Source organism: Pseudomonas sp. S3E12 (assembly GCF_001702295.1).
In the GTDB taxonomy this organism is placed as follows: domain Bacteria; phylum Pseudomonadota; class Gammaproteobacteria; order Pseudomonadales; family Pseudomonadaceae; genus Aquipseudomonas; species Aquipseudomonas marginalis.
In genome coordinates this window covers 171,444-229,114 of the sequence record NZ_MBDT01000016.1, presented here as the reverse complement: position 1 = coordinate 229,114, position 57,671 = coordinate 171,444, and the positions used below count along the sequence as shown (strand labels likewise).

The 57,671-nt window shown below is 62.1% G+C and carries 46 protein-coding genes and 1 pseudogene (1 of these 47 only partly in view); 35 read left to right on the top strand and 12 right to left on the bottom strand.

What is annotated here, in order from left to right:
- Nucleotides 1-2: 2 nt before the first annotated feature.
- The 7 genes from BB029_RS14600 to BB029_RS14570 all read left to right on the top strand — a co-directional run bounded on the left by BB029_RS14600 (nucleotide 3) and on the right by BB029_RS14570 (nucleotide 7,715).
- A complete protein-coding gene (locus tag BB029_RS14600; protein ID WP_053139883.1) occupies nucleotides 3-602 on the top strand; it encodes a helix-turn-helix domain-containing protein in 600 nt (199 codons plus the stop codon).
- A 344-nt stretch (nucleotides 603-946) separates the two neighbouring features.
- The gene (purU, locus tag BB029_RS14595; protein ID WP_027603576.1) at nucleotides 947-1,813 is read left to right on the top strand and encodes a formyltetrahydrofolate deformylase; all 867 of its coding nucleotides are present in this window, start codon (nucleotides 947-949) and stop codon (nucleotides 1,811-1,813) included.
- On the top strand, nucleotides 1,810-2,715 hold the full coding sequence (folD, locus tag BB029_RS14590; RefSeq protein ID WP_065939717.1) for a bifunctional methylenetetrahydrofolate dehydrogenase/methenyltetrahydrofolate cyclohydrolase FolD: 906 nt from the start codon (nucleotides 1,810-1,812) through the stop codon (nucleotides 2,713-2,715). The genes purU and folD overlap by 4 nt, the downstream gene beginning before the upstream one ends.
- Nucleotides 2,697-3,938: an FAD-dependent oxidoreductase gene (locus tag BB029_RS14585; RefSeq protein ID WP_065939716.1), complete on the top strand. Its 1,242-nt coding sequence runs from the start codon at nucleotides 2,697-2,699 to the stop codon at nucleotides 3,936-3,938. The genes folD and BB029_RS14585 overlap by 19 nt, the downstream gene beginning before the upstream one ends.
- Before the next feature lie 13 nt (nucleotides 3,939-3,951).
- Nucleotides 3,952-4,251 carry a sarcosine oxidase subunit delta gene (locus BB029_RS14580; RefSeq protein ID WP_065939715.1) on the top strand — a complete coding sequence of 100 codons (300 nt, stop codon included), beginning with the start codon at nucleotides 3,952-3,954 and terminating at the stop codon, nucleotides 4,249-4,251.
- Nucleotides 4,248-7,145, top strand: coding sequence for a 2Fe-2S iron-sulfur cluster-binding protein (locus tag BB029_RS14575; RefSeq protein WP_065939714.1), 2,898 nt, complete (start codon nucleotides 4,248-4,250; stop codon nucleotides 7,143-7,145). The genes BB029_RS14580 and BB029_RS14575 overlap by 4 nt, the downstream gene beginning before the upstream one ends.
- Nucleotides 7,146-7,148: 3 nt before the next feature.
- Nucleotides 7,149-7,715 carry a sarcosine oxidase subunit gamma gene (locus BB029_RS14570; RefSeq protein ID WP_065939713.1) on the top strand — a complete coding sequence of 189 codons (567 nt, stop codon included), beginning with the start codon at nucleotides 7,149-7,151 and terminating at the stop codon, nucleotides 7,713-7,715.
- On the opposite strand, the gene BB029_RS14565 is transcribed toward BB029_RS14570, so the two are convergent.
- Nucleotides 7,703-9,109, bottom strand: coding sequence for a cytosine permease (locus BB029_RS14565; RefSeq protein WP_065939712.1), 1,407 nt, complete (start codon nucleotides 9,107-9,109; stop codon nucleotides 7,703-7,705). The two genes, BB029_RS14570 and BB029_RS14565, sit on opposite strands and share 13 nt — an antisense overlap.
- Nucleotides 9,110-9,431: 322 nt before the next feature.
- Between BB029_RS14565 and BB029_RS14560 the strand changes: the two genes are divergently transcribed.
- Together BB029_RS14560 and BB029_RS14555 are read left to right on the top strand one after the other, a co-directional pair.
- On the top strand, nucleotides 9,432-9,917 hold the full coding sequence (locus BB029_RS14560) for a flavin reductase family protein (protein ID WP_065939711.1): 486 nt from the start codon (nucleotides 9,432-9,434) through the stop codon (nucleotides 9,915-9,917).
- Between the two features lie 194 nt (nucleotides 9,918-10,111).
- The gene (locus BB029_RS14555) at nucleotides 10,112-11,155 is read left to right on the top strand and encodes an LLM class flavin-dependent oxidoreductase (protein WP_064052580.1); all 1,044 of its coding nucleotides are present in this window, start codon (nucleotides 10,112-10,114) and stop codon (nucleotides 11,153-11,155) included.
- Nucleotides 11,156-11,183: 28 nt separating this feature from the next.
- On the opposite strand, the gene BB029_RS14550 is transcribed toward BB029_RS14555, so the two are convergent.
- Complete coding sequence (locus BB029_RS14550) at nucleotides 11,184-12,404, bottom strand: MFS transporter (RefSeq protein ID WP_083236416.1); 1,221 nt, start codon at nucleotides 12,402-12,404, stop codon at nucleotides 11,184-11,186.
- A complete protein-coding gene (locus BB029_RS14545) occupies nucleotides 12,401-13,075 on the bottom strand; it encodes an RraA family protein (protein ID WP_065939709.1) in 675 nt (224 codons plus the stop codon). The genes BB029_RS14550 and BB029_RS14545 overlap by 4 nt, the downstream gene beginning before the upstream one ends.
- 313 nt (nucleotides 13,076-13,388) lie before the next feature.
- Between BB029_RS14545 and BB029_RS14540 the strand changes: the two genes are divergently transcribed.
- The 5 genes from BB029_RS14540 to BB029_RS14520 all read left to right on the top strand — a co-directional run bounded on the left by BB029_RS14540 (nucleotide 13,389) and on the right by BB029_RS14520 (nucleotide 20,560).
- Nucleotides 13,389-14,366 (top strand): hydroxyacid dehydrogenase, encoded by a 978-nt coding sequence (locus BB029_RS14540; protein ID WP_065939760.1) that lies wholly within the window; start codon nucleotides 13,389-13,391, stop codon nucleotides 14,364-14,366.
- 82 nt (nucleotides 14,367-14,448) lie between these two features.
- Nucleotides 14,449-15,774 carry an MFS transporter gene (locus tag BB029_RS14535; protein ID WP_027603564.1) on the top strand — a complete coding sequence of 442 codons (1,326 nt, stop codon included), beginning with the start codon at nucleotides 14,449-14,451 and terminating at the stop codon, nucleotides 15,772-15,774.
- 101 nt (nucleotides 15,775-15,875) lie between these two features.
- Nucleotides 15,876-16,622, top strand: coding sequence for an IclR family transcriptional regulator (locus tag BB029_RS14530; protein WP_027603563.1), 747 nt, complete (start codon nucleotides 15,876-15,878; stop codon nucleotides 16,620-16,622).
- Between the two features lie 209 nt (nucleotides 16,623-16,831).
- On the top strand, nucleotides 16,832-19,240 hold the full coding sequence (locus tag BB029_RS14525) for a glucose/quinate/shikimate family membrane-bound PQQ-dependent dehydrogenase (protein WP_065939708.1): 2,409 nt from the start codon (nucleotides 16,832-16,834) through the stop codon (nucleotides 19,238-19,240).
- A 54-nt stretch (nucleotides 19,241-19,294) separates the two neighbouring features.
- Nucleotides 19,295-20,560, top strand: a complete 1,266-nt coding sequence (locus BB029_RS14520; protein ID WP_065939707.1) for a carbohydrate porin — start codon at nucleotides 19,295-19,297, stop codon at nucleotides 20,558-20,560.
- A gap of 75 nt (nucleotides 20,561-20,635) precedes the next feature.
- Here the strand turns inward: BB029_RS14520 and BB029_RS14515 are convergent, their stop codons facing one another.
- The gene (locus BB029_RS14515; protein WP_065939706.1) at nucleotides 20,636-21,805 is read right to left on the bottom strand and encodes a XylR family transcriptional regulator; all 1,170 of its coding nucleotides are present in this window, start codon (nucleotides 21,803-21,805) and stop codon (nucleotides 20,636-20,638) included.
- A gap of 139 nt (nucleotides 21,806-21,944) precedes the next feature.
- On the opposite strand from BB029_RS14515, the gene xylA reads away from it, so the two are divergent.
- From xylA to BB029_RS14495, 4 genes are all read left to right on the top strand, one after another.
- On the top strand, nucleotides 21,945-23,261 hold the full coding sequence (gene xylA / locus BB029_RS14510; protein ID WP_065939705.1) for a xylose isomerase: 1,317 nt from the start codon (nucleotides 21,945-21,947) through the stop codon (nucleotides 23,259-23,261).
- A 311-nt stretch (nucleotides 23,262-23,572) separates the two neighbouring features.
- Nucleotides 23,573-24,571, top strand: a complete 999-nt coding sequence (gene xylF, locus BB029_RS14505; RefSeq protein WP_065939704.1) for a D-xylose ABC transporter substrate-binding protein — start codon at nucleotides 23,573-23,575, stop codon at nucleotides 24,569-24,571.
- 128 nt (nucleotides 24,572-24,699) lie between these two features.
- Nucleotides 24,700-26,244: a D-xylose ABC transporter ATP-binding protein gene (gene xylG, locus BB029_RS14500; protein ID WP_065939759.1), complete on the top strand. Its 1,545-nt coding sequence runs from the start codon at nucleotides 24,700-24,702 to the stop codon at nucleotides 26,242-26,244.
- Nucleotides 26,245-27,381, top strand: a complete 1,137-nt coding sequence (locus BB029_RS14495) for a sugar ABC transporter permease (RefSeq protein WP_065939703.1) — start codon at nucleotides 26,245-26,247, stop codon at nucleotides 27,379-27,381.
- A 5-nt stretch (nucleotides 27,382-27,386) separates the two neighbouring features.
- Here the strand turns inward: BB029_RS14495 and soxR are convergent, their stop codons facing one another.
- Nucleotides 27,387-27,839, bottom strand: coding sequence for a redox-sensitive transcriptional activator SoxR (soxR, locus tag BB029_RS14490; protein WP_065939702.1), 453 nt, complete (start codon nucleotides 27,837-27,839; stop codon nucleotides 27,387-27,389).
- 88 nt (nucleotides 27,840-27,927) lie between these two features.
- Between soxR and BB029_RS14485 the strand changes: the two genes are divergently transcribed.
- Nucleotides 27,928-29,346: an MFS transporter gene (locus tag BB029_RS14485; protein ID WP_065939701.1), complete on the top strand. Its 1,419-nt coding sequence runs from the start codon at nucleotides 27,928-27,930 to the stop codon at nucleotides 29,344-29,346.
- Between the two features lie 73 nt (nucleotides 29,347-29,419).
- Here the strand turns inward: BB029_RS14485 and BB029_RS14480 are convergent, their stop codons facing one another.
- The 6 genes and pseudogenes from BB029_RS14480 to BB029_RS14460 form a co-directional block, all read right to left on the bottom strand.
- Nucleotides 29,420-30,340: a substrate-binding domain-containing protein gene (locus tag BB029_RS14480; protein ID WP_065939700.1), complete on the bottom strand. Its 921-nt coding sequence runs from the start codon at nucleotides 30,338-30,340 to the stop codon at nucleotides 29,420-29,422.
- 17 nt (nucleotides 30,341-30,357) lie between these two features.
- Nucleotides 30,358-31,113: a methyl-accepting chemotaxis protein gene (locus BB029_RS34265; protein ID WP_371263347.1), complete on the bottom strand. Its 756-nt coding sequence runs from the start codon at nucleotides 31,111-31,113 to the stop codon at nucleotides 30,358-30,360.
- Between the two features lie 102 nt (nucleotides 31,114-31,215).
- Nucleotides 31,216-31,635: pseudogene (locus tag BB029_RS34260) on the bottom strand (HAMP domain-containing protein); the annotation flags it as partial.
- A 990-nt stretch (nucleotides 31,636-32,625) separates the two neighbouring features.
- Nucleotides 32,626-33,876, bottom strand: a complete 1,251-nt coding sequence (locus BB029_RS14470; protein ID WP_065939698.1) for a glycoside hydrolase family 68 protein — start codon at nucleotides 33,874-33,876, stop codon at nucleotides 32,626-32,628.
- Nucleotides 33,877-34,127: 251 nt separating this feature from the next.
- The gene (locus BB029_RS14465) at nucleotides 34,128-35,066 is read right to left on the bottom strand and encodes a pectate lyase (protein ID WP_065939697.1); all 939 of its coding nucleotides are present in this window, start codon (nucleotides 35,064-35,066) and stop codon (nucleotides 34,128-34,130) included.
- A gap of 241 nt (nucleotides 35,067-35,307) precedes the next feature.
- Nucleotides 35,308-36,807 carry a CoA-acylating methylmalonate-semialdehyde dehydrogenase gene (locus BB029_RS14460; protein WP_065939696.1) on the bottom strand — a complete coding sequence of 500 codons (1,500 nt, stop codon included), beginning with the start codon at nucleotides 36,805-36,807 and terminating at the stop codon, nucleotides 35,308-35,310.
- A gap of 109 nt (nucleotides 36,808-36,916) precedes the next feature.
- Between BB029_RS14460 and BB029_RS14455 the strand changes: the two genes are divergently transcribed.
- The 10 genes from BB029_RS14455 to BB029_RS14410 all read left to right on the top strand — a co-directional run bounded on the left by BB029_RS14455 (nucleotide 36,917) and on the right by BB029_RS14410 (nucleotide 48,665).
- Nucleotides 36,917-37,855: a LysR family transcriptional regulator gene (locus tag BB029_RS14455; RefSeq protein ID WP_065939695.1), complete on the top strand. Its 939-nt coding sequence runs from the start codon at nucleotides 36,917-36,919 to the stop codon at nucleotides 37,853-37,855.
- Nucleotides 37,856-37,996: 141 nt separating this feature from the next.
- On the top strand, nucleotides 37,997-38,989 hold the full coding sequence (locus BB029_RS14450) for a transporter (protein ID WP_065939694.1): 993 nt from the start codon (nucleotides 37,997-37,999) through the stop codon (nucleotides 38,987-38,989).
- Between the two features lie 39 nt (nucleotides 38,990-39,028).
- Nucleotides 39,029-40,225, top strand: coding sequence for an MFS transporter (locus BB029_RS14445; RefSeq protein WP_065939693.1), 1,197 nt, complete (start codon nucleotides 39,029-39,031; stop codon nucleotides 40,223-40,225).
- A 25-nt stretch (nucleotides 40,226-40,250) separates the two neighbouring features.
- Nucleotides 40,251-41,696, top strand: coding sequence for a carotenoid oxygenase family protein (locus tag BB029_RS14440; RefSeq protein WP_065939692.1), 1,446 nt, complete (start codon nucleotides 40,251-40,253; stop codon nucleotides 41,694-41,696).
- A gap of 191 nt (nucleotides 41,697-41,887) precedes the next feature.
- Entirely contained in the window at nucleotides 41,888-42,739 is an 852-nt protein-coding gene (locus BB029_RS14435) for a fumarylacetoacetate hydrolase family protein (protein ID WP_027603546.1), read from the top strand.
- Nucleotides 42,740-42,742: 3 nt separating this feature from the next.
- Nucleotides 42,743-43,570: an IclR family transcriptional regulator gene (locus BB029_RS14430; protein WP_027603545.1), complete on the top strand. Its 828-nt coding sequence runs from the start codon at nucleotides 42,743-42,745 to the stop codon at nucleotides 43,568-43,570.
- A gap of 21 nt (nucleotides 43,571-43,591) precedes the next feature.
- Nucleotides 43,592-45,253, top strand: a complete 1,662-nt coding sequence (locus BB029_RS14425) for a bifunctional 3-(3-hydroxy-phenyl)propionate/3-hydroxycinnamic acid hydroxylase (RefSeq protein ID WP_065939691.1) — start codon at nucleotides 43,592-43,594, stop codon at nucleotides 45,251-45,253.
- A complete protein-coding gene (locus BB029_RS14420) occupies nucleotides 45,250-46,098 on the top strand; it encodes a VOC family protein (protein ID WP_027603543.1) in 849 nt (282 codons plus the stop codon). Before BB029_RS14425 ends, BB029_RS14420 begins: the two co-directional genes overlap by 4 nt.
- A 49-nt stretch (nucleotides 46,099-46,147) precedes the next feature.
- The gene (locus BB029_RS14415; protein WP_065939690.1) at nucleotides 46,148-47,626 is read left to right on the top strand and encodes an aldehyde dehydrogenase family protein; all 1,479 of its coding nucleotides are present in this window, start codon (nucleotides 46,148-46,150) and stop codon (nucleotides 47,624-47,626) included.
- 58 nt (nucleotides 47,627-47,684) lie between these two features.
- On the top strand, nucleotides 47,685-48,665 hold the full coding sequence (locus BB029_RS14410) for a helix-turn-helix domain-containing protein (protein ID WP_027603541.1): 981 nt from the start codon (nucleotides 47,685-47,687) through the stop codon (nucleotides 48,663-48,665).
- Between the two features lie 16 nt (nucleotides 48,666-48,681).
- Here the strand turns inward: BB029_RS14410 and BB029_RS14405 are convergent, their stop codons facing one another.
- A complete protein-coding gene (locus tag BB029_RS14405) occupies nucleotides 48,682-49,305 on the bottom strand; it encodes a TetR/AcrR family transcriptional regulator (RefSeq protein ID WP_027603540.1) in 624 nt (207 codons plus the stop codon).
- Nucleotides 49,306-49,455: 150 nt separating this feature from the next.
- On the opposite strand from BB029_RS14405, the gene BB029_RS14400 reads away from it, so the two are divergent.
- The 6 genes from BB029_RS14400 to BB029_RS14375 all read left to right on the top strand — a co-directional run.
- A complete protein-coding gene (locus tag BB029_RS14400; protein ID WP_065939689.1) occupies nucleotides 49,456-50,667 on the top strand; it encodes an efflux RND transporter periplasmic adaptor subunit in 1,212 nt (403 codons plus the stop codon).
- 18 nt (nucleotides 50,668-50,685) lie between these two features.
- Nucleotides 50,686-53,847: an efflux RND transporter permease subunit gene (locus tag BB029_RS14395; protein WP_065939688.1), complete on the top strand. Its 3,162-nt coding sequence runs from the start codon at nucleotides 50,686-50,688 to the stop codon at nucleotides 53,845-53,847.
- Nucleotide 53,848: 1 nt separating this feature from the next.
- Complete coding sequence (adeC, locus tag BB029_RS14390; RefSeq protein ID WP_065939687.1) at nucleotides 53,849-55,300, top strand: AdeC/AdeK/OprM family multidrug efflux complex outer membrane factor; 1,452 nt, start codon at nucleotides 53,849-53,851, stop codon at nucleotides 55,298-55,300.
- Nucleotides 55,301-55,413: 113 nt separating this feature from the next.
- Entirely contained in the window at nucleotides 55,414-56,349 is a 936-nt protein-coding gene (locus BB029_RS14385; RefSeq protein WP_065939686.1) for an ornithine cyclodeaminase family protein, read from the top strand.
- Nucleotides 56,346-57,479, top strand: a complete 1,134-nt coding sequence (locus BB029_RS14380; RefSeq protein WP_065939685.1) for an FAD-binding oxidoreductase — start codon at nucleotides 56,346-56,348, stop codon at nucleotides 57,477-57,479. Before BB029_RS14385 ends, BB029_RS14380 begins: the two co-directional genes overlap by 4 nt.
- On the top strand, nucleotides 57,479-57,671 hold the start of the coding sequence (locus BB029_RS14375; RefSeq protein WP_027603534.1) for a transcriptional regulator. It continues 434 nt past the right edge of the window; 193 of the gene's 627 nt are visible here — the first part of the coding sequence; the start codon lies at nucleotides 57,479-57,481; its stop codon lies off the right edge, out of view. Before BB029_RS14380 ends, BB029_RS14375 begins: the two co-directional genes overlap by 1 nt.

Below are 57,671 nucleotides of genomic sequence, written 5' to 3'. Positions count from 1 at the left end.
TCATGTCCACCGAAACCGCCCCGCGCCTCAAGCTCGAGCAATACCTGGGGCTGCAGATCAAACGCCAGCGCCAGGCCCAGGACCTGAAGCTGTCCGACGTGGCGAAGATTGCCGATATCAGCCAGGGCATGTTGAGCAAGATCGAGAACGCCCAGGTCTCCACCAGCCTCGATACCTTGAGCCGCCTGTGCGATGTACTCGGGCTGCCGCTGTCGAAATTATTCAGCGAATACGACCAGCAGGATGGCAGCGCCTTGCTGGTCAAGGCCGACCAGGGCATGGAAGTGGTGCGCCGGGGGACGGAGAAGGGGCATACCTATCACCTGCTCAACCATACGCGCGGGCCGAAGAAGAGCTTCGAGGCGTACATGGTCAGCATGGATGACGCCAGCGAGGAGTTCCCGACCTTTGCTCATCCGGGGACGGAGTTTCTGCATTTGCTGGAGGGGGAGTTGATTTATCGGCATGGCAACCAGTTGTATCGGATGGAGGCCGGGGACAGCTTGACGTTTGAAGGCGAGATTCCACACGGGCCGGAGCAGTTGGTGCAGGTGCCGATTCGGTTGTTGTCGATCATGAACTACGGCAACGACAAGGAATAATCCGAACTCGCGATACACCTGAAGCACAGAGATTCAACTGTGGGAGGGGGCTTGCTCCCGATAAGGGAATGTCAGTGAATGCATTTGTCATTGACCCACCCTTATCGGGAGCAAGCCCCCTCCCACATTTTTGACTGCATTCGATGCCGTCCTGCCCGCTAAAAATTTCCCCTCAGTTAAAAAACTTTCCCAAAACCCCTAGACGCCCTGCCCCCATTCCCCTATAAAGCCACCTCAGGAATATTTTATTCCCCACAAGAAAACGCGCTCAAGGAATGAGCCTGCTGTCCTCAGACATTTTTTCGCTATGCGATGAGCTGCCGCCATCATCCCGAGGACGTGTCATGCAACACGAAAAAAACCATTTCATCATCAAGGTGACGTGCCCCGCCGTGTCCGGCATTGTCGCTGCCGTCACCACTTACCTGGCGGACAAGGCGTGCTACATCGGGGAAATGGCGCAGTTCGACGATGACTTCAGCGGCCGCTTCTTCATGCGTGCGGTGTTCCGTTTCAACGATGGCCACACAGGCGACCTGCAAGCGATCAGAGACGGTTTCGCCGATGTCGCCCAGGCCTTCGACATGCAGTGGGAGCTGTACGACACCCGCGAGCCGATGCGCGTGATGCTGATGGTGAGCAAGTTCGACCACTGCCTCACCGACCTGCTCTACCGCTACCACAAGGGCGAGATGGACATGACCATCACCGCCATCGTCTCCAACCACCTCGACCTGCGGCCGATGGCCGAGCGCGAGGGCATTCGCTTTATCTACCTGCCGGTGTCCAGGGACAACAAGGCCGCGCAGGAAGCCGAGTTGATGAAGATCGTCGACGACACCCGCACCGAGCTGGTGGTGTTGGCGCGCTACATGCAGATCCTTTCCGACGACCTGTGCCGGCAACTGTCGGGACGGGCGATCAATATCCACCATTCGTTCCTGCCCGGTTTCAAGGGTGCCAAGCCCTATCACCAGGCGTATCAACGCGGCGTGAAGTTGATCGGTGCCACCGCGCACTATGTGACCAGCGACCTGGATGAGGGCCCGATCATCGAGCAGGAAGTGCAGCGCGTCGACCACGTGTACAAGCCCGACGATCTGGTCGCCATCGGCCGCGACACCGAAACCGTGGCCCTGTCCAAGGCGGTCAAGTACCACCTGGAGCACCGGGTCTTCCTCAATCAGGACAGAACGGTGGTGTTCCGGTGAGCGCGCATAAACTGATCGACGGCAAAGCCGCCGCGGCGCGCGTGCTGCTGCAAGTGCGCGAGGACGTGGCGCGGCTGCATGGGCAGGCTATTCAACCGGCGCTGGCGGTGATCCTGGTGGGCAGCGACCCGGCCAGCCAGGTCTATGTGCGCAACAAGATCCTGCGCGCCGAAGAGGTGGGCATCCGCTCCGTGGAGCATCGCCTGCCCAGCGATACCAGCACCGAACACTTGTTGATCCTGATCGGCCAATTGAATGCCGACCCGGCGATCCACGGCATCCTCCTGCAATTGCCGTTGCCGGCGCAGATGGACGAACTGCGCGCCCTGGAGGCCATCGCGCCAGAGAAAGACGTCGACGGGTTTCACAGCCAGAACGTCGGCGGCCTCAGCCAGGGCCGCGCAGTGCTCACGCCGTGCACCCCGAGCGGTTGCCTGTATCTGTTGGAGCAAACCTGCGGCGACCTGCGTGGCAAACACGCGGTGGTGATCGGCCGTTCGAACATCGTCGGCAAGCCCATGGCCGCACTGCTGCTCAAGGCGGATTGCTCGGTGACCGTGCTGCATTCGCGCAGCCACGACGCCCAGGCCCTGTGTCGCCAGGCCGATATCGTGATCGCCGCCGTGGGCCGCGCCCGCTTGATTGACGCGAGCTGGTTGAAGCCCGGCGCCGTGGTGATCGATGTCGGCATCAACCGCATCGACGACGACGGCCGCAGCCGCCTGGTGGGTGATGTCGACTTCGACAGCGCCCTGCCCCATGTCGCCGCCATCACCCCGGTGCCCGGCGGTGTCGGGCCGATGACCATTGCCTTCCTGATGAAAAACACCGTGGCCGCCGCCCTGGCGCAACACCACGCCCTACGCAGCCAATCGGAGGCCGTATGCCATTCAATCTATTGAAATACGGGCTGAGTTCGGAGTACCCGGTGGAGGTGGACCTGCCACCGCCCAAGGAACTCAAGTCGAGTTACGACGTGGTGATCATCGGCGCCGGTGGCCATGGCCTGGCGACGGCCTACTACCTGGCCAAGTACCACGGCATCACCAATATCGCGGTGCTGGAAAAGGCCTACCTGGGCGGCGGCAATACCGCGCGCAATACGGCGGTGATCCGCTCCAACTACCTCACCAGCGAAGGCGTTCGTTTCTACGCCGAGTCGGTGAAGATGTTCCAGTCGCTGTCCAACGAGTTCGATTTCAACATCATGTACTCCGAGCGCGGCCAACTGACCCTGGCCCATACCGACGCCACCGTGCGTTCGTTCCGCCAGCGCGCCGAGGTCAACAAGCACTTCGGCGGGCGTACCGAGATGATCGACCGCCAGCAGATCCGCGAGCTGGTGCCCAGCCTCAACCTCGACCCCGGCCACTTGCCGGTAATCGCCGGGCTCTGGCATATCGACGGCGCCACCGCGCGTCACGATGCCGTGGCCTGGGGCTACGCCAAGCAGGCGGCCAAGCGCGGCGTGGAAATCCATCAGCTCACCGAAGTGCAGGACCTGGTGATCGAGAACGGCGCCATCACCGCGGTGAAGACCAATCGCGGCACCATCCGGTGCGGCTGCGCGGTGCAGGCGATTGCCGGGCACAGCTCGCTGCTGATGGCCAAGGCCGGTATCCGTTCGCCGATCCAGACCTTCCCGTTGCAGGCCATGGTCACTCAGCCGTTCAAGCCGTTCATCGACCCGTTGGTGAGTTCCTCGGCCCTGCACTGCTACGTGCAGCAAACCAGCCGGGGCGAAGTGGTGTTCGGTGGCGGTTCCGACCCGTACCCGCTGTTCAACACGCGCTCGACCCTGGACCTCAAGGAAAGCCTGTTGGCCCATGCCATCGAGATGTTTCCGTTCCTGGCCAACGCCAAGTTGATGCGCCAGTGGGCCGGGATCACCGACATGACCCCCGACTACAGCCCGATCATGGGCCTGTCGCCGCTGAAGAATTACTACCTCGACGCCGGCTGGGGCACCTGGGGCTTCAAGGCCACGCCGATCTGCGGCAAGACCATGGCCGAGCTGGTCGCCAGCGGCGGCAAGGTGCCGGACTTGATCAAGCCCTTCGGCCTCGAGCGCTTTTCGACCTTCCAGCAAGTCAACGAAATGGGCGCCACAGCGGCCAGCCACTGACGGAGAGCAGACGATGAAAATCATGATTTGCCCGCTCAACGGGCCGCGCAATATCAGCGAGTTCACCTACGGCGGTGAATTCAAACCGATGCCCGATCCGGTGACCTGCAGCGATGCCGAATGGGCCGACTACGTGTTCAACACCGACAACCTCGCCGGTGTTGTGCGCGAATGGTGGATGCACACGCCGTCCAGTTACTGGTTCCTCGCCGAGCGCCACACGGTCACCGACGAGATCGTGCGCACCTTCGATCCGCGCGAAGTGTTCACCACCCGCGTCGACTTCACCACCGCCAAGGAGATCGCCGGATGAACCGCCTCCCCGCCCCCATGGGTTTGCTGATCCAGCGTGACCAGCCACTCGATTTCAGTTTCGACGGCCTGCCCTACCAAGGTTTGCAGGGCGACAGCATCGCCAGCGCGCTGCTCGCCAACGGGCGCTTCCTGATGTCGCGTTCGTTCAAGTACCACCGCCCACGCGGCCCATTGACCATGGCCGGCCATGACGCCAACAGCCTGGTGCAACTGCCCCGCGAACCCAACGTATTGGCCGATGCCCATGCGCTGTCCGCCGGCCTGGCGGTGACGGCGCAGAACGTCAACGGCTCGCTGGATAACGACAAGGACGCCTACCTGGGCAAGTTCTCCAGGTTCATGCCGGTAGGTTTCTACTACCGTTCGTTCTACAAGCCCAAGGGCATGTGGAAAGTCTGGGAACCGATCATCCGCAAAAAAGCCGGCCTGGGCGTGCTCGACCTGACGTTCCAACCCGAGTACTACGACAAGGCCTACCTGTTTACCGACCTCGCGGTGATCGGCGCCGGCCCCGCTGGCTTGCAGGCCGCGCTGACCGCCGCGAATGCCGGCGCCAAGGTGCTGCTGATCGAGCAGCAACCGATCCTCGGCGGGTCGCTGACCTACGCGCGCTTCGATATTGCCGGCACCCGTGCCGACACCTTGCGCCGCGAGTTGCTCGGCGCGGTGCAGCAACACGCGAATATCCAGGTGCTCACCGACGCCACCTGCAATGCCTGGTTCACCGACAACTACCTGCCGGTGATCCAGGGCAAGCGCCTGTACAAAGTGCGCGCGCAGCAGTGCCTGGTGTGCAGCGGTTCGTTCGACCAACCGGTGGTCTTCCGCAACAACGACCTGCCGGGGGTGGTGCTCACCAGCGCCGCGCAACGCCTGATGAAGCTCTATGCGGTCAAGCCCGGCAAGCGCGCGGTAGTGCTCACCGGCAACGATGACGGCTACCTCGCCGCCCTCGACCTGCATGACCAGGGCGTGGAGGTGGCCGCCGTGATCGACCTGCGTCACGCCCCGGCGGACAAAGCCCTGCCGGGCGCGCTGGCCCAGCGCAAGATACCGTGCCTGAGCAACAGCACGGTGTTCGAAGCCCTGCATGAAAAAGGCCTGCGCCATGTGAAAGGCGTCGATGTGCGCCAGATCACCGGCCAGGGCCAGGTCAGCGCCAGCGGGCAAGTGATCGACTGCGACCTGCTGTGCATGTCGGCCGGTTATATGCCGGTCTATCAGCTGCTATGCCAGGCCGGTGGCAAGCTGGCCTATGACGACTCGCGGGCGGAGTTCAGCCTCAGTGGCCTGCCGCGCAACCTGGGCGTGGCCGGTTCCGTACACGGTCGGCATCAACTGGACAATGTGCTGGCGGATGGGACCAACGCCGCCGCCGACAGCCTGTGCGCCCTCGGTTTGAACAGCGCCAGCCCGCCTGCAGCGCTACGCAGCGAAGCCCAGGTCAACTTCCACTGGCCGATCTTCCCGCACCCCAAGGGCAAGGATTTCGTCGACTTCGACGAAGACCTGCAAGTGGCGGACATCGTCAACGCCACCCGCATCGGCTACCGCGATGTGCAGTTGGTCAAGCGTTACTCCACGGTCGGCATGGGTCCGTCCCAGGGACGTCACTCGGCGCTGCCGACCGCACGGCTGGTGGCCTGGGCGACCCAGCGCACGATCAGCGAAACCGGGGTCACCACCGCACGGCCGCCGTTCGTGGCGGAGAAACTTGCGCATGTCGCCGGGCGGGCCTTCGACCCGTACCGGCAAACGCCGATGCACGCGCGCCATGTGCAAGCCGGGGCGAAGATGATGCCCGCCGGTATCTGGCAGCGCCCGGCCTATTACGGCAAGCCCCAGGACCGCGAAGCGTGCATGCAGGCCGAAGCGCTGCACGTGCGTAACAAGGTCGGGCTGATCGATGTGTCCACACTCGGTGGCCTGGACGTGCGCGGCCCGGACGCCGCCGAGTTGCTCAACCGCATGTACACCTTCGCGTTCCTCAAGCAGCCGGTGGGCCGTTCGCGTTATGCGCTGATGACCAACGAACACGGCGTGGTGATCGACGACGGCGTGTGCGCGCGGCTGGCCGACAAGCATTTCTACGTCACCGCCACCACCAGCGGCGTCGACCGCATCTACCAGCAGATGCTCAAGTGGAACGCACAGTGGCGCCTGGACGTGGACGTGACCAACGTCACGGCGGCGATCTGTGCGGTGAACGTGGCCGGGCCGGATTCGCGCAAGGTGCTGGAGCAGGTGTGCAACGACCTCGACCTCAGTGCCGAAGGCTTCCCCTACCTGGGCGTGCGCCAGGGCACGGTGGCCGGGATCAAGGCACGCCTGCTGCGGGTGGGGTTCGTCGGCGAACTGGGCTATGAAATCCACGTACCGGCACGCCACGGCCTGGCGTTGTGGGACGCGTTGATGACGGCCGGCAAGGCCTTTGACATTCGCCCCTTCGGCGTCGAAACCCAACGCCTGCTGCGCCTGGAAAAAGGCCACGTGATCATCAGCCAGGACACCGACGGCATGACTCACCCGGCAGAAATCGACATGGGCTGGGCGGTCAGCCGCAACAAGCCGTTCTTCGTCGGTCGCCGCTCGGTGGACATCCTCGAAGCCCAGCCGCTGAAACGCAAACTGGTGGGCTTCAGCCTGCCCAAGGGCAGCGTGCAACCGCTGGAAGGCCACCTGGTGCTCAACGGCGCGGACATCAGCGGCAACGTCACCTCCTGCGAATACTCCACCAGCCTGGGCCGCATCATCGGCCTGGCCTACGCCGGGATCGACCAGAGCACACCGGGGCAGCGCATTCCGATTCGCGTCGAGGGCGGCATCGTCGTCCAGGCCGAGGTGGTGCAACTGCCGTTCTTCGACCCCACCAACCAACGCCAGGAGGGTTAAGCCATGACCAGTCTGAAAGCCCACGAATTGTTCACGCCGCCCTGCCAACTGCAGGACCAGACCGACCTGCCCCGGGTCGGCTTTCGCGGCGCACAAAGCGCCGAGTACCTCACGGCGCGCGGCTTCACGTTGCCGGGCGCGCCCAACCAAGCCAGCGCACAAGCGGACGGCAGCTGGGTGGCGCGCCTGTCGCAGAACGAATACCTGGTGCTGGGCAGCCCGCAGGATCAGGGGCAGCGCATTGCCGATGAAGAAGCGCGTTGGGAACTGGACCACCGCGCCAATTACCTGCTGCCGCGCCAGGACAGCCATGCCTGTGTGCGACTCAGCGGGGGCGTGATTGCGCAGGTGATGGCCAAGCTGTGCGGGGTTGACTTGAGCGACCCGGCGTTCAAGCCCGGGATGGTGGCGCAGACGTCAGTGGCGCGGGTCAATGCGATTGTCATCCACACAGGGAGCGTGGAGCTGCCGGCGTTTCATATCCTCTGGGATCGCGCCTCGAAGGAATACTTCGAGGGCGCGTTGCGGGATGCGTTGGAGGAGTTCGGCGGAGTGGCTCAGTCGGTGTAGCCCAACCGCGCCGCCCTGATCTTCCGGGTGTGTTGACGTGTCGCCAGGCAGTAATACAACGGGCACGTCACCACCAGTCCCACCAGCCACGACAGGTCCGCGCCTTCCACCAGGTTGGCCCACGGCCCCACATACAGCGACGTATTGGCAAACGGCAGTTGCACGATGATGCCGATGAAGTACGCCACGATCGCATGCAGGTTGAAACGCCCATACACCCCGCCATCGGCCCGGAAGATCGAGGCAATGTCATAGACCCCGCGCTTGATGATGTAGAAGTCGATCAGGTTGATCGACGCCCACGGCACCAGCACCAGCAACAGCGCGAGGATCAGGCCGATGAATTGCGAGATGAAGTCCGCCGACGCGCCCAACGCCACCACGCAGCAACCGGCCAGGACCACGCCCGACAGCAGCACGCGCACCTTGATGCTCGGGGTCCACTGGCTGGCGAAGGTCTGCACCGAGGTGATGATCGACAGCACCGCGCCGTACAGATTCAGGGCGTTGTGGCTGATGATATTGAGCAGGAACAGCACCATCAGGATCGGCCCCAGCCAGCCGGTGGCTTGCTTGACCGCGACCATGGCTTCGGTGCCTTCGGGCGTGGCCAGTGCGGCTACCAGGCCAAAGGCGAAGGACAGGATGGTGCCAAGGGTGGCGCCCAGGTAGGTCGCAATGAACGGCCGGGTGATGCCGATATCCGCCGGCAGGTAGCGCGAGTAGTCGCTGGTGTAGGGCGAAAAGCTGATCTGCCAGATCACCCCCAGCGACACGGTGGCCAACCAGCCAGCGGCGTTGAAACCGCCACGGGTCAGGAAATCTGCCGGCAAGTCATGGGCGAAGATGTAGATAAAACCGGCCAGCAACGCGCTGCCCATCACCCAGGTGCCGATGCGGTTGAGGCTATGGATAAAGCGGTAGCCGATTACGCCGATGGCGGTGGCGCTGAGGGCGCCGATCAGGATGCTCGCCGGCACCGGCACCGACGGCACGATGCCGACGATGGACTTGCCGGCCAGGACGATATTGGAGATGAAAAAGCCGATGTAGATCAGTGCGGCGAAGAACACGATCAGCAGCGCGCCGTAACGGCCGAACTGGCCACGACTCTGCACCATCTGCGGGATGCCCATGCGCGGGCCCTGGGCCGATGCGAGGGCAATCACGATGCCGCCGAGCAGATGCCCGAGGGCAATCGCCAGCAGCCCCCACGCCAGATTGAGATGGAACACCTGGGCCACCATGGCACCGGTGACGATCGGCAGCGGTGCGATGTTGGTGCTGAACCATAAGGTGAACAGGTCGCGGGCCTTTCCATGGCGCTCTGCGAGGGGGACGTAATCGACCGTGTGAAGCTCGATCAGGGGGTCTTGCCGGGACATCTGGGGCATGGAAATGAACTCGCGTTTGTCTGATCTTATAGTTGTTTGACGCCAAACCGGGGGAGCTCTCTGGCCGCCCCTCAGATGAACACCATATTATGGTATTCCAACATTTTCACAAGACTGATCCGTAGTTTCAGCGCCCATCTGATCCGCAAGTGTGCCACAGCGCAATCTGTTGTTTCCTGCCATGGTGCCCGTATTTATTGGCTGTAAGACCCAGCCTTGACGTTCATCGGGCGACTGAAAAAGCGGTTGCATCGATTGTATTACGGTATACCATCAGACCTACAAACCCATAAAAACCGCTTTACCCGCAGAGGACCGCCCCATGATCGATGCCGCTATCTACAAACAAGTGATGGGTTCGTTTCCGTCCGGGGTCACCGTGATCACCACGCTCGATGACGACGGGCAAATCGTCGGGTTGACCGCCAGTGCCTTCAGCTCGTTGTCCATGGACCCGGCGCTGGTGCTGTTCTGCCCCAACTACAGCTCCGACTCGTACCCGGTGTTGATCAAGAACAAACGCTTTGCCATTCATGTGCTTTCCGGTGGGCAGCAAACAGAAGCCTATGCCTTTGCGCGCAAGGGCAAGGACAAAGCCCAGGGCATTGAATGGACCCTCAGTGAGTTGGGCAACCCGATCCTGGCGAATGCCACGGCGGTGATCGAGTGCGAGTTGTGGCGCGAATACGAAGGCGGCGATCACGCGATCATGGTCGGCGCAGTGAAGAACCTGATCGTGCCCCGGCACAACGCCGGGCCACTGGTGTATTGCCACGGCAAGATGGGTGCGTTGCCGATGCCGGCCTGAGCCCCTCCCACAGTTTGATTGCGGGTGTCAGCCCGGTAACCGGTTGAGAGAAAAATTTTGCGGACATTCCGTATTATGGTATACCAACAATCAATCCGCCGAACCGCCGTCATCACTGGCAAGCTTCATCATGGCGAGAGCACTTAAGGGCCCGCAGTCGACAGGCCGATCACAATAGATCCGAGGTAAGCGTCATGAAGTTTTCCCTGTTCGTACACATGGAGCGTTGGGACGAAAGTGTCAGCCACCGCCAATTGTTCGAAGACTTGACCGAACTGACCCTGATGGCCGAGGCCGGCGGTTTCAGCACCGTATGGATTGGCGAACACCACGCCATGGAATACACCATCTCGCCAAGCCCGATGCCGCTGCTGGCTTACCTCGCGGCCAAGACCACCACCATTCACCTGGGCGCCGGTACCATCATCGCGCCGTTCTGGCATCCGTTGCGGGTGGCGGGCGAATGCGCCTTGCTCGACGTGATCAGCAACGGGCGCATGGAAGTCGGCCTGGCCCGTGGCGCTTACCAGGTAGAGTTCGACCGCATGGCCGGCGGCATGCCCGCCTCCAGCGGCGGCCAGGCGCTGCGCGAGATGGTGCCGGTGGTGCGTGCGTTGTGGAAAGGCGACTACGCCCACGACGGCGACATCTGGAAATTCCCCACCTCCACCAGCGTGCCCAAGCCGATCCAGCAGCCTAATCCGCCGATGTGGATTGCCGCCCGCGACCCGGACTCGCACAACTTTGCGGTGGCCAACGGCTGCAACGTGATGGTCACGCCGCTGATGAAGGGCGACGAGGAAGTCCTCGACCTGAAAAACAAATTCCAGGCCGCCCTCGACAACAACCCCGGCGTACCACGCCCGCAACTGATGGTGCTGCGCCACACCCACGTGCATGCCGCCGATGATCCGGACGGCTGGAAAGTCGGGGCCAAGGCGATCTCGAAGTTCTATCGCACCTTCGATGCCTGGTTCGGTAATAAAGAGGTGCCGGTGAATGGCTTCCTGGCACCGAGCCCGGAAGAAAAATTCGCCGCCCGCCCGGAGTTCGAACTGGACAGCCTGCACAAGACCGCGATGATCGGCACCGCCGAAGAAATCATCCCGCGCATCCGCTACTACCAGGAACTGGGGGTGGATGAGTTCAGCTTCTGGTGCGACAACAGCCTGCCCCATGCCGAGAAGAAGAAGTCGTTGGCGCTGTTTATCGAGCAGGTGGTGCCGGCGTTTCGTTGAGAGACACGCGGCGCAGGCGTGGTTGCTGTCAACCACGCCTGCGGCTGATGTACCCACTGACACCCTGATAAACCCCCAGCAACAGCCCCGCCAGCAGCAATGTCCATTGCACGCTCAGCGCCGCCGCCAGCAGGCCGGCCAACAATCCGCCGATGGCTTCAAAGCCGAAACGCATGGCGATATAGAACGCAATCACCCGGCCGCGCAACGCTTCCGGCGCCGCGCTTTGCAGGGTCATATTGCTGCTGACATTGCTCACCGTGATGCCGAAGCCCAGCCCGGCAAGCGCCGCCAGGGTGAACCACAGCGGCGGGTTGGCCGCCACCGCGCACAGCGACACCGCACACACCAGCGTGCCGAGCACGATAATGCGGCCCAGGTTCGAAGCACTGCCGGCAAACGCCAGGAAGATCGTGGCCACAAACGCACCGGCACCGGCTGCGCCCCACAGCCAGCCGAGGGTTTGCGCATCGCCGCTGAACGCATGCTTGGCCAGGATCGGCAGCAGTACGGTGTAGCAGGACGCCAACAGGTTGACCATCACCACGCTGACCAGCAGCCGTCGAATCGCCAGGGTGGTCCACAGGTAGCGCAGACCTTCGCGGAAAATCTCCCCGGTAGACCCTTTGGCCCTGGCCTGCGCTCGGCTTTGCACCCTGCCCAGGCCGATCAGCAACATACCGAACGCGATGGAGGTGAGCACAAAGCAACCGGCCTCGCCGCTCCAGTTGATCAGCAAGCCGGCCAACGGCGGGCCGATAAAGCGTGCGGCATTGATCAGCATCGCGTTGAGCACAAGGGCGTTGGGCAGGTCTTTGGGCTCGTCGACAAAGCTCGCGATCAAGGCTTGGCGCAGCGGCGTTTCCAGGGCGTTGAGCAAACCCAGCAGAAGCGCCATGGCGATGATCACTTCACAGCCCATCCACTGCTGCCAGGTCAGCACGGCCAGGGCCAACGATTGCAGGGCCAGGGCGGCCTGCACCGCCATCAACAGGCGGCGCTTGTCATGGCGGTCGGACCAGGCGCCCGCCAGCGGTCCCACCAGCAGCTGAGGCAACAGCGTCAGAAACGCAATCGCCCCCAGCAACACGGCCGAGCCCGTCAAGTGATAGGCGAGCCAGGACAGCGCGACCTGTTGCACCCACTTGCCCAGGGTGGAAAGGCCCTGGCCGACAAAGTAGATCTGGAAATTTCGATGGCGCAGCGCGCGCACAGGCGCCGGCCAACGGGAGTGGGAAGCAGGATTCAAATAAACTCGCAGCCCTTTTGTGTGAGCGATTTCAGGACCCAGGTGCGGTCGTTCTCGCCCAGCGCGATCTGTTCAAGCTGCTTCTGTTCAGCGGCATGCTTGGCGTAGGCGCGATCATACACCTCGCCGACCTGGTCGAAGGGCACGCAGACCAAGCCATCTTCGTCACCCATCAGCAGATCGCCCGGTTCGATCACCATGCCCGCCAAGGCAATCGGTACGTTCACCTCGCCCGGGCCGTCCTTGTACGGGCCGCGATGGGTGATGCCGGCGGCAAACACCGGGAAGTCACCGGCACCGATACTCGCAGCATCGCGAATGGCGCCATTGATCACAATGCCGGCCACGCCTTTCTTGATCGCGTACGCCACCATCATTTCGCCGATCAGTGCGTTGCTCAGGTCGCCGCCGGCGTCGACCACAATCACGTCGCCAGGCTGGGCGATATCCAGGGCGTAATGCAGCATCAGGTTGTCCCCAGGCCGCGCTTTGACGGTCAGCGCCGGCCCCACCAGCACGCCCTTGTGGTGCATCGGTTGCAGGGCGGCGCCACCGGCGGTCATGCGGTTCATCGAATCGCTGATATTGGCGACGGGCATTGTCCGGTAACGCTCGACCCACTCGGCAGCGACTTTACGTTGCTGCTTGAGCACTCTGAATCCGATGGACATGGGGCATTCCTCTTGTGGTTTTTATTAAGCGTGAAAATTCATAAAATGAAATGGCATTTCGAAATTAACACTGCAATTTAAAACTGACAAGACTCACCCACAGCGGCTTCGGCACATGAAAAACGGTTTAAGGCTGAATAAGACCCTTAATTCGTTGAATAACACGGGGTTGCACGCATGCACTCAACCGTTTCGCGCAAATCAACAAAAATTATTTATTGCAACGCCATTTCATTATGTTAGGTTTCGAGCACTGTTGAGCGACATCACGAACCGCCAACTGCACACAGATAAGAAAACCAAGGTGCGCCAAATGACCCGAACTCTCCTGCTGACCGGCCCGCAATTAACTGCCGAAGCCATGGCCCACGCCGCCGCCCATGGCGTGCGCGTAATCCCTACCACCCCGTATGCCCCGGTCGACGAACTCACCGCGATCATTGCCCGCGAACAGCCGGACGCAATCATCGTGCGCCAGGGCAAACTGACCCGGGACATGATCAATGCATCGCCCGCGCTGAAGATCATCGCCAAGCACGGCGTGGGCTACGACACCATCGACATCGCCGCCGCCGCTGAACGCGGCATCCCCGTCACCATCGCCCTGGGCGCCAATGCGCAATCGGTGGCTGAGCATGCCCTGGCGCTGATGTTCAGCGTCGCGCGCCAGACTGCCCTGCTCGATGCGCGCATGCGTGACGGCCATTGGGACAAAGCTACCGCCGTGGGCATCGAACTGTCCGGCAAGACCCTGGGCCTGGTGGGCCTGGGCGCTATCGGGCGAATCCTGATGGAACTGGTAACGCCGCTGCGCATGACCATCAAGGTATTTGATCCCTACTTGAGCAACCTGCCCGACCTGCCGAATGTCGAGCGCGCCGAGGACTTCGATGCCTTGCTGGCGAGCTGCGATATCATTAGCCTGCATTGCCCGCTGACCGAGCAGAACCGCAACCTTTTCGGCGCGGCGCAGTTCAAGCGCATGCGCCCAGGCAGCCTGTTGATCAACACCGCACGCGGCGAACTGATCGATACCGAAGCGCTGGTGCAGGCGCTGAGCACCGGCCAGATCGCCGGCGCCGGCCTCGACACCTTCAACCCCGAACCGCCACCCACCGACTCAGCGCTGTGGGGCCTGCCGACCCTGGTCGCCACCCCCCATGTAGGCGCCAACACTGCCGAGGCGCGCGATCGCGTGGGCCTGCTGGCCGTGCAACAGATCATCGACTTCTGGGACGGCTGCGCACCGGAGCCGCGTTCGGTGGTCAACCGCCACCTGTTCGCACACTGATTGAACGCCCATCGCCCGGCCTTCACCCAAGGAAGGTCGAGCTCATTACGCTTCTCCAAAAAAAACAAAATGGGAGAGAGTCATGCCTATCAGTTCTACCGACATCAGCGCGATCGAGCGCTCAACCATGCGCAAGGTGGCGTGGCGACTCCTGCCGTTCCTGATCCTTTGCTACCTGCTGGCGATCATTGATCGCGGCAATATCGGCATGGCATCCCTGCAGATGAATCAGGACCTGGGCCTTACACCGGCGATCTTCGGCTTTGCCAGCAGCCTGTTCTTCGTGTCGTATTTCCTGGTGGAAGTGCCAAGCAACCTGGCGCTGCAACGTTTCGGCGCACGGGTGTGGATTGCGCGGATCATGATCACCTGGGGACTGATTTCCGCCGGCACCGCGTTTGTGACCGGAGCCAATTCGCTGTACGTGATGCGCTTTTTGCTGGGTGCGGCCGAAGCCGGCTTCTTCCCGGGCGTGCTGCTGTACCTCACCTACTGGCTGCCAGCGGCATACCGTGGACGCATGGTCGCTATCTTCATGGTCGCCATTCCCGGCGCCAACTTCATTGGTTCGCCGCTGTCCGGCCTGTTGCTGAGCCTGGACGGCTGGTTCGGCATGCGCGGCTGGCACTGGCTGTTCATCATCGAGGGCATCCCCGCCGTACTGCTGGGCATCGCCTGCCTGTTCGTACTCACCGACCGCCCCGAACAGGCCAAGTGGCTGAGCAACGAACAACGCAGCTGGCTCACCGGCCGCCTGGACGAAGAGCGCAGCCGCAAGACCGCCATCGGGCATATCTCGCTGTGGAAACTGCTGCGCCACAAGCACATTTGGGTACTGGCACTGATCTACTCCGGGGCGTCGGCGGCTGGCAGCACCATGAGCGTGTGGGCGCCGCAATTGCTCAAGACGTTTGACCTGAACAACCTGGAAATCGGCCTGGTCAATGCCATTCCCTACGGACTGGCTTCGGTGCTGATGATTTTGTGGGGACGCAGCTCCGACAAGAGCGGTGAACGCCGCTGGCACACCGCGATGACCTTGCTGCTGATCACCGCCGGTTTGCTGCTCGCACTGGTCACCTCCTCGCTGGTGGCGACGGTGTTCATGCTGTCCATGGTGTTGATCGGGGCGTACTCAATGAAGGGGCCGTTCTGGGCGCTGGTTTCGACCTGGCTCTCGTCCTCCACTGCCGCCGCCGGTCTGGCCGCCGTGGGCGCGATGGCCAATCTGATTGGTGGCGGCATCATGGTGAATGTGTACGGCACCATTCACCACGCCACCGGCAGTTACGCCCTGGCCCTGTTGCCGCTGGCGGCGCTGTGTGCCGCCGGTGCCGTGATGGTACTGCTGATGGGGCGCAGGCAGATGCGGGATTTGAGCGGCACAGGCGAACTGATCGCCCGGTAACGCGCTGAAATCGCTGTACGCTCAATCGCTTGGCATTGCTCCCTGCGGGCAATGCCAGTATTTTGCAGCGTACCCGCCCCCCGCCTTCAAGGAGCCCCCCCATGGTAAAAACACGCCCACGCCCCGCCGTCACCGGAGTTGCTTCGGCTGATCGGGTGCTGACCGTGCTCACCGCCTTCAAGATGGGGGACACGGCCCTGGAACTGGCCGAGCTGGCCGCGCGCACCGGGCTGATCAAGAGCACCATCATGCGCCTGATGGTGTCACTGGAAGACCACGGCCTGATCACTCGCCTGGCGGACGGTCGCTACCAGCTGGCGACCGAGATCATGCGCTTGAACACGGTGTATCAGGACGGCCTCGACCTTGAGCGCCATATCACCCCGCTGCTGCATCGCCTGACCCAGGAAACCGGCGAAACAGCTTCATTCTATGTGCGCCACGGCGCCTACCGAATGTGCCTCTACCGGGTCAACTCCCCGCATCACCTGCGCTTGCACCTGCAACCAGGCGACACCCGCCCCATGGACGGTGCAGCCGGTGCCGAAGCGTTACGCACGCCGTATTCGCTGGCGGCGAAGATGATCAAGCCGTTGTTTTCCCATGGCGCCACCGACCCCCACGCCGCGTCGATGGCATTGCCGATCTTCGGCCCAGGGGAAAACCTGATCGGTGCCCTGGTGCTGTCCGGCCCGGCCAGTCGCCTGACCGCCGAGCAGGCGCAGACATTGCACCCCCTGTTCCAGCAGGCCGCCGTCGAGTTGACGCGCAGCCTGGGGGGCGACGCACTGGAGGACGGGGAAACTGCGCAGAAAAAACCTCGCGGCAAAAAACCAGCCGAGGCGTAAAACCAAACCCACCCCGTATGTGGCAACCCGCTTACGCGCTGCCACATATTGCCCAAGGCGTGCCTACACTTCAGCGACACGCGCGACATTTAGCCCCAGCCCATCATCGCAGCACCTGTAATAGTCTATTGCAGGACTCTAATGTACTAACCAGTTAATTATCTTGCTAAAATCGCGTCTTTGCCCTCTCTCACTCGAGTCCTTTCGACATGAAACGAGCATCGCGCGCCACTGGCGTCTATAGATTCTTACTCCTGGGCCTGGGCGTAATCATCGTCCTGCTCGGCCTCGCGCTGGCCGTTGGCGGCGCCAAATTGGTGAGCCTTGGTGGTTCCTGGTACTTCCTGGTCGGCGGCGTGGCCATGGCGGTTTCCGGCCTGCTCATTGCCCGGCAAAAAACCGCAGGTGCATGGCTGTTCGCGGCGTTCCTGATCGGCACGGCCATCTGGGCGGTGGCGGATGTGGGCCTGGTGTTCTGGCCGCTGTTCTCGCGGCTGTTCATGTTCGCGGTCATCGGCCTGGTAGTGGCGCTGGTGTATCCGCTGCTGGCCGGCCGGCCCGTGCGCGGTGCCTATGGCGTTGCCGCCGTATTGGCGGTGGGCGTGGCGGTGGCGGCGGGCAATATGTTTGTCGCCCACCCCAGCGTCGCGCCGACCGGTGCAGGCCCAGGCATCACGCCCGTGGCCGCAGCCGACGCGCAGAAAGACTGGGCCCACTACGGCAACACCGAAGGGGGCAGCCGCTTCGCCGCGCTGGACCAGATCAACCGCGTCACTGTCGACAAGCTCAAGGTGGCCTGGACGTATCACACCGGTGACGTGGCCCTCAGCGACGGCAACGGCGCCGAAGACCAGCTCACGCCCCTGCAGATCGGCAACAAGGTGTTTATCTGCACGCCCCACAACAACCTGATCGCCCTCGACGCCGACACCGGCAAAGAGCTGTGGAAGAACGAAGTCAACGCCAAGTCGGCGGTGTGGCAGCGTTGCCGGGGCATGGCGTATTTCGACGCCACCGCGCCGATTGCCCAGCCGACCCAGCCCAACAGCTCGCCGATCATCGCCGCCAGCGTTCCCGCCGGTGCGCAGTGCCAGCGCCGCTTGCTGACCAACACCATCGATGCGCGCCTGATCGCCGTGGATGCCGACACCGGCAAATTCTGCGAAGACTTCGGCACCCACGGCCAGGTGGACCTGAAAGCCGGCCTGGGCAATGTGCCGGACAGCTACTACCAGCTGTCTTCCGCGCCGTTGATCGCCGGGACTACCGTGGTGGTGGGCGGCCGCGTCGCGGATAACGTCCAGACCGACATGCCCGGCGGTGTGATCCGTGGCTTCGATGTGATCAGCGGGCAAATGCGCTGGGCCTTCGACCCGGGCAACCCTGAAGACAAACAAGCACCAGCCGCCGGCAGCACCTATGTGCGCAGCACGCCCAACAGCTGGGCGCCGATGTCCTACGACCCGTTGATGAACACGGTCTTCCTGCCGATGGGCAGCTCGTCCACCGACATCTACGGCGTGGAACGCACCCCGCTCAACCATAAATACGGCGCGTCCGTGCTGGCGCTGGATGCCTCGACCGGGGCTGAAAAGTGGGTGTACCAGACCGTCCACAACGACCTGTGGGACTTCGACCTGCCGATGCAACCGAGCCTGATCGACTTCACCCCACCGGGCAGCGACAAGGCGGTACCGGCGGTGGTGATCGGCACCAAGGCCGGGCAGATCTATGTACTCGACCGCGCCACCGGCACGCCGCTGACCGAGGTCAAGGAAGTACCGGTCAAGGCCGCCAACATTCCGAACGAGCCTTATTCGCCGACCCAGCCCAAGTCCGTGGGCATGCCGCAGATCGGCGCGCAAACCCTGAGCGAGTCGGACATGTGGGGCGCCACCCCGTACGACCAGTTGCTGTGCCGCATCGACTTCAAGGGCATGCGCTACGACGGCCTGTACACCGCGCCGGGCACGGATAAATCCCTGAGTTTCCCCGGCTCCCTGGGCGGCATGAACTGGGGCAGCATTTCCACCGACCCGGTGCACGGTTTTATCTTCGTCAACGACATGCGCCTGGGCCTGTGGATCCAGATGCTGCCGTCGCAGAACAAGGCCCAGTCTTCGTCCGGTGGCGAAGCGCTGAACACCGGCATGGGCGCGGTCCCGCTCAAGGGCACGCCGTATGCGGTGAACAAAAACCGCTTCCTGTCGGTGGCCGGCATCCCGTGCCAGGCGCCGCCGTTCGGCACCCTCACCGCCATCGACATGAAGACCCAGAAAGTCGCGTGGCAAGTGCCGGTCGGCACCGTTGAAGACACCGGCCCCCTGGGCATCCGCATGCACCTGCCGATCAAGATCGGCCTGCCGACCCTCGGCGGCACGCTGTCGACCCAGGGCGGCCTGATCTTTATCGCCGGCACCCAGGACTTCTACCTGCGCGCCTTCAACAGCGGCAACGGCGATGAAATCTGGAAGGCCCGCCTGCCCGTCGGCAGCCAGGGTGGCCCGATGACCTACGTGTCGCCGAAAACCGGCAAGCAGTACATCGTGATCACCGCCGGCGGTGCGCGCCAGTCCACCGACCGTGGCGACTACGTGATCGCCTACGCCCTGCCATAACCCCCTCCTGGCGCGGTGCCCCGGTACCGCGCCTTCTGCTTTGGAAGACTCCGCATGACCCCCTCTTCTCATCTTTCCCTTGGGCGTCTGTTGCTCGGCCTGGCCCTGGGCGCCGCCCTGCCCGCTCAAGCCGACGACACCACCCTGACCGGCGACTGGGGCGGCCTGCGCCGCGAGCTCGACGAGCAAGGCATCCGCTTTACCGGCGACTACAGCGGCGAGACCGCCTATAACGCCCACGGCGGCCAGCACCGTTCGGCGCGCTACTCGCAAAACCTCAAGCTGGGCGTGCAGTTCGACCTGGGCAAACTCTACGGTTTCAACAATGGCGACCGCATCCAACTGACCCTCAACGACCGCCGCGGCAACAGCGCCTCCGAAGACCTGGTGGGCAACCGCCTGCCGATCCAGGAAAACTACGGCGGCCTCTACACCCGTCTCACCGAGCTGAGCTACGAGCACACGTTGTTCACCCCGGCGCTGAACCTCAAGCTTGGCTATATGGCCATGGGCAATGACCTCGGCGGACTGGACAGCGGCATCCTGTGCACCTTCATGAACGCCGGGTTCTGCGGGCATCCGCTGAACATGTCCGGCGGCAGCGGCTGGACCAACTACCCGAACGCACGCCTGGGCGCCCGGGTGAAATACGACTTGTCACCTGCCTGGCAACTGCGCGTGGCCGCCTTCAATGTCGACCCCGACAGCAATGGCGATTCCAGCCGCGCCTGGAAGCTGAGCCCCAAGCACACCACCGGCACCGTGGTGCCGATCGAGTTGGTGTACAAACACGCAGGCCCCCTGCCGGGTGAATACAAACTGGGCTATTACTACGACAGCTCCGACGTCAAGCGCATCGGCAGCGATGACAAGGTCAACGGTCGCGGCGGCCACTACCTGCTGATCGACCAGGCCGTATGGGCTTCCGACGCATCCGCCGGTCGCAGCCTGCATGCCTTCGGCCAATACTCCGCTGCCAGCGAAGCGGCCTCGCCGTTCAGCAAGTGGTACGGCGCAGGCGTGGTGTTGTACAAACCCTTCGAAGGCCGGCCGCGCGACACCCTGTCCCTGGGGTACGGGCGCGCCGTGCCCAACCCGCGCAGCCGTGACGTGCAGGAACTGGCCGCCTTCAACGCCGGCTCGACCTACCCCAACCTCGACAACGCCGAACAACTGATCGAACTCAGCTACGGCTACCAGGCCACGCCGTGGCTGAACCTGCGCCCGGATGTGCAATACATCGTCGAGCCGGGGGCGTTTTCGGGAGATAACATCGACAATGCGCTGGTGCTGGGATTGCAGGTTAAGGCGACGTTCTGACTCGCCCGTGCGCAAACGCCAGGCCAGCAACAAAACCCCAGCTGCCGTCAAAGCCTCCTTGCTGGGATGACTCTTTTAGCCCTGCTGATACTCGCGGGGCGTGCAACCAAACTCGCGGCGAAACACCGTATGCAGGTACTGCGCCGATTTGAACCCGCACTTGGCGGCAATATCGGCAATCGCCAGCTCGTGGCTTTCCAGGCCCTTGGCGGCGGCGGCGAGTTTGAAGCGCAGGATCTCGTCATGCACGCTGCAGCCGCGTACCTTGCGAAAGTGCGCTTCCAGGGATGAACGCGACACGCCGACATAGGCCGCCACCTGCGCGGTCTTGATGCCCTGGCAGGCGTACTGGCGGATAAACAGCAGCGCCTGCATCACGTAAGGGTTACCCAAGGGTTGATGCAGGCTGGAGGCCTGAACGTTGATGGCCTCCGGCGGCACCAGGACCTGCGTGCCCACGCACGGTTTGCCGTGCAGCATCTGGTGCAGCAAGGCGGCGGCCGTGCGCCCCATGGTTTCCGTGCCCTGGATCACCGAACTCAGCGGCACCCGCGTGAGGGTGCGGGTCAGGGGGTCGTTGTCGATGCCGATCAACGCCACTTGCTCCGGCACGGCGATGCCGGCAGTCAGGCAGGCTTGCAGCAATTGCCGGGCGCGGGCGTCGGTGACGGCGATGATGCCGATGGGCTTGGGCAGGCTGTGCAGCCAGGCAATCTGCTGTTCCACCGCGCTGTCCCACAACGGCGCGCTGGTGCCCAGGCCGCGATACACCTCGATGTGCAGACCATCCCGTTGCAGCAGGTGGCGAAAGGCTTTTTCACGCTCCTGGGCCCAGCGATTGGCCTGGGCCTCGGGCAGGCTGAAACAGGCGAACCGAGTCAGGCCAGCTTCGATCAAGTGTTCGTAAGCCAACTTCATCAATGCGTGGTTATCGGTGGCCACGTAGGGAATGCCCTTGGGATAGGCGCGCGCGTCTTCATAGGAGCCACCCACCGCCACCACCGGCAGCTGGCTGTCGGCCAACGCTTCGCCGATCAGCGGGTCGTCGAAGTCGGCAATGATGCCGTCGCCCTGCCAGCGCTCGATGCCGCGCAGGCGACAGAGGAAATCCTCCTCGAGGAATAGATCCCAGGACGCGCGGGTGCTGCTCAGGTAATTGCCGATGCCGGCGATGATGCCCCGGTCGTAGATTTTGCTGCCGTTGAACAACAGGGCGATGCGGTGGACGGGCGGTAGGGTCTTCATTGTTTTTGTCCTCGGGCCTGTGGCAACAGACTAGCCCTCGCCGGTCAAAATCGCACTACACCTTGGTGATTTTCATAATCAGCGGGCCGAGTGCCGTTGCTAGTATCCAGACACCGCCAAGAACAATAAGGAAAACGCCATGCCGTACTTCCCCGGTGTCGAGAAGGTTCGCTTCGAAGGCCCCAGCAGCGATGCCCCCCTCGCCTTTCGCCATTACGACGCCAACAAGCTGATCCTCGGCAAACCGATGCGCGAGCACCTGCGCATGGCCGCGTGTTACTGGCACACCTTCGTATGGCCCGGCGCCGATATGTTCGGCATGGGCACCTTCAAGCGCCCGTGGCAGCGCAGCGGCGAGCCGATGGACGTGGCCATCGGCAAGGCAGAGGCGGCCTTCGAGTTTTTCTCCAAGCTGGGCATCGACTATTACAGTTTTCACGACACCGATGTGGCGCCGGAAGGCAGTTCGCTCAAGGAGTACCGCAACCACTTTGCGCAGATGGTCGACCATCTGGAGCGCCATCAGGAACAGACCGGCATCAAGTTGCTGTGGGGCACCGCCAACTGCTTCAGCAACCCGCGTTTTGCCGCCGGTGCCGCCAGTAACCCGGACCCGGAGGTGTTTGCCTACGCCGCTGCCCAGGTGTTCAGCGCGATGAACGCCACGCTGCGACTCAAGGGCGCCAATTACGTGCTGTGGGGCGGCCGTGAAGGTTATGAAACCCTGCTCAACACCGACCTCAAGCGCGAGCGCGAACAGCTCGGGCGTTTTATGCGCATGGTGGTGGAGCACAAGCACAAGATCGGCTTCAAGGGCGACCTGCTGATCGAGCCCAAGCCCCAGGAGCCGACCAAGCACCAGTACGATTACGACAGCGCCACGGTGTTCGGCTTTTTGCATGAGTACGGCCTGGAGCATGAGATCAAGGTGAATATCGAGGCCAACCACGCCACCCTGGCCGGGCACAGTTTCCATCACGAGATTGCCACGGCAGTATCCCTGGGTATCTTCGGCAGCATCGACGCCAACCGGGGCGACCCGCAGAACGGCTGGGACACCGACCAATTCCCCAACAGCGTCGAGGAGATGACCCTCGCCACCTATGAAATCCTCAAGGCCGGTGGCTTCAAGAATGGCGGCTACAATTTCGACTCCAAGGTACGCCGCCAGAGCCTGGACGAGGTCGACCTGTTCCACGGCCATGTCGCCGCCATGGATGTACTCGCCCTGGCGCTGGAACGTGCGGCGGCGATGGTGCAGAACGACCGGCTGCAGCAGTTCAAGGACCAACGCTATGCCGGCTGGCAGCAGCCGCTGGGCCAGGCCGTGCTGGCCGGTGAGTTCAGCCTGGAGTCCCTGGCCGAACACGCGTTTATCCACGAACTGAACCCGCAGGCCGTGAGTGGTCGGCAGGAGATGCTGGAGGGGGTGGTCAACCGGTTTATTTATCGGTGACAGTGTGGCGCGCGGGGTTGTTGTGGTGAGCGGGCTTGCCCCGCGCTGGGGCGCGAAGCGGCCCCATTGCAGGCGATGTGTTTTTAGCTGACACACCGAGGTGCCTGGGTTTGGGGCTGCTTCGCAGCCCAGCGCGGGGCAAGCCCGCTCACCACACCAAGCCTGCTCACCACACCAAACCCATTCACCACAAAAGTCCTGTTCACCACAGAAGCCCGGCTTGCCACAACACGCCGGTTAGCCACACCTACAATGTTCGCCTAGAGTCTTCACCCAGTGTCTTTCCAACAACAATAAAAGGACGCACCACCATGAAGTCATTCAAACGTACCCTGCTCGCCACTGCCCTGGCCCTGTTCGCACTGCCGGTGATGGCCGATTCCGCCCACCCGAAAATCGGTTTTTCCATCGACGACCTGCGCCTGGAACGCTGGTCCCGTGACCGTGACTACTTCGTCGCCGCGGCGGAAAAACTCGATGCCAAGGTCTTTGTGCAGTCCGCCGATGCCAACGAGCAGAAGCAGATTTCGCAGATCGAAAACCTGATCTCCCGGGGTGTCGATGTGATCGTGATCGTGCCGTTCAACGCCACCGTGCTGACCAACGCGGTCGCCGAAGCCAAGAAAGCCGGGATCAAGGTGGTGTCATACGACCGCCTGATTCTCAACGCGGACATCGATGCCTACATCTCCTTCGATAACGAAAAAGTCGGTGAGATGCAGGCCAACGGCGTGCTGCAGGCGGCGCCCAAGGGCAATTACTTCCTGCTCGGCGGCGCGCCCACCGACAACAACGCCAAGGTACTGCGCGAAGGCCAGATGAAGGTGCTGCAACCGGCCATCGACAAGGGCGACATCAAGATTGTCGGCCAGCAGTGGGTCAAGGAATGGAACCCCACCGAAGCCCTGAGCATCGTCGAAAACGCCCTGACCCGTAACAGCAACAAGATCGACGCCATCGTCGCCTCCAACGACGCCACCGCCGGCGGTGCGATCCAGGCCCTGGCCGCGCAGAAATTGGCGGGCAAGGTGCCGATCTCCGGCCAGGACGCCGACCTCGCCGCCGTCAAGCGCGTGATCGACGGCACCCAGACCATGACCGTGTACAAGCCGCTCAAGCTGATCGCCACCGAAGCCGCCAAGCTCTCGGTGCAACTGGCGCGTAACGAGAAGCCCACCTACAGCTCGCAGTACGACAATGGCAGCAAGAAAGTCGATACCATCCTGCTCACCCCGACGCCGCTGACCAAGGCCAATATCGACCTGTTGGAGAAGGACGGGTTCTATACCAAAGAGCAGATCGGCCTGTAGGCGCTGGCTTGCCAGCAAAGATCGCGAACGAAAACGCGGAAAGCCTGAATAAACGCGGTGACTTGGTGTTTTTCGCGAGCAAGCTCGCTCCTACAGTCATGTCGTCAGTCCTGTGTGTGAGCCATGGTATGTCCGACTACCTGCTGCAAATGAACGGCATCGTCAAAACCTTTGGCGGTGTCCACGCGCTGAACGGCATCGACATCAAGGTGCGGCCGGGGGAATGCGTCGGCCTGTGCGGCGAGAACGGTGCCGGTAAATCCACCCTGATGAAGGTGCTGTCGGCGGTCTACCCCCATGGCACCTGGGAGGGCGAAATCCTCTGGGATGGGCAGCCGCTCAGGGCCCAGTCCATCAGCGAGACCGAGGCCGCCGGCATCGTCATCATTCACCAGGAACTGACCCTGGTGCCCGACCTGTCGGTGGCCGAGAACATCTTCATGGGCCACGAGCTGACGTTGCCCGGCGGGCGCATGAACTACCCGGCGATGCTCCATCGCGCCGAAGCGTTGATGCGCGAGCTCAAGGTGCCGGACATGAACGTCGCGCTGCCGGTGTCACAGTACGGCGGCGGCTACCAGCAACTGGTGGAAATCGCCAAGGCCCTGAACAAACAGGCGCGCCTGCTGATTCTCGACGAGCCCTCCTCGGCCCTGACCCGCTCGGAAATCGAGGTGCTGCTCGACATCATCCGCGGCCTCAAGGCCAAGGGCGTGGCCTGCGTGTACATCTCCCACAAGCTCGATGAAGTGGCGGCCGTGTGCGACACCATCACGGTGATCCGCGATGGCAAGCACATCGCGACCACGGCCATGGCCGACATGGACATCCCGCAGATCATCACGCAGATGGTCGGGCGGGAAATGAGCAACCTCTACCCCACCGAGCCCCATGCCATCGGCGAGGTGATTTTCGAAGCGCGCAACGTCACCTGCTATGACGTCGACAACCCCCAGCGCAAGCGCGTCGACGATGTTTCCTTTGTGCTCAAGCGCGGCGAAATCCTCGGCATAGCCGGGCTGGTGGGCGCCGGGCGTACGGAGTTGGTGTCGGCGTTGTTCGGCGCCTACCCCGGCCGTTACAGCGCCGAGGTGTGGCTCGACGGCCAGGTGATCGACACGCGCACGCCGCTCAAATCGATCCGCGCCGGACTGTGCATGGTGCCCGAGGACCGCAAGCGCCAGGGCATCATCCCCGACTTGGGCGTGGGCCAGAACATCACCCTGGCGGTGCTCGACACCTATGCCCACCTGACCCGCATCGATGCCGAGGCCGAACTGGGCAGCATCGACCAGCAGATCGCGCGCATGCACCTCAAGACCGCCAGCCCGTTCCTGCCGATCACCAGCCTGTCCGGTGGCAACCAGCAAAAGGCCGTGCTGGCGAAAATGCTGATGACCAAGCCCAAGGTGCTGATTCTCGACGAGCCCACACGTGGGGTGGATGTGGGCGCCAAGTATGAGATCTACAAACTGATGGGCGCGCTGGCGGCAGAAGGCGTGTCGATCATCATGGTTTCCTCGGAATTGGCCGAAGTGCTCGGCGTGTCCAACCGCGTGCTGGTGATCGGCGACGGCCAGTTGCGTGGCGACTTCATCAACGAGGGGCTCACCCAGGAACAGGTGCTCGCCGCCGCGCTCAGCCAAAACAATAACAATCGGAAAACCGCGTAGATGAATCAGGTCAAACAGCTGTTCACTCGCTACAAAATGCTCGCCCTGGTGATCGCCGTGGCGTTTATCTGGCTGTTTTTCAGCTGGCAGACCGAGGGCGGCTTTCTCACCCCGCGCAACCTGTCCAACCTGCTGCGGCAAATGTCGATCACCGGGATATTGGCGTGCGGCATGGTGCTGGTGATCATCAGCGGCGAGATCGATTTGTCGGTGGGTTCGTTGCTGGGACTGTTGGGCGGGCTCGCAGCGATCCTGGATGTGGTCTATCACATTCCGCTGTTGGCCAACCTCAGCCTGGTGGCGTTGTGCGGCCTGATGATCGGCTTGGCCAATGGCTACATGACCGCTTACCTGCGCATTCCGTCGTTTATCGTTGGCCTCGGCGGCATGCTCGCGTTTCGCGGGATCCTGCTGGGGATCACCGGCGGCACCACCATCGCGCCGGTGTCGCCGTCGCTGGTGTATGTAGGCCAGGGGTATTTGCCGCATTCGGTGGGGGTTGGCCTTGGGGTCTTGCTGTTTGCCCTGACTCTGTTTTTGACCTGGAAACAACGGCGCAACCGCGCGCTGCATGGCTTGGCGCCGCACGCCCTGATGCGCGATGTGCTGCGCGTGGGGGTGATCGGCGCGGTGCTCGCCGGGTTCGTCACCACCCTCAACAGCTACGACGGCATCCCCGTACCGGTGCTGCTGTTGCTGGTGCTGCTCGGTGTGTTCAGCTACGTCACCAGCCAGACCGTGTTCGGCCGCCGCGTCTACGCGGTGGGCAGCAACATGGAAGCCACGCGCCTGTCAGGCATCAACGTGCAGGCAGTGAAACTGTGGATCTTCGGCATCATGGGCGTGATGTGTGCCCTCGCCGGTCTGGTCAATACCGCACGCTTGGCTGCCGGCTCACCGTCAGCAGGCAACATGGGTGAGCTCGACGCTATCGCGGCGTGCTTCATCGGCGGCACGTCGATGCGCGGCGGCTCGGGCACGGTGTATGGCGCGTTGCTCGGGGCACTGGTGATTACCAGCCTGGATAACGGCATGTCGATGCTGGACGTGGACAGTTACTGGCAGATGATTGTGAAGGGCAGCATCCTGGTGTTGGCGGTGTGGGTGGATGTGAGTACGCGCACGGGGCGGCGCTGACTCTCTCACTTTCCGAGCAACACGGCCCCATCCCCCAGCCGTCCCAACTGATCCCCCGGATTGCGCAACGGGCAATCATCCAGGGACAGGCAACCACAGCCGATACAGCCATCGAGTTGGTCGCGCAGTTGAGTGAGGCTGTTGATACGCTCACTCAACAGGTCGCGCCAGTGTGTGGAGAGTTGGGTCCAGTCCTTGGCCGTCAACGGCCGTCCTGAAGGCAGTTCGTCCAACGCGTCCTTGATAGTCGCCAACGGAATGCCCGCGCGCTGCGCGACCTTGATCACCGCAATTCGGCGCAGTACGTCCCGCTGATAACGACGCTGATTGCCCGCGCTGCGTTGTGCGTGAATCAACCCCTTGGCTTCGTAGAAATGCACCGTGGCCACGGTCACGCCGCTGCGCCGGGCCAATTCGCCCACGCCGAGGGGGATGCGCACATCGATTTTCGCTTCCATCCGGCTCTTGACCTCATCTAAACATGAGGTTTTATAAAGGGTGTCGGCTTGCCTTGGCAAGCCTTCAGTCCTTTGAATCGGAGCCTGCATGGACACACCTCAACCCTCCCCCTCCAACTGGGCCGCGCTGTTGTCCGGTGCCAACGGCGTACGTTCGCTCGCACTGGCCGGCGGCGTGGTGCTGCATGCGATCAACGTGTACATCGCCACCACGATTCTGCCGTCAGTGGTCCAGGACATCGGCGGCATCGACTATTACGCATGGAACACCACGTTATTTGTCGCCGCCTCGATCCTCGGCTCGGCATTGTCGGCGCGCCTGCTCGGCAGCCTCGGGCCGCGTGCGGCGTACCTGGTCGCCAGCCTGGTGTTCGCCGGCGGGGCCTTGGCCTGTGCGTTTGCGCCGTCCATGCCGGTGATGCTCGTGGGGCGGTTGGTGCAGGGATTGGGCGGTGGGTTCTTGTTCGCGCTGTCCTACGCGATGATTCGGTTGGTGTTCGATGAAAGCCTGTGGCCGCGCGCGATGGCGTTGGTGTCGGGGATGTGGGGCGTGGCGACGCTGGTCGGGCCAGCGGTGGGCGGAGTGTTTGCCGAGCTGGGCATATGGCGCGCGGCGTTCTGGTCGTTGATTCCGGTGGCCGGGTTGTTCGCGGTGCTGGCGGCGGCGGTACTGCCCAGGCGCAGCACCGAGAGCGCTGCGCCGACCCCGTTGCCACTCGCCCAACTGGTGCTGCTGACGGCGGCGGTACTGGCGGTGTCGGCCGGCAGTGTCTCGTCCACCCTGCCCCTGAACCTGCTGGGGCTGGCCGTGGCGGCTGTGTTCACCGCGCTGCTGATCGTCACGGAAAGCCGCGCCCGCCATCGACTGTTGCCCGCCGGCGCGTTTCGGATCACCACGGCACTCGGCGCGCTGTACGCGACGATGTCATTGCTGGCGGTGGCGGTGACCAGTGGCGAAATCTTCGTGCCGTTGTTTCTTCAAGTCCTGCACCACCAGTCGCCGCTGGTGGCCGGTTATCTGGCGGCATTGATGGCGGCCGGCTGGACGCTGGGGTCAATCGCCAGCGCGGGTGTGACGGGCAGCAACATTCGACGGGCGATCCTGGCCGGGCCGATCCTGGGCGTGGTGGGCATGGTGGCGCTGGCCATCTTGATGCCCGTCGAAAGCAACGGCAGCGGGCAGACGCTCACACCGATCTGCCTGGCGCTTATCCTGATTGGGTTGGGCGTGGGGCTGGCTTGGCCGCACTTGCTGACGCGGGTGTTCCAGGTGGCGCCGGCCGGTGAGCAGGACCTCGCGAGCGCGTCGATTACTACCGTGCAACTGTTCGCTACCGCGTTTGGCGCGGCACTGGCGGGCATGGTCGCAAACGTCGCCGGCCTCAGTGAGCCCGGCGGTGTCGAAGGCACCGCAAGCGCTGCGGTGTGGCTGTTTGGGGTGTTTGCACTGGCGCCCGTGGTGGGTGTTCTGATTGCCAGGCGGGTGGTTCGCATGATCGGTCAGTAGCATGCCAAGCTCACCAATCCCCCTGCCTGAGCACATTTGACTGCATTCCAAGGTTGGATCGAGGTGCTCAGTGCTATTCAAACGCCTGGCGATTCTCGGGCGTGATCAACTTGAACGGCACCCAGACCACCGCCGACTCCAGCACCTCACCGCGAACCAGGCGCAGTGCGGTGTCCACTGCGCCGCCGGCCTGGCCGGCGGCATCCTGGAACACGCTGACCGCCATCTTGCCCTCAGCCATCAATTTCAAGCCGTCCGGTGTGCCGTCGATGCCGCCGACCCAATAGTCCTTGGCCTGCTTGCCGGCCTTTTCCAGGCCCATGATCGCGCCGATCGCCATTTCATCGTTATTGGCCGCAATGATCGAGAAATCGACGCCCTGCTTGACCCAGTCAATAACAATCGTGGCGGCCTGGCTACGCTCCCAGTTACCGACTTTTTTCTGTACGACTTTCATATCGGGGTATTTGGCGACGACTTTTTCCACGTCCTCGGTGCGCATCAAAGAGGACGCGTTGGCCGGGTCGCCCACCAGAATCACCACGTTGCCCTTGTAACCGGCGCGGCGCGCAAGCTCTTCCATCTGCAAAGTACCCGACTCCAACTCGTTGGAGCCGACAAACGCGGTCTGCGCCGGCCACGTTTGCGGGTTCGGATTGCGGTTGACGAACACCAGCGGGATCTTTGCATCCGAGGCCAGCTGCATCATCTGCGCCGCACTTTTGCCGTCGACCATCGCGACGATGATCGCATCCACCTTGGAATTGACCAGGTTGCGGAATTGGCGCATCTGCAAATCGACGCTGTCCTGCCCGTTCTCCATAAAGATGTCGGCGTTCATGACGCTGGCCTGTTGCTGCACCCCGTTGCGCAGCAGGGTCTGGAAGTTATCGTCGTACTTTGCCATGCCCACACCCAGCAAGGGCGTGGCGGCCTGGGCCGCGCCCGGAATGAACAGCGTCGCCCCCAAGGCGAGGATTAACCATGCTTTCATGTTCTGACTCCCGCGGCTCAAACGCTGAAATGATGGAGCAGCTCGCGCTGCACCTTGGCCATGTCCGCCAGCTCGTGGCTGCTGATGGCGGACTGCTCGGCGCCGTCTGCCGTCTGCTGGGCCGAATCGTTGATCTGGATGACCATCCGACTGGTTTCCTGCACCGTGGCGCTCTGCTCCTCGGTGGCGGCGGCGATCTGGATATTCATGTCGCGGATACTGTCGACCGAGTCGCTCATCGACAGCAGCAAGTCACCCGCGCCCGAGGCCAGGGACACGCATTGGGTGGACTGCGCCTGGCTTTCGTTCATCACGTGCACCACCGAGTGAATTTTTTCCTGCATGAGCCCGATCATGTCCTGGATTTCGCTGGTCGAGGTCTGGGTACGGCTGGCCAGGGAGCGCACTTCATCGGCCACCACCGCAAAACCGCGTCCCTGCTCGCCGGCACGGGCCGCTTCGATGGCCGCATTCAGGGCGAGCAGGTTGGTCTGTTCGGCAATGGTGCGAATGGCGACAACAATGCCTTCGATATTCTGCCCGTACTTCTGCAACTCATCGGTCACCTGCGTGGCCTTGTTCACCTGGTCGGCCTGCTGGCGGATGTTGACGATGGTCTCGGCCACACGCGCCTGCACCTTGTGCGTGAGCTCACTTGTGTCGTCCACGGCCTGGCGGGTGTCCTGCGCACGCCGGGCCACCTCTTCGACCGTGCTTTCCATCTGCGTCATGGCCGAGGCGGCCGATTGCAGGCGGTCCTTCTGCTCATCCACCACACGGGTGGTCTGCTCGCTGTTCAAGGCGTTGCTGCCCGCGGTAACGGCCAGCGCATCGGCAGAGCCGATCAATTCACGAAAGGTTTTGCGCAGGGCCGTGGTCAGTTCGTTCAGGTAACCGCCCAACTCACCGAACTCGTCTTTACGGCTGACATCGAAACTGACCCGCATGTCCCCCGCCGTGAGCGTCTTGAGGACGTCACGAAACGCCGCCAGCGGACGCCGCAGGCTGAAGGCGACCCAGGTACCAATCGCCACCGCCGCCAGCACCGCCAGCACACACGCGATCAACAGCAAGCTGCGGCTGGTGCCAATGGTGGCATTGGCCGACTGGCTGGCCTGGTTGGCGACCTCCAGGGACTGGCTGCCGAACTCGCCAATCCTGTCCAGGGTGGCTTTCAGCGCCGCGTCAACCGCACTGCGTTGCTGCTGCACCTGCGCGGCCAGTTTTGCCTCCACCTGATAAGCCTGGAACAGGCCGTCAGGGGCGGTCAGGTCAGTCAGCAGGCGATTGACCATGACGCCGGCAATCCGCCCGACCCTGGGGTCAATTGCCGCCAGGGCCTGGGCCCGGGTGCTGATCACTTCGTCCTGGAGATTGAGCACACGCTGTAATTTATCAATGGCCGGCGTGACGGTATGAGCCGCGAAGCCATCGTAGGATTTGTTGACTTCCAACAGCAGCTTTTCCGCTGCGGCCACCTGTTGCGGTTCGCCGACACTGCGTGCATGGGCAATGTAATCGCGCAGATAGCTGGTCAGCTGTATCGCCTGCGCACTGCTGTAGCCTTGCAGTTGCCGGGTCAGCGCCAACTGCTGCACGTGTTGCACATGGGACGTCATCAACGCCTGCGCCTGCTCGGCGTAGGCCGCGACCTGTTGGCGCTGCTGCGCCAGGTTCGCGCGCAGCGCCTCATGCTCGCCCGTATAGGCAACGGTGCTGTCGAGCAATTGATTGAACTGGGCGATGCTCTCGGTGAACGGTCGCTTGCCGTCCTCGATCTGCTTGGGGTCGGTGCTGATCTGAATGGCCAGCAACGCCTGGTTGGCGCGCAGAATGTGCACGTATAGCTCACTGGCGGCCCGGCTCAAGGGTGCCGACTCGCCGGTGATAATGTTCAAGCGACTGCTGATGGACTGGGTGTTCTGATAACTGATCCCCGCCATGACTAGCAGTAACAGCACCAACACCGCAAACCCGCCGATCACACGCTGCAATATGGTCATGGCCACCCCTTTTGATTTTTATTCGTTGACCTGAGCGACGACCAGGCGTGCACCTACGAGTTCGGGATCACTCGTGGTGCTAGTGCCTGTATCGGCCTTCAGAGCGGGGACTTGAGCGTTAAAGATGGCCTGAAACGCGATCAAAAAAAGTGGGAGGGGGCTTGCTCCCGATAGCGGTGGGTCAGTCGACATCTACGGTGACTGACACTCCGCCATCGGGGTAAGCCCCCTCCCACATTTGGATCGGTTTACACCTGAATCAGGCTGGGTTTTGCACTGCGGTCACTGGCTCAACACCACATCCCGCATCGCCGGAATATAGCCATAGTCATAAGCCTCCTGCACAAACGAACGATCGCCCTTCAACACGATCCTGACCGTCGGCGCTTCGGTGCCACCGATGCGGTAGTCATCGCCGGTGGTGGGCACGCTGTCGATAAACGACGTCACCAGGCCGTTGGGCATCACGCAGTGGGAATACGTCTGGAACGGCTGCGACGGCGGATTGCCGAGGACCAGCCCGGACGCATTCATCGGCGTATAAGGCCCGAACAGATGATCGCTGACAAACCCATACACGCCATCCGGCCCCGTCACGCCATCGGCATAGGTGAACTTGTGGCTGATGGTGAACAGGTAGTACTTGTTGTCCTGGAACACATAGTGCGGCCGTTCGGTCTGGTCGTTCACGCCAACAGCCGTGACCAGGGGCGGCAGGATTTCCCATTCGTCACCGTTGAGGTCCTTGGCCACGGCGATGCCGATGCAGCCCACCTGGTAGCGGGCACCGCCCACGTCCTCGTGCCCCGGCGGCACCAGGCCCAGCTCGTTCGGGCCCACTGCGTGAGTCCCGCGCTCGCCGGCGACATTGCCTTCGAACACCATGTACAACTTGCCATCGACGGGATCGATAAAGGGGCTGGGATCGCGAAAGTTCCAGGTCGCATTCTGCGCTTCGGTTTGATAATAGGTGCCGTCGGCGTCGAACAACGACTTGACCTGATCAAAGCCCTGGAGGGTGACACCGGTGTCCGACGTAATGACCTGGCCCCGGACTTTGGCAATCGTGGCACCCGGCGTGACGCAGGTGTAGTACAGGTCGATGTCACCGTTGTTATTCAACAGGATCGGCGTGCCCGCCCATTCACGGGTGGTCGGCGAAACCCCTTCGGCCATGACCCGGCCGCCGAAGATCCAGTCCTTGCCGGTACGCGAATACCAGTAGCAGATCCGCGCATGACCATGGCGGTCTTCCCAATCGCGCTTGATGTCGTAACGGCCATCGGCATTGATGAATTGTGGATCATGGGGGCGACGGTCGGCGGTCAGGGTGAAGATCACCGACCAGCCATCCACCGATACCACCGTGCCATCGAGTTCACGCAAGGGCATGGTGTCCCAGATAAAGACCGTGTCACTCATGACAGGAAAGTCAGGACTCACTAACGGCTGTGTCGTCGTCGGGTCATTTTCATTAACTTTCAGCGCATCGGCCCGTGTCCAGCGAGTGGGTGTGTGATTCGCATGTTTCATGATGATGTCCTTTTGCTGACGCTTAAGTGACAAGCGAAGATTAAATAGCACCGAACAGCCAGCAACTTAATACTGACCGAAAGAGCAAGAGATAGTTGGCTCTGCAAGTGCGCACCAAGGTTTAACATGGGCACTCGCCTATCGCAACATGAAGAATTATTTAGATTACAAAGGCCATCACTGTATTTATATCCTTGATATAAATACAGTGGCACTTGCAATAAATGACAGCTCAATAGAAAGCTAGCTACTCAACTACCGAATACCAGCGACGCAGCCTGGGCACCAGCATTCTTCTGTGTGAAGTCCTTGGCTTGCGCCGCGGTCTTCAAGGTATAGGCGTAGTTGGAACTGGCCGTCCATTGTGCTTTGGGCGACTTCTGGTTGGTGATCGGCGGCACACTGTTTATATCCGTGAACGTCCCGGTGCCTTTGTCATCCAACATGCCTTTGTTTTGGCTGCCTTCGCCAAAATAGTTGCTTTCAGACAGGATATTGGCGTTCTGTGCCAGGGTAAAACCGAGGTGGAAGTTATTGATGTAGTTGTTGTACACATGAAAGTAACCGTAGCGCATCAAGCCAGGCGCACGCACTTCCATGTTGTCGAAGCGGTTATGGCACAACGTCAGGCGCGGATAACCGTTGAACTCTGCCTTATTATCATCCGCCGGGTGACCGAAGATCAGCCCGTACTTGTGGCTGCCAAAGAAGCAGTTGCTGATGGTGGCATAATCGGCTTTTTCACCGATATACAGCAGTTTGTCTTCACTGCCGTCAGTGGTGGACCAGCTGTGCCCGACAAACGAGCAATGGTCAATCCAGTATTTGCTGCCGTAGTTCAGGTACACCTGAATATCGTCATTGGCCTTAATGCTCGCCGAATGCTTGAAGATAATATTCTGCAGAATGATGTTCTGCGACTGCGCGGTTGCACGCAGGTGAATATTCTCCAACGTGCGGTTCTGGAACGAACCGATCAGGGTCTTGTTGGCACCCAAGTTGACTTTGGTCAGGCTCGACGCCGAGATATTACTGTTGATCACCAATACCCGTGGGGTGGTGTCGCCGATATTAGCCTTGAGTTGATCCAGGCTGGTAATGCTGACCACAGGGCCGGACCAGCCGCCAGTGACTTTTGCCGCGAGGGCGAAACCGGTCAAGCCGGTGAGTTTGCTTTCTGGATAGGACATGAGTTCCCTCTCTATCAATAAAAACGGCTCGGTAGAACGAGCCTGTGCATTAAGTTAATCCATTAACTTGCACACAGTGTTTGGCGTGGCTGATGTTGCCATCCTGGTTGATCAGCGCTTAAACACTGTGTTTATGTACAGTATTCGTCATTCGCCTGGCCGTCAACCCTCAAGTGAAAAACAACCAAAAGTGGGAGGGGCTAACCCCCTCCCACTTTTGCCCTACGGTGTTCTTCCAACGTTATTTGGACACCGGCATCGCAAACTCCGCGCCCTGCTCGATGCTCTCCGACCAGCGCTGCATGATCGATTTCTGCTTGGTGTAGAAGCGCACACCCTCAGTGCCGTAGGCATGCATGTCGCCGAACAGGCTCTTCTTCCAGCCACCAAACCCGTGCCAGGCCATCGGCACCGGGATCGGCACGTTGATGCCGACCATGCCCACTTCGATACGCCGGGCAAACTCGCGGGCAATGTTGCCGTCGCGGGTAAAGCAGCTGACGCCGTTGCCGAATTCGTGGTCGTTGACCAGCTTCACCGCCTCGGCGAAGTCATTCACGCGCACGCAGGCCAGTACCGGGCCGAAGATTTCTTCGCGGTAGATGCTCATCTCCTGGGTCACGTGGTCGAACAGGGTCGCGCCGAGCCAGAAGCCGTTTTCCAGGCCGGCTTCGGTAGGGACATAGTCACGCCCGTCGAGCAGCAATTGCGCGCCGGCCTGCACGCCATGTTCGATGTAGCCGCTGATGCGCTCCAGTGCGGCGCGGGACACAATCGGGCCCATCTCGGCCTTGAGGTCGCGGCCGTCGGTGATGCGCAGGTGCCTGGCGCGTTCGGTCAGGGCGGCGATGACTTTGTCACCGACATCGCCGACCAGTACCGCGACAGAAATGGCCATGCAGCGTTCGCCGGCACTGCCGTAGGCGGCGCCCATCAAGGCGTCGACGGTTTTTTCGATATCCGCGTCCGGCATCACCACCATATGGTTCTTCGCGCCGCCCAGGCCTTGCACACGCTTGCCGTTGCGCGCACCGGTTTCGTAGATGTACTGGGCAATCGGCGTGGAGCCGACGAAGCTCACAGCCTTGACGTCCGGGTGCGCGATCAGCGCGTCCACCGATTCCTTGTCACCCTGCACCACGTTGAACACGCCTTTGGGCAGGCCGGCTTCACGCAGCAGTTCAGCCATGAACAGCGAAGCACTTGGATCGGTCGGGCTTGGCTTGAGGATGAAGGTGTTGCCCGCCGCAATGGCGATCGGGTACATCCACATCGGCACCATCACCGGGAAGTTGAACGGCGTGACGCCGGCCACGACACCCAGCGGCTGGCGCATCGTCCAGTTGTCCATGCCACGGGAGACCTGGTCGGAATGCTCGCCCTTGAGCAGGTTGGGGATGCCGCAGGCGAATTCGAGAATGTCGATGCCACGGTCGACTTCGCCCTGGGCATCGGTGAAGACCTTGCCGTGTTCGGCGACGATGATGCGCGCCAGGTCGTCCTTGCGCTCACGCAGCAGGTGCAGGTATTCGAACAGCACTCGGGCGCGACGGATAGGCGGGGTGTCGGCCCAACCGGCAAAAGCGGCCTGGGCAGCGGCGACGGCTTCGGACACGGTCTGGCTGCTGGCCAGGGCAACGCGGCCGGTGATTTCGCCGGTGGCCGGGTTGTAGACGTCCTGATAGCGATCATCGCGGCTGACGCGCTGGTCGTTGATGTAGTGCTCGATTGTTGTAGTCATGGCAGTAGATCCCAGGTGGGTTGCGTTGGGACACACGATAGGCTTTCGGTTTGTTCCAAACCAGAGCAGAATCAAGAACTGATTGTCCTCACAAGCGAACAATAAACCCATGGAAAAATCCGAGATCGAAGGGCTGTGGACCCACATTCACTGGCTCTCAGTGCTAGAGGAACACGGCACCTACACCGCCGCCGCCGCGCGCCTGGGGGTGAGTAAATCTGCCGTCAGCCAGCGCATTTCCGACCTGGAGAAAGCCACCGGCACGCGGCTGGTGACCCGCACCACGCGCAGTGTGCGGTTGACCGATGCCGGGTTGTCGCTGACCCGTGAAGTGCGCGGTGCCTATGAGCAAATCGCGCGCAGCTTCTCGTCGGTGCGCGATTCCGCCGGGGAGATTCGTGGCCTGGTGCGCTTGACCGCCCCCGTGGCATTCGCCCGACAACAGCTGGTGCCGCACTTGGCGGAATTCCTGCAGCAGTACCCGCAGGTACGTATCCAGCTGGATGTCTCGGATGCCTTGAGTTCGCTGGCGGCCGAAGGCTACGACCTCGCTGTGCGCCACGGCTTCCAGGTGCCGGAAACCCATGTGGCCTGGAAGCTGTGCGATACCGGCTCGGTGCTGGTCGCCAGCCGCGATTACCTGCAACGCCACGGCGAGCCGCGCGAACCCGGCGACCTGTCCGCCCACAACTGCCTGTTCTACCCACGCGGCACCGACCAGCCCGCATGGACCTTCGAACGCGGCGGCAAAAAGGCCGAACGCCTCACCGTGCCCATCGCCGGCAGCTTCGCCACCAACAACAGCGAAGCCCTGCGTGATTCGGCGCTCAACCACTTGGGCATCGCCCTGCTCCCGGACTTCAGCGCCCAAGCCGCGCTGGCCAGCGGCAAGCTGGTACAGGTGCTCAAGGGCTGGACGCTCAAGGGCGCGTTTGCCGATGAGATCTACCTGATCAGGCCGTATTCGCCCCATGTGCCGAAGTCGGTGAGTGCGTTGGTGGGGTATTTGAAGGGCAAGTTGTCGGGTGGGTTTCGCTACGAGGGTTGACAGCGCTGGCGTTAAAACGAGCCCCGTGGCGCTATCAGTCAACTCTGGCGGTACCGCGCAAGTACGCCGGCGGGGTTTGGCTTAGGGTGATTGTGCGAGGGAGTTCCCTCTGCTCACAATTCCAATAATAGAGCCACGTCAATGAGCCCACTCAAATACTTGCCAGCGTGCCTGGTGCTCAGCTTCGCCTCGTCAATTGTATTCGCCGCCGATGGGCCGCCAGCGCCCTCGGTGACCGAGCCCAGTGGCATCAACCTCGGCGGCACCAGTTTCTACGATGGTTTTGCCGGGCCGCCCGGCCTGTCCCATCTCACCTACTTGAAGTTCAGCACCGCCAGCAGTGTCAGGACCAACAGCGGCAAGGCCAACGGCGCCTTCGACAATCCCAAAATCAACGTGATCACGCTGATCAACCAACTCAGCTACTACTCGCCCGACACCATTGGCGGCGGGGCCCACCTGGGCTGGAGCTTGCTGGTGCCCGTCGTGTCACTGGATGCCACCTTTGGCAGTAATGGACCGGCGCTGCAAGACAACGCCACGGGGCTTGGCGATGTCACCGTCGGGCCGCAGATCCAATTCGATCCTATCGTCGATGCGCACGGGCGCCCGGTGTTTGTGCAGCGGGTGGCCTTTGACACGATCCTGCCGACCGGTAAATACGACAAACACAAAGACCTCAACCCAGGGTCGAACTATTACTCCCTGAACCCCTACTGGGCCGCAACCTGGATGCCGGCACCGCGCTGGGAAGTCAGTTGGCGCCTGCATTACCTGTACAACTTCAAGAACCGCGATCCGGCCAGCAGCTCGCAGGATTCCTTCGAGGGCAAACCGGTGAGCGACAGCCGCGCCGGGCAGTCGGCCTGGGCCAACTTCACGGCGTCCTATGAAGTCATCCCCAACGTGTCGGTGGGGATCAACGGCTATTACTTCCGGCAGATCACCGACGACCAGATCAACGGCGACCGGCTGAGCGACTCGCGGGAAAAAGTGCTGGGCATAGGCCCCGGCATGTTCTGGAAAATCAGTGAAGGCCAAGGCTTCTGGCTTAACACTTACAAGGAAACCGGTGTCGAGAACCGTTCCCGGCAGGACTATGCCGTGCAGGTTCGTTACGCCCACACCTTCTGACCGACAAGCGCTCGCTCACCCTATCGAGGTACTGCATTCATGAATGCATCCGCTGGCATCGACAGCAAAACATCACTGGCGGCTATTTGCCTGATGATGGTCACGTCCCTTGGCACCTTGCAGATTCAACCGATTCTGGGCGGGGCTTTTATCGATCAGCTCGGTATCCCGCTCAATGCCATCGGTAGGATTTTCGCAGGCGAACTGATTGCCATGGCGCTCACCTGCGGGGTGTTTGCCCTGTTGATGACCCGCGTCAATCGCCGATGGGTGGCGCAGCTCGCCTTGCTGGTGCTGGTCTGCGCCAATCTGGCGAGTACCCGGTTCCACAGCGAAACATCGCTGCTGCTGTGCCGCATTGTCTCTGGCGCCAGCGGCGGCGCGGTGATGGCGGTGGTGTATGCCTCGGCGGCACTGCGCACAGCCAAGGACGCGACGTTCGCGGTGATCAATATCGGCAATCTGTTCTGGGGCATGTTGCTGGTGACCTCGATGCCAGCGGTGCTCATGGCCTTTGGCGTCAACGGCGCGTTTTACCTGCTGGCCGGCGCCAGTGCCTTGGCCCTGCTCGGCTGCGGACGCGTGCCTGCGCAGTACACCCCCGCCGACGGTGCACCGGCGCGGCTGGCCCAGCCGTTCGGCCTGACGTCACTCTTGTTGATCGGGCTGTTTGCGCTGTTGTTTTTTGGCCATTCTGCGCTGTGGGTGTATCAGGAGCGCATCGGCAAAAGTATCGGCCTGGAGCCCCAGCAGATCGGCGCCATACTGGGTGGCAGTATTCTTGCCGGGGCACTCGGTGCTGCACTGGCGGGCCTTATCGGGCGACGCCTGGGGCTGCTGTTTCCGCAGTTGATGGGGTTCGGCACGGCGGTGATGGCCACGCTGATCATGGTCTACGGCGACAGCCCCATGGCGTTCGCCACCACGGCATGCCTGATCCATATGGTCTGGTTCTTCAGCCTCCCCTACCTGCTCTCGATGGCAGCCGAGTTGGACGCGAGCGGTCGACTCGCAGGCCTGGGCAATGCTGCGATCTTCGTGGGCCAGGGCCTCGGCCCGTTTGGCGCGGCCCTGGTCGTCGGTGACGGACACTTCCGTGCGGTCGGCTGGCTGGCGGCCTCGGCGTATATCGTCGCCCTGGTCATATCCTGCTGGATGGTTGCCCGTTTTCGCCGCGCGTCCGGCCCTTCAACACCCGACGCGCCTGCGCTGCCCGCCGGCCTGCTCGATAAATAAATACTGCGCACATGAGGTCTTAGCCATGAGTACCCGATTCCCGCAAACCCCTGAATTTTCCGGGGCGCTGTATAGCCCCAGTCGTGTCGAAGCCGAGGTGCTGGACCTTGAGGTCGAAGGCACCCTTCCCGCGTCCATCCTAGGCGTCTTCTATCAGGTGGCCCCCGACCCGCAATACCCGCCCATGCTGGGCAGCGATATGTTTTTCAACGGTGACGGGATAGTCAGCGGTTTCTATTTTGCTGACGGCAAGGTGTCCCTGCGGCGACGCTACGTGAAGACCGATCGCTTGCTCGCGCAGCGCCGTGAAGGCCGTTCCCTCAATGGCGTCTATCGAAACGCGTACACCAATGACCCACTGGCGGCCAAAAACAACACCACCGCCAATACGTCGGTGATCCCTCACAACGGCAGGCTGCTCGCACTCAAGGAGGACGCCCTGCCCTGGGCCATGGACCTGCAAACCCTGGAAACCCTGGGCGAATGGGATTTTGCCGGGCAAATCAAGTCGGCGACCTTTACCGCCCACCCCAAGATCGACCCCGTCACCGGCAACCTGCTGGCCTTCAGTTATGAAGCCAAAGGTGACGGCACGCCGGATATGGCGTATTTCGAACTCTCACCCGACGGCAATCTGCTCAAAGAGATCTGGTTCCAGGCACCTTATGCGGCGATGGTGCATGACTTTGCGGTCACCGAGCACTACGTCGTGTTCCCACTGATTCCGCTGACCGTCGATGTAGAACGCATGAAAAACGGCGGGCCGCATTTTCAGTGGCAACCTGATCTGCCGCAGTTGTTTGCCGTGCTGCCGCGCAATGGCAACGCGCAGGCTATCCGCTGGTTCAAAGGACCCAAGGACAGCTTTCAAGGCCACACCCTCAATGCCTTCGATCAAGACGGCAAAGTGTACGTGGACATGCCGGTTACTGGCGGCAACGTGTTTTATTTCTTCCCCCAGGCGGACGGTGCGGTGCCCGCCCCCGAGGACCTGCCTTCGAGCCTGATGCGCTGGACGTTTGATCTGAACGACGCGCGGGATGACGTCGAGCCGCAACCGTTGACCGACTACATGTGTGAGTTTCCCCGCTGCGATGAGCGCTATCTGGGTCGCCCGTACGAACACGGCTTTGTGCTCGCTTTTGATCCGACACTGCCCTACAACCCCGCAAACGGACCCATGCCCTTTCAGTTTTTCAACCAGGTGGCCCATCTGAACCTCAAGACGGGCAGCACCGACGCCTGGTTCCCAGGGGACAACAGTTGCTTCCAGGAGCCCATATTCATCCCTCGTTCCGCGGATGCCGAAGAGGCCGACGGTTACGTGGTCGCACTGCTGAATGTGCTGGACCAGGCGCGCAGCGAACTGGTGATCCTGGATTCGCGAGACATGGCCAGCGGGCCCATTGCGCGGATCAAGGTTCCGTTACGGATGCGCATGTCCCTGCACGGCTGCTGGGCACAGGGATAACCCTGGGCTAGACCCGACCGCCAGCACACCGAATGGCCTGCTCCCGAAGGCAGGCACGCGGCTGCGCGAAGGCAAAAAATATACATTTTTCCTGCAATTTGGGATTTAAGAAAAATCCCGCTTTACAGGATTTTTAAGCGCGAATAGAGTGAAATTCTGTCCACGCTTCCCTCGCCCACAAGGACTATCGAATGAAACTTGCAAGCTTCACCGTTGAAGGCCGTCCCACCTATGGCATCGTCGAAGGCGACCAGGTGGCTGATCTGGAATCGATGAAAAATACCCTCGGCGCGGATCTCAAGCAGGCGCTTGCCCTCGGCCGCCTGGGGTCGGTGAGCGATGAGCAGGTGTCGAGCCTGCCGCGCCGGGCACTGGCCGGCGTGACGCTGCTGCCGGTCATTCCAAACCCCGGCAAGGTGCTGTGCATCGGCATCAACTACGCGACCCACGTGCGCGAAACCGGGCGTGACATGCCGGTTTACCCAATGATTTTCACGCGATTTGCCGACAGCCAGACCGCTCACCTGCAACCCATCGTGCGGCCGACGGTCTCGCACAAGCTGGATTTCGAGGGCGAACTCGCCATCATCATTGGCAAGACCGCGCGCCACATCCGCAAAGCCGACGCCCTCGATTACGTCGCCGGCTACGCCTGCTACAACGATGGCAGCGTGCGCGATTGGCAAAAGCACACCCTTCAATTCGTCCCCGGCAAGAACTTCCCGAGCACCGGCGGGTTTGGCCCGTGGCTGGTCACCCGTGACGAAATCAGCGACCCGCAGAACCTCGAATTGACCACCCGGCTCAACGGCGAGGTCATGCAGCACACGTCCACGCGCGACATGATCTTCGATGTCGGCGCACTGATCGAATACTGCTCCACCTTTACCGAACTCGCCCCCGGTGACGTGATTGTCAGCGGCACCACCGGCGGGGTTGGAGCCTTCCGCGAGCCGCCGGTGTGGATGCAGCCCGGTGATGTGGTGGAAGTGGAGATCTCGCGCATCGGCACCCTGCGTAACACCATCGTCGACGAGCAATAAACCATGACCCTGATCGATGAATCATCCCAACCGCCAGAGCGCGACACCAAGGGTTCCAGCCTGGAGCGCATGCTGCGCGTGCTGGATCTGTTTACCGAGGCGCAGCCGATCTGGGCGGTCGACGACATGGTCAGCGCGCTGGGGTTTACCCGCTCCACCGCCTACCGCTACGTGCGTGAACTGGCCGAGACCAATCTGTTGTTCCAGGTCGAGGCCGGGCGCTATGCACTGGGAGCCAGGATCATTACCTGGGACCGTCAACTGCGGCTCAGCGACCCGCTGGTACGCGCCGCGCAGCAGCTGGAGGCCAACCTGCCAGGCTGGAGTGAGCAACAAGTCTGGCTGATCTGCCGGTTGTTCAAGGACCAAGTGGTGTGTGTTCACCAGTGCGGTGAATTGGCCAGCACCGTCAGCTATTCCCGTGGTTCGCCACGGCCGTTGTTCATGGGCGCGACCTCAAAAGCCATCCTTGCGCACATGAACGCCCGCCAGCACAGCCAGCTGTTTCTCGAGCACCCTGACGAGGTGCGGGCCAGCAACCTGGGCGCCACCTGGGAAGACTTCCGCCGCTCGCTGCAACGCTTGCGGCGCCAGGGCTATGTGGCCAGTGCAGGCGAAGTCGACCCCGGCGTGTACGGCCTGGCCGCACCGATATTCGACGGCGACGGCAAGGTGGTGGGCAGCCTCAGTTGCGTGCGCCCGGCAGCCGAGCGGCACAAGGCGCTGGAGCAGGAACAGGGTGAGCAGATGGTCGCGCTGGCCCACACCCTCTCGCGGCACATGCTCGCGCTGACCCACAGCGCCAACCCATCCTCCAAGCCATTGGACTGATGCAGTCGTAGGGGAACAACAATGACAACCCTGAACAGTATCAATACCCGTGTCCTGATCGTCGGTGCCGGCCCTACCGGGCTGACCCTGGCCAACCTGCTGGGCCAGGCCGGCGTGGATGCCTGGATTATCGACAGCAAACCGGGCACCGTCACCGAGCCTCGCGCGGTCTCGATCGACGATGAGTCGTTGCGCACCATGCAGGCCATGGGATTGAGCCAGGCGGTGCTGGCGGACGTGGTGGCCGGCTATGGCGTGCATTACTTTACGCGCCCTGGCGGGCGGTGCTTCGGCAAGGTCGAACCCAGCGGCAAGCTATACGGTTTTCCCAAGCGCAATGCGTTCCGCCAACCGCTGTTCGAAAGCACGTTGAGGGCCGGCCTGCAGCGTTTCGCTTGCCTGACTGCACGCTTCAGCCACGAACTGCTGGAGTTCACCCAGGACGAGCACGGCGTGCGCGCGCTGGTCGTGGACGCCAACAAGGAACTGCTGGAAGTGCAGGCCGACTACCTGATCGCCTGTGATGGTGGGCGCAGTCCGGTGCGTAAACAGCTTGGGATCAATATGGTCGGCTCCAGCTTCGCCTCGCGCTGGCTGGTGGTGGACACCGATCAGGACGATGACCCGTTCTGGCAAACCCGCGTGTACTGCGATGCGCGCCGCCCGATCGTCGAGGTCCCCGGCCCGCATCGCACGCGGCGCTTCGAGTTCATGCTCAAGGACGGCGAAAGCGACGCGCAGATGCTCAGCCAAGCGCGATTGCAAGCTTTGCTACGCCCGTTCAAGGGCGATGCACCGCTCTCCATCGTGCGTAAAACCGTGTACACCTTTCACGCCCGCATAGCCGAACGCTGGCAAGTCAACCGTGTGTTGCTCGCCGGTGACGCGGCACACCTCACGCCGCCCTATGCCGGACAAGGCATGAACAGCGGCGTGCGCGATGCCCATAACCTGGCCTGGAAACTGATCGGCGTACTGACCGGGAAAATGGCCCCGGCCGTTTTGCTCACCTACGAAAGCGAGCGCCGCGATCACGCGTGGGCATTGATCAAGCTCGCGCTGAACCTCGGGGTGGTGATGGCGCCCGCTACCGTGCTGCGGGCGCGATTGATCAGTGGTGCATTCTCGCTGATCGGGCGGGTACCGCCGCTGCGTGACTACTTCCTGCAGATGCGCTTCAAGCCAAAACCACGGCTGCGCCAAGGCCTGGTGCTCACCGCCGGTGCCGCGGGCGGCGTGCGCAGCGGGCAGATGTTCCCCCAGCCCAGCCTCACCGACAGCCAGGGCACTGAACGTCTGCTCGACGATTACATCGGTGCAGGTTTCGCCCTGGTCCAATACGGAGACCCTCATGGCGAACGCCTGGATCAATTGCAACACCCGCTCTGGGCGCACTTGGAGGTGAAGCGGATTCTGATCCTGCCAGGTTCCGTCAGCAAGCCGCCTGCCCTGCCGGGCTGCACGGTATTGCACGATCACGCCGGGGCGCTCGAGGCATTGCTCGGCGCCAGCGCCAGCTTCTTCCTGCTGCGGCCTGATCGCTACATCGCCGCGATTTTCCACAGCGCCACCGAGACAATCACTGCCGAGGCCTTGCAGTCCTTGCTGGGTGCCGTGCCCGCGGGCGATCGCACGCCCCGACCGTCCATCACAACGCCCGTTACGCTCGAGAGGTGCGTATGAACACATTGCAAACGTCCACCCCGGCTCGCCTGTGCTACTTGCACCTGGCGAGCAAAGACCCGCAACGGCAGATCGACTTCTATCAACGCATGATGGACATGCAGGGCCAGCCTCAAGCCGACGGCCACTGGCTACTCAGGGGACCTAATCGCGCCATGCTGCTCTCCCCGGCCGAGCACAGCGGCCTGCTGGCGGCGGCGTATGACCTGGCATGCCCAGAGAAACTCGCCATGCTGTACCGCCGCCTGCGCGAGCGCAACTGCACCACCGAAGACATCAGCTCGCCACTGCTCGCCCCGGGCGCCTTTGCAATACGCGATCCTCAAGGTCGCCAGACGATTTTTGGCGTATCCCAGGCACACACCCATGCCACCCCACCCGGCATGCCCGGCCGCCTGCAGCATGTGGTGTTCCAGACCACCGAGCTGGAAGCGATGATTGAGTTCTACGTCAACACCGTTGGCTTCACGGTGTCCGACAGCGTGGTCGACCAACAGAGCGGCCTGTTGATGGTGTGCTTCCTGCGTTCGGACGATGAGCACCATTCGCTGGCGTTCTTCCGCGGCTCGAAAAACGAGTGGGATCATCACTGTTACGAAACCAATGAATGGAATGACATTCGAGACTGGGGTGATCGCTTTGCCAAGGAGCGCATCAGCATTTTCTTTGGCCCCGGCCGTCATGGGCCGGGCGACAACCTGTTCTTCATGGTAGTGGATGCCGATCGCAACCGGCTGGAGTTCTCGGCGGAGCTGCAAATCACCGAAGCGAGCGACCCTCCTGGCACTTGGCCGCAAGAAGAACACACCCTCAACTCCTGGGGGCGCGCGTGGATCAGAACCTGAGCCCGTCTTGCTCTGAAACCACGCGCCCCACTGACCCAAAGGTAAAACCATGACTGCCCAACGCCCAACCCCTTACGCCCTCAATGGCGACCAGTTCATCGACGGCACCTGGCACACCGGTCGTTCCTCAGCACGGCTGGACGATCGCAATCCTTTCAACGGCGAGACATTGCTCGAAATGCCCCTGGCCAGCGTTGCCGACCTCGACGCGGCCTACGCAGCAGCCCAACGTGCACAAACCCCGTGGGCGCAGTTGCATCCAACCACACGCGGCGCCCAGCTGGAAAAGCTCGCTCACGTCATCCAGCAACGCCGCGAAGAGATCATCGACTGGCTGATTCGCGAGTCCGGCAGTACCCGTATCAAGGCGACCATGGAGTGGCAATTCACCCTGAACCTGGTGCGTGAATGCATTGCGCTGCCCATGCAGGTAGAGGGGCGCATCCTGAGCAGCTACAAGCCCGGCGAACAAAGCTTCGTGTTCCGTGAGCCGCTCGGGGTGATTGGGGTCATCAGCCCCTGGAACTTCCCCCTGTACTTGAGCATGCGTTCGGTGGTTCCGGCGTTGGCACTGGGCAATACGGTGGTCCTTAAACCGGCCAGCGACACGGCCGTGACCGGCGGCCTGCTGATTGCGCACCTGTTCGAAGAAGCGGGTTTTCCCGAGGGCACGCTCAATGTAGTGGTCGGCGCCGGCTCGGAAATCGGCGATGCCTTTGTGGGGCACCCCGTTCCCAGCCTGATCTCATTTACCGGGTCTACCGAGGTCGGGCGCAATGTCGGGCGCATCGCCACCGGCGGCCAGCACATCAAGCGGGTCGCCCTGGAGCTTGGCGGCAACGCGCCGCTGGTGGTGCTCGATGATGCGGATATCGACCTTGCCGCGCATGCAGCAGTGGTCGGACGCTTCCTGCATCAGGGCCAGATCTGCATGAGCGTCAACCGGGTGATTGTGGACCGTTCGCTCTACGCCGACTTCAGCGCGTTGGTGGTGGAGCGCGTGCGCAACTTGAAAACCGGCAACCCTAACCTCGCCGATACAGTGATTGGCCCGGTGATCAACCGCAGCCAGTTGGACGGCCTGCTGCGCAAGGTCAATGCCGCCGACAGCGCGAGCCTGAAGAAACTGCACGGTGGCCCGGCGTCCGGGCTGGTGCTGCCGCCCCATGTATACGGGGATGTCCCTTTCGACCACGAACTGGCGCACGATGAAACCTTCGGGCCCTTGCTGCCCATATTGATCGCCGACAATGAGGCACATGCCCTGACCCTGGCCAACGCCAGCGAATATGGGCTGTCCAGCGCCGTGTTCAGTAAAGATATGGCCCGCGCGCTGAATTTTTCCCGTGGCATCGTGGCTGGGATGACGCACATTAACGACATCACTGTGGACGACCAGCCCAATGCCCCGTTCGGTGGCGAAAAGAACTCGGGGCTGGGACGCTTCAACGGTCACTATGCCCTGGATGAATTCACCCGTGCGCACTGGGTGACCTGGCAAGCCGGGAGCCACCACTACCCCTTCTAGGAAACAGGGTGGGCCCACCCGGTGTGGCCCACCCCATCACAATAAAAAGAGGCGAACCATGAGCAATCTAGCCTGCGTTTCTACCGATCAAGTGATGCGCTCCGACCGCCTGATGAAGTGGAAGGAGTTTATGAGTGACAACCTCGGCCGCACGCCGGAGTACATCAAGCGCCTCGAGTCCACCTACATCGAACCTTTGCACGATGCCGATTTCCAGGGCCGCCTGGAATACGGCGATCTTGGAAAACTGCGTTTTTGCCGCATGACCGCCAGCGCGCACCGCTACTCCCGTCACCTGAGCAAAGCAGTCGAGGCACCCGATACGTCACGCATGTTGATTCTGCAAACCGCCGGCGTCAGTCATTTCCAGCAAGGCAAGCACAGCAACGCCTTGGCGCCCGACGAGTTGCTGGTGGTTGACTGCGCCCAACCATTCAACGTCAGCAGCCCACAAGGCTGTGAGCACTTCATCCTGTTGTTCAACGAAGGCGCCGGGCAGGCACTGGACGCTGACGACCTGCATATCAGCGCACGCAACGGGCTTGGGCGGATGTTGATGCACCTTATCGTTGACGCCTACAGCCAATATCCGCTGCTGAACAGCCAGTCGGCGGCGCTGATCGGCGACAGTATCGTCGGGCTTTTGAACAATGCGCTGGGCAACAAGCAGGAAGAGAAGAAGCTCGAACACGACTTCCGTCACTACAAGCAGAACCGCCTCAAGCGCTATATCGAACTTCACCTGGCCGACCGCGACCTGAGCATCGAGCGCATCGCGTTTGCCGAACACTGCTCCGTGCGCAGTCTGCATCGGGCATTCCAGGACGAATTCGGTTGCAGTGTCAGCGAGTACATCTGGCAACGCCGCGTGGCGCGCTGCGCGCAAGACCTACGCAACCGTGACCTCAGCCATCGCTCGCTCACCGACATTGCTTACGCCTGGGGCTATGGCAGCAGCGCTCACTTCAGTCGCCATTTCAAGGCAGCATTCGGCATGCCGCCCAGGCTCTACCGTGAAACGGCCAGCGCCGCCCAATGAGCCAGGCCGCGTTTCCCTAGGGGACAACGCTGTGAGGCCCGAGCGCATAGCCCGCCAGAAAGGTATCCAGCGCACGACTTACCGCTGCTCGTATATGGGCGGTCGAAGGCTTGCGGTTGACGCCCAACAGACAAGGAGTGACGGTCTCCGAATCAAGCAATGCCATCAGGTGGCAGGCTGCGACCTCCGGGTCGCACGGCCTGAGCTGGCCCGCCTCGATCCGGCGCGTCAGGAAACTGGCCACTTCGCGCATGCCTTTTTTCGGGCCCCGCTCGTAGAACCGCAAGCCGATGTCACTGCGACCCGACTGCGCGATGATCGCGCGGCGTGCCTGAATGGAAGCTTCCAGGCACAACACGGCCAGGGTGCGCTCGCCGAACTGCTGCAATGCATGCCGCAAGTCATCATGGTCCTTCTGCAACGCTTCGAAGATGGGCTCTAGGAAACGCTTGGCCATGCCATGCATGACCTCGACAAACAACTCCTCCTTACTGCTGAAGTACCCGTACAACGTCCCCTTTGATCCGCCCACTCGCGTGGCGATCTGCGTCATGGACGCACCATCAAAGCCGAACTCCAGAAAAACCTGCGCTGCAGCCTCGACGATGGACTCGCGTTTGGCTTCAGTCTTGACTCGCATAACCCTTGCTCCACTGCTTCCACAAACGCCCGGATGATACCCCAGGGGCGTTCATCCCGGTTGACGGCGCAAATTTACCTCAATACATTACCGTACGGTACGGTATTTAAATAACTAATCCGCTTCCTCCTTCCCGCCCTGGAGAATGCCTTGCGCCCGCCCCTGACTTACTTCTTAAGCTTCTTCGCAGCCTGTACTGCTGCTTGCTTTCTCACCGCCTGCGGCAAGCCGCCGGGTGGTCCTCCGCCCGCACAGGGCAAACCGACCGTGGGGGTGATCACCGTGCAACCCCGGCATCTGGCGCTGACGACACAACTCCCCGGCCGCACCTCAGCGTACCTGGTCGCGCAGGTACGCCCGCAAGTTGCCGGGATCATCAAGACTCGCCTGTTCAAAGAAGGCAGCGATGTCACTGCAGGCCAGGCGCTGTATCAAATCGACCCGGCCACCTACAAGGCCACCCACGACAGCAATCTAGCAGCGCTCGCCAAAGCGCAAGCAACCCTCAAGACTGCGCGGCTCAAGGCTGAACGCTATAAGCAATTGCTGGCCATCCAGGCGGTCAGCCAACAGGACTACGATGATGCAAGCGCCTCCCTCGGCGAGGACGAAGCCCAGGTAGCATCAGCCAAGGCTGACGTTGAAAGCAGCCGTATCAATCTGTCTTACGCCCGTGTGGATTCACCGATCTCCGGGCGCATCGGCAAGTCGAGCGTCACCCCCGGCACACTGGTTACCGCCAGCCAGACCACGGAACTGGCGACGGTCCAACAGCTGGATCCCCTGTACGTCGACCTCTCCCAATCCAGCACCGCGCTGCTGCAACTCAAACACGCGATGGCCCGAGGCGAACTGCAAAAGAGCGGCGCCAACTCGGCCAAGGTGCAATTGCTGCTTGAAGATGGCAGCGCTTATCCGCACGAGGGCACCCTGGAATTCTCGGATGTCACCGTGGACCAGAACACCGGCACGATCACCTTGCGGGCGGTATTTCCCAACCCCGACGGCGACCTGCTGCCCGGCATGTATGTGCGTGCGGTACTGCAGGAGGCCGTCAAGGAAAACGCCCTGTTGGTGCCCCAGCAAGCGGTCTCCAGGGATGGTGCCGGCAAGCCGTTCGCCTATGTCGTCGACAGCGAGAAAAAACTGCAGCGTCGACCACTCCAGACCGAGCGGGCAGTAGGCGATCAGTGGTTGGTGCAGGCCGGACTTGAGCCGGGGGACCAGCTTGTAGTCGATGGCCAGCAAAACGCCGCGCCGGGCCTGGAGGTGAATGTCACACCGTGGGTAACCAAACCGGCTGACGACGCCTCCCACGTTGCCCCCCCTGCGCCAGCCATCAAGGCCACCGCGTCAAACTGACCTGCGAGAGAGCTACTCATGGCACGTTTTTTTATTGATCGCCCGGTGTTCGCATGGGTGCTGGCTATTCTCGTGATGCTGGCCGGCATCCTTTCGATCCTCACGCTGCCGATCGCGCAGTACCCCGATATCGCGCCTCCCGCCGTGGCAATTACTGCCACCTATCCCGGCGCGTCGGCCAAGACACTGGAAGACACGGTCACCCAGATCATCGAGCAGAAGATGAAGGGGCTGGACCGGTTGAGCTACATGTCATCCACCAGTGAGTCCTCTGGTTCGGCCACCATCACACTCACGTTCGAGAACGGCACCAACCCCGATACCGCGCAGGTGCAGGTTCAGAACAAGCTCGCGCTGGCGACACCGCTGTTGCCGCAAGAGGTGCAGAACCAGGGCCTTACGGTGACAAAGTCGGCGACGAACTTCCTCAATGTCCTGGCGTTTACTTCCGAGGACGGCAGTATGAGCGGCTCCGACCTCTCGGACTACGTGGCCGCCAACGTGCAGGATGCAATCAGTCGGGTTGAAGGGGTAGGCGACACCACGCTGTTTGGCTCACAGTACGCCATGCGCATCTGGCTCAACCCCGACCAGTTGGCCAACTTCAGCCTTACGCCAACCGATGTGAAAACGGCGATCCAGGCGCAGAACGTCCAGGTCTCCGCCGGGCAGTTGGGCGCTCTCCCCGCTACCAGCAACCAGCAGATCAACGCGACGATCACCTCGCAGACACGCCTGAGAACGGCGAAAGAATTCGAGGACATCCTGCTGCGCACCCAGACTGATGGCTCTCAAGTGCGCCTGCGTGACGTTGCGCGCATAGAACTGGGCAGTGAAAGCTACACCAGTGCCGGACGTTACAACGCCAAACCCGCTGCGGGCCTGGCTATCAAGCTCGCCGCGGGTGCCAACGCCCTGGACACCGTCAAGGCGATAGACGCCCGGGTGGCAGAGCTTGAGCAATTCTTCCCGCCCGGCATGGCCGTGCAAAAGCCCTATGACACCACGCCCTTCGTGCGTATTTCGATCGAAGAGGTCGTACGTACCCTGGTTGAAGCCGTGGCACTGGTTTTCCTGGTGATGTACCTGTTCCTGCAAAACTTCAGGGCCACGCTGATTCCGACGATAGCTGTACCTGTGGTGCTGCTCGGCACCTTCGGCGTGCTCGCGACGTTCGGTTTCACGATCAATACGCTGACCATGTTTGCCATGGTACTGGCCATCGGTTTGCTGGTGGACGATGCCATTGTCGTGGTGGAAAACGTCGAGCGGATCATGGTGCAGGAAGGGCTATCGCCGAAGGAGGCCACTCGCAAGTCAATGGGCCAGATCACCGGAGCCTTGGTGGGCGTCGCCCTGGTGCTGGCCGCCGTATTTGTGCCGATGGCGTTTTTCAGTGGTTCCAGCGGCGTGATCTACCGACAGTTTTCCATCACCATCGTCTCGGCCATGACGCTGTCGGTACTGGTAGCGCTGGTGCTCACACCCGCCCTGTGCGCAACGCTACTCAAACCCATTGAGCAAGGCCATGGCGCGGCTACCACCGGTTTCTTCGGCTGGTTCAACCGTTCGTTTGACCGAGGCAACCTTGGCTACCAAGGCATCGTGCGCCACATCGTGGGCAAGGGTTGGCGGTACATGCTGGTGTACGCCGTGGTGTTGGGCGCGGTGGTCTTCGGCTTCATGAAGCTTCCGGTGGGCTTCCTGCCCGATGAAGACCAGGGCACCCTGTTCGTGCTGGTGCAGTTGCCACCCGGTGCGACCGGGGCGCGTACTGACGAAGTCATTCACCAGGTCGAGCAACACTTCCTGGTCGATCAGAAAGACGCGGTCTCCGGCGTGTTCACAGTGTCCGGCTTCAGCTTTGCCGGCAGTGGCCAGAACACCGGCCTGGCGTTCGTCAAACTCAGGCCCTGGGATGAGCGCAAGGGTGACGCGCTCAGTGTGTCTGGTGTGTCCAGCAAAGCCATGGCTTACTTTTCGACGCTCAGGGACGCGCGGGTATTTGCGTTCGCCCCGCCGGCCGTGGCGGAGCTGGGTAATGCAACCGGCTTCGACCTGATGCTGCAAGACCGTGCCAACCTTGGTCACGCAGCCTTGATGAGTGCGCGTAACCAACTGCTCGCCGAGCTCGCAAAAGACAAGCGCCTGGTGGCGGTGCGGCCCAACGGCCAGGAAGACGCGCCTGAACTGCAGCTCGAGATTGACCCGGACAAGGCCCAGGCACTGGGTGTGTCGATCGCCGATATCAATGACAATTTCTCGGCTGCCTGGGGCAGCAGTTACGTCAATGACTTCATCGACAAGGGCCGGGTCAAAAAGGTCATGCTGCAGGCGGATGCCACCTACCGCATGCTCCCCGATGACATCAATCGCTGGTACATCCGCAACAGTGACAGCGGCATGGTGCCCTTCTCTGCCTTTTCAAAGGCGGTGTGGGCCTCGGGGTCGCCACGGCTTGAACGCTATAACGGCGTCCCGTCCGTAGAGATATTGGGCATGGCCATGCCTGGAGCCGCGTCCAGCGGCGAAGCACTGGCTATCGTGCAAGACGCCGTGGCCAAGTTGCCGACCGGCATCGGCTACGAATGGACTGGCCTGTCGCGCCAGGAAAAAGCCTCAACCGGCCAGACCGGCTTACTGTACAGCCTGTCGATCCTGTTCGTGTTCCTGTGCCTGGCCGCACTGTATGAGAGCTGGGCGATTCCATTGTCAGTGGTGCTGGTGGTACCGCTGGGGGTGCTGGGGGCCCTGGTCGGCGCAATCCTGACCTGGAAAATGAACGACGTGTACTTCCAGGTCGGGATATTGACCACCATTGGCCTCGCCTCGAAAAACGCCATCCTGATCGTGGAGTTCGCCAAAGACCTCTACGCCGGCGGTAAGAGCCTGGTGGATTCAGCACTCGAAGCCGCGCGCATGCGCTTGCGTCCGGTACTCATGACGTCCCTGGCATTCATTCTTGGCGTGTTACCGATGGTATTGGGCAGCGGCGCGGGGGCCGGTGCACAGCATGCGTTGGGCAGCGCAGTGATCGGCGGCATGCTCTCCGGCACGCTCCTGGCGATTGTCTTTGTTCCACTGTTTTTTGTACTGGTGATGCGCCTGTTCAACCCAAAAACCGTTGCGCCGACATCCACGCAATCCCCTGCCCAACCAGCCCCTGCACAAGGTCTCTGATATGCAACGGTTTACACGTTCTGTACTGGTAGTGGGGGCTCTGTTGAGCGGTTGCAGCCTGATGCCGGCCTACCAGCCTCCACCCTCGCCCGTCCCGGCGACGTTTCCCGAAGACCAGGGCGTAGTGCCCACCGTGCCGGTCGCTGACCTGGGCTGGCGCGATGTGTTCACCGACCCGTCCCTGCAAAAAGTCATCGAGCTGGCCCTGGCCAACAACCGCGATCTGAGGGTGGCGGTGCTCAATATCGAAAAGGCTCGCGCCACCTACCGCGTTCAAGACGCAGCGTTATTTCCCAGCGTCGATGCCAGCGGCAGCTCCAGCGCCAGCCGCACACCGGCCGATCAATCCCAGACCGGCCAGGCCATGGTCACGCACAGCTACAGCGCGACGCTGGGCTTCAGTGCCTACGAACTGGACCTGTTTGGTCGCTTGCGCAGCCTCAGCGCGCAGGCACTCGAGCAATTCTTCTCCACGGCTGAGAATCGCCGAAGCACTCAAATCAGCCTGATCGCGGAAGTCGCCACGGACTACCTCACCCTGGCGTCCGACCAGGACCGGCTCAAGCTGGCGCACGATACGCTCACCAGCCAGCAAGACAGCTATGCACTCGACCAGCGCATGTTCGACCTGGGTTCCTCTTCCGCCCTCACCCTGAGCCAGGCACAGACCAGCGTCGAAACGGCACGCGTCGATGTGGAAAAATATACCGCTCAAGTCGCCGAGGACCTGAACGCACTGCGCCTGGTGGTCGGTGCCGATCTGCCAGCCGCGCTGCTGCCCAAGACCCTGCCCGAACGCTCGACAGCCGAAGCGAGCCCTTTGGCCAACATCCCGCCCGGCTTGACCTCGGACCTTCTGCAACGCCGCCCCGACATACTCAAGGCCGAGCGCGACCTGAAGGCCGCCAATGCCTACATCGGCGCCGCCCGTGCGGCGTTTTACCCAAGCATTACCCTCACGGCTTCGGCGGGGACTTCAAGCGCGAGTTTATCGAACATGTTCAAAGGCGGTTCGGGAACCTGGAGTTTCGCGCCGCAACTCTCGCTGCCGATCTTCGATGGCGGTACCAACCAAGCCAACCTGGCCAGCGCCACAGCGGATCGAGACATCTATGTAGCGGACTACGAGAAGGCGATTCAAACGGCGTTTCGCGAAGTCAGCGATGCGCTCGCGCAACGCGGCACACTGGGGCGCCAGCTTGATGCACAGCAAGCGCTGGTAGAGGCGACCGCCAGAAGCTATCGGCTGTCACAGGCGCGCTTCAGTCAGGGGATCGACAGTTACCTCACGGTATTGGACTCGCAACGTTCGCTCTACACCGCGCAACAGGACCTGATCGGCACGCAGTTGTCGCGCCTGACCAACCTGGTGACCTTCTACAAAGTGCTTGGAGGAGGATGGGTCGAAACTCGCGGGGCCGTGGTCGCCAAGGTGAGTTCAGTGACAAACTGACCACCGTTGCTTCTAACGTAGGGGGGAAGGTCTGCAGATTTTTTGCGCCCAGTGGTTGCCCAATAAAACTAAAAGTCCATAATGGACAAATTAGTTTAATTTGGAAGTTCTCCATGTCCAGCCCCCCTTTTGTCATCAACCAGGCCCAGGCCCGCGAATTGCTCGCCCAAGTCGATGTACCGCAGATCCTGCGCACGCTGTTCCGCGCCCTGGCCGTCGGGCACGCGGTGCAACCGGCGCAGCAGTTAGTGGAGTTCCCCCACGGCGCCGGCGATTTCATCAACTACCTGGGCGTGCTGGCTGAAGAACAGGTGTACGGGGTCAAGACCTCGCCGTATATCGTGCGCGAGCAAGGGCCGCTGGTGACGGCCTGGACGCTGTTGATGTCGATACAAACCGGGGAGCCCCTGTTGCTGTGCGATGCCGCCGAGTTGACCACCGCGCGCACCGCCGCGACCACTGCGCTGGCGGTGGAGGCGTTGGCCCCGCAGGCGGCACGGCGCCTGGCGATCATCGGCAGCGGCAAGGTGGCCCAGGCGCATCTGCACTACGTGAAAAACCTGCGGGACTGGCAGAGCATCAATGTGTTTTCGCCCAGCCTGGCCACTGCCAATACCGACGCCATCAAACGCCTGGATCCACGCTTGAGCGTCGCCGACAGCTGCGATGCGGCGGTGGCCGACGCCGATGTGATCCTGCTGTGCACCTCATCGGCCGGCCCGGTGATCGACCCGTCGCGCTTGAGCAAGCCGGCGCTGATCACCTCGATCAGCACCAACGCCCCGCGTGCCCATGAAGTGCCGCCCCAGAGCCTCAACGCCATGCAGGTGTTCTGCGACTATCGCCAGACCACCCCCGGCTCGGCCGGCGAAATGTTGATTGCCGCTGAACAGCACGGCTGGGACAAAAACGCCATCGTCGGCGACCTGCCCGAACTGCTCAGTGAGCAGGTACAGCGCCCGGCCTGTGACCGCCACGTATTTTTCCGTTCCATCAGCCTGGGCCTGGAAGACATCGCCCTGGCCAATGCCCTCTGGAGACTGTTATGAGCCACGCCGACTTCATCATCATCGGCGGCGGCATTGCCGGCGCGTCCACGGGTTTCTGGTTGTCGCCCCATGCCAAGGTGCTGGTGCTGGAGCGTGAATCCCACCCGGCCTATCACTCCACCGGACGCTCGGCGGCGCTCTACACGGCGGCGTATGGCACCCCGCAGGTGCGGGCGTTGACCCAGGCCAGCCGCGCGTTTTTCGATAACCCGCCGCCGGGTTTCTGCGAGCACCCGCTGCTGACGCCACGCGGCGAAATGACCGTGGACTTCAACGGCGACGCTGCCGAATTGCAGGCCCAGTACCTGAGCGCCAAGGCCACGGTGCCCCAGGTCGAACGGCTCACGGCGGATGAAGCCTGCGCGCGCCTGCCGATCCTGCGCCGGGAAAAAGTCCATGGCGCGCTGTATGACCCGACCGCCAGCGACATCGACACCGACGCCCTGCACCAGGGCTATCTGCGCGGTATCCGGCGCAATCAGGGCGAAGTGCGCACCGACAGCCACGTGCTGGGCTTGAGCCGTGACAGCGCGGGCCTCTGGCACGTAAGCACCCAGGATGGGACCTACACCGCGCCGATCATCATCAACGCCGCCGGCGCCTGGGCCGATCATATCGGCGGGCTGGCGGGCGCCGCGTCCATCGGCCTGCAACCCAAGCGGCGCTCGGCATTTATCTTCGCCGGCCCCGAAGGCGTGGACAGCCACGCCTGGCCGATGCTGGTGGCCCTCGACGAAGCCTTCTACATGAAGCCCGACGCCGGCATGTTCCTCGGCTCGCCGGCCAATGCCGACCCGGTGGAGCCCCAGGATATCCAGCCCGAAGAACTGGACATCGCCATGGGCATCTACCAGATCGAAGAAGCCACCACCCTGAGCATCCGTCGCCCGACGCGCACCTGGGCCGGCCTGCGCAGCTTTGTGCACGATGGTGATTTGCTCAGCGACTTCGACCCACAGGTGCCCGGCCTGTTCTGGGTGGCGGCGCAAGGCGGTTATGGGATCCAGACCTCCCCGGCCATGGGCCAGGCCAGTGCAGCGCTGGTGCGCGGTGAAGCCTTGCCGGAGCCACTGACGCGGTTCGGCCTCGACGCTGGTATGCTCTCCCTCGCCCGCCTGGAGCTCCATTGATGAACAGCGCCGAACACGAAAAAGTCCTGCAGAATTTCCGCGCGATTGCCGATGCAATCGCCACGTTGTTCTTCCCCCATGCCGAAGTGGTGCTGCATGACCTGCGCACGCAAAAAGTCGATTACATCGCCAATAACCTGTCCAAACGGGGCATTGGCGACGACTCGGCGCTGGAGGACATGCTCAGTGCCG

Coding starts and splice junctions, on each gene's coding strand:
- BB029_RS14465 (WP_065939697.1), bottom strand. CDS start 35,066: ATGTCCTATCCAGAAAGCAAACTCACCGGCTTGACCGGTTTCGCCCTC.
- BB029_RS14440 (WP_065939692.1), top strand. CDS start 40,251: ATGAGTACCCGATTCCCGCAAACCCCTGAATTTTCCGGGGCGCTGTAT.
- xylA (WP_065939705.1), top strand. CDS start 21,945: ATGCCGTACTTCCCCGGTGTCGAGAAGGTTCGCTTCGAAGGCCCCAGC.
- BB029_RS14450 (WP_065939694.1), top strand. CDS start 37,997: ATGAGCCCACTCAAATACTTGCCAGCGTGCCTGGTGCTCAGCTTCGCC.
- BB029_RS14395 (WP_065939688.1), top strand. CDS start 50,686: ATGGCACGTTTTTTTATTGATCGCCCGGTGTTCGCATGGGTGCTGGCT.
- BB029_RS14585 (WP_065939716.1), top strand. CDS start 2,697: ATGCCATTCAATCTATTGAAATACGGGCTGAGTTCGGAGTACCCGGTG.
- BB029_RS14445 (WP_065939693.1), top strand. CDS start 39,029: ATGAATGCATCCGCTGGCATCGACAGCAAAACATCACTGGCGGCTATT.
- BB029_RS14410 (WP_027603541.1), top strand. CDS start 47,685: ATGAGCAATCTAGCCTGCGTTTCTACCGATCAAGTGATGCGCTCCGAC.
- BB029_RS14580 (WP_065939715.1), top strand. CDS start 3,952: ATGAAAATCATGATTTGCCCGCTCAACGGGCCGCGCAATATCAGCGAG.
- BB029_RS14570 (WP_065939713.1), top strand. CDS start 7,149: ATGACCAGTCTGAAAGCCCACGAATTGTTCACGCCGCCCTGCCAACTG.
- BB029_RS14575 (WP_065939714.1), top strand. CDS start 4,248: ATGAACCGCCTCCCCGCCCCCATGGGTTTGCTGATCCAGCGTGACCAG.
- BB029_RS14480 (WP_065939700.1), bottom strand. CDS start 30,340: ATGAAAGCATGGTTAATCCTCGCCTTGGGGGCGACGCTGTTCATTCCG.
- BB029_RS14555 (WP_064052580.1), top strand. CDS start 10,112: ATGAAGTTTTCCCTGTTCGTACACATGGAGCGTTGGGACGAAAGTGTC.
- BB029_RS14565 (WP_065939712.1), bottom strand. CDS start 9,109: ATGCCCCAGATGTCCCGGCAAGACCCCCTGATCGAGCTTCACACGGTC.
- BB029_RS14470 (WP_065939698.1), bottom strand. CDS start 33,876: ATGAAACATGCGAATCACACACCCACTCGCTGGACACGGGCCGATGCG.
- BB029_RS14520 (WP_065939707.1), top strand. CDS start 19,295: ATGACCCCCTCTTCTCATCTTTCCCTTGGGCGTCTGTTGCTCGGCCTG.
- BB029_RS14415 (WP_065939690.1), top strand. CDS start 46,148: ATGACTGCCCAACGCCCAACCCCTTACGCCCTCAATGGCGACCAGTTC.
- purU (WP_027603576.1), top strand. CDS start 947: ATGCAACACGAAAAAAACCATTTCATCATCAAGGTGACGTGCCCCGCC.
- BB029_RS14600 (WP_053139883.1), top strand. CDS start 3: ATGTCCACCGAAACCGCCCCGCGCCTCAAGCTCGAGCAATACCTGGGG.
- BB029_RS14420 (WP_027603543.1), top strand. CDS start 45,250: ATGAACACATTGCAAACGTCCACCCCGGCTCGCCTGTGCTACTTGCAC.
- BB029_RS14460 (WP_065939696.1), bottom strand. CDS start 36,807: ATGACTACAACAATCGAGCACTACATCAACGACCAGCGCGTCAGCCGC.
- BB029_RS14540 (WP_065939760.1), top strand. CDS start 13,389: ATGACCCGAACTCTCCTGCTGACCGGCCCGCAATTAACTGCCGAAGCC.
- soxR (WP_065939702.1), bottom strand. CDS start 27,839: ATGGAAGCGAAAATCGATGTGCGCATCCCCCTCGGCGTGGGCGAATTG.
- BB029_RS14560 (WP_065939711.1), top strand. CDS start 9,432: ATGATCGATGCCGCTATCTACAAACAAGTGATGGGTTCGTTTCCGTCC.
- BB029_RS14380 (WP_065939685.1), top strand. CDS start 56,346: ATGAGCCACGCCGACTTCATCATCATCGGCGGCGGCATTGCCGGCGCG.
- BB029_RS14485 (WP_065939701.1), top strand. CDS start 27,928: ATGGACACACCTCAACCCTCCCCCTCCAACTGGGCCGCGCTGTTGTCC.
- BB029_RS14405 (WP_027603540.1), bottom strand. CDS start 49,305: ATGCGAGTCAAGACTGAAGCCAAACGCGAGTCCATCGTCGAGGCTGCA.
- BB029_RS14515 (WP_065939706.1), bottom strand. CDS start 21,805: ATGAAGACCCTACCGCCCGTCCACCGCATCGCCCTGTTGTTCAACGGC.
- xylF (WP_065939704.1), top strand. CDS start 23,573: ATGAAGTCATTCAAACGTACCCTGCTCGCCACTGCCCTGGCCCTGTTC.
- adeC (WP_065939687.1), top strand. CDS start 53,849: ATGCAACGGTTTACACGTTCTGTACTGGTAGTGGGGGCTCTGTTGAGC.
- BB029_RS14435 (WP_027603546.1), top strand. CDS start 41,888: ATGAAACTTGCAAGCTTCACCGTTGAAGGCCGTCCCACCTATGGCATC.
- BB029_RS14525 (WP_065939708.1), top strand. CDS start 16,832: ATGAAACGAGCATCGCGCGCCACTGGCGTCTATAGATTCTTACTCCTG.
- BB029_RS14425 (WP_065939691.1), top strand. CDS start 43,592: ATGACAACCCTGAACAGTATCAATACCCGTGTCCTGATCGTCGGTGCC.
- BB029_RS14545 (WP_065939709.1), bottom strand. CDS start 13,075: ATGTCCATCGGATTCAGAGTGCTCAAGCAGCAACGTAAAGTCGCTGCC.
- BB029_RS14530 (WP_027603563.1), top strand. CDS start 15,876: ATGGTAAAAACACGCCCACGCCCCGCCGTCACCGGAGTTGCTTCGGCT.
- BB029_RS14455 (WP_065939695.1), top strand. CDS start 36,917: ATGGAAAAATCCGAGATCGAAGGGCTGTGGACCCACATTCACTGGCTC.
- xylG (WP_065939759.1), top strand. CDS start 24,700: ATGTCCGACTACCTGCTGCAAATGAACGGCATCGTCAAAACCTTTGGC.
- BB029_RS14385 (WP_065939686.1), top strand. CDS start 55,414: ATGTCCAGCCCCCCTTTTGTCATCAACCAGGCCCAGGCCCGCGAATTG.
- BB029_RS14495 (WP_065939703.1), top strand. CDS start 26,245: ATGAATCAGGTCAAACAGCTGTTCACTCGCTACAAAATGCTCGCCCTG.
- BB029_RS14430 (WP_027603545.1), top strand. CDS start 42,743: ATGACCCTGATCGATGAATCATCCCAACCGCCAGAGCGCGACACCAAG.
- BB029_RS14535 (WP_027603564.1), top strand. CDS start 14,449: ATGCCTATCAGTTCTACCGACATCAGCGCGATCGAGCGCTCAACCATG.